General features: G+C 40.7%; 20 protein-coding genes (2 of these 20 running past the window's edge). 18 read left to right on the plus strand and 2 right to left on the minus strand.

The annotated features are described in order from the left end of the window. From H6G79_RS09155 to H6G79_RS09165, 3 genes are all read left to right on the plus strand, one after another. Window positions 1-976 carry the end of an ATP-binding sensor histidine kinase gene (locus H6G79_RS09155; protein WP_190588588.1) on the plus strand. It extends 4,430 nt beyond the left edge of the window, so only the last 976 of its 5,406 coding nucleotides appear in the window; its start codon lies off the left edge, out of view; the stop codon is at window positions 974-976. Window positions 977-1,232: 256 nt separating this feature from the next. After that, a complete protein-coding gene (locus H6G79_RS09160) occupies window positions 1,233-3,680 on the plus strand; it encodes an ATP-binding protein (protein ID WP_396019791.1) in 2,448 nt (815 codons plus the stop codon). 89 nt (window positions 3,681-3,769) lie between these two features. Next, entirely contained in the window at window positions 3,770-5,050 is a 1,281-nt protein-coding gene (locus tag H6G79_RS09165; RefSeq protein ID WP_190588361.1) for a sensor histidine kinase, read from the plus strand. A gap of 358 nt (window positions 5,051-5,408) precedes the next feature. Here H6G79_RS09165 and H6G79_RS09170 read toward each other — a convergent pair whose 3' ends face one another. Together H6G79_RS09170 and H6G79_RS09175 are read right to left on the minus strand one after the other, a co-directional pair. Then, window positions 5,409-6,398 carry an iron-siderophore ABC transporter substrate-binding protein gene (locus tag H6G79_RS09170; RefSeq protein ID WP_190588360.1) on the minus strand — a complete coding sequence of 330 codons (990 nt, stop codon included), beginning with the start codon at window positions 6,396-6,398 and terminating at the stop codon, window positions 5,409-5,411. Window positions 6,399-6,546: 148 nt separating this feature from the next. Then, window positions 6,547-9,231: a TonB-dependent siderophore receptor gene (locus tag H6G79_RS09175; protein ID WP_190588359.1), complete on the minus strand. Its 2,685-nt coding sequence runs from the start codon at window positions 9,229-9,231 to the stop codon at window positions 6,547-6,549. Between the two features lie 987 nt (window positions 9,232-10,218). On the opposite strand from H6G79_RS09175, the gene H6G79_RS09180 reads away from it, so the two are divergent. From H6G79_RS09180 to H6G79_RS09250, 15 genes are all read left to right on the plus strand, one after another. Beyond that, complete coding sequence (locus H6G79_RS09180; protein ID WP_190588358.1) at window positions 10,219-16,839, plus strand: non-ribosomal peptide synthetase; 6,621 nt, start codon at window positions 10,219-10,221, stop codon at window positions 16,837-16,839. A 170-nt stretch (window positions 16,840-17,009) separates the two neighbouring features. After that, window positions 17,010-21,716 (plus strand): type I polyketide synthase, encoded by a 4,707-nt coding sequence (locus H6G79_RS09185; RefSeq protein WP_190588357.1) that lies wholly within the window; start codon window positions 17,010-17,012, stop codon window positions 21,714-21,716. 26 nt (window positions 21,717-21,742) lie between these two features. Then, window positions 21,743-22,597, plus strand: a complete 855-nt coding sequence (locus tag H6G79_RS09190) for a 3-hydroxyacyl-CoA dehydrogenase family protein (protein ID WP_190588356.1) — start codon at window positions 21,743-21,745, stop codon at window positions 22,595-22,597. Window positions 22,598-22,615: 18 nt separating this feature from the next. Next, complete coding sequence (locus tag H6G79_RS09195) at window positions 22,616-22,864, plus strand: acyl carrier protein (RefSeq protein ID WP_190588355.1); 249 nt, start codon at window positions 22,616-22,618, stop codon at window positions 22,862-22,864. A gap of 4 nt (window positions 22,865-22,868) precedes the next feature. After that, entirely contained in the window at window positions 22,869-24,056 is a 1,188-nt protein-coding gene (locus tag H6G79_RS09200; protein ID WP_242048252.1) for an acyl-CoA dehydrogenase family protein, read from the plus strand. 3 nt (window positions 24,057-24,059) lie between these two features. Beyond that, on the plus strand, window positions 24,060-25,130 hold the full coding sequence (locus H6G79_RS09205; RefSeq protein ID WP_190588354.1) for an HAD family hydrolase: 1,071 nt from the start codon (window positions 24,060-24,062) through the stop codon (window positions 25,128-25,130). 16 nt (window positions 25,131-25,146) lie between these two features. Next, window positions 25,147-29,838 carry a non-ribosomal peptide synthetase gene (locus tag H6G79_RS09210; RefSeq protein WP_190588353.1) on the plus strand — a complete coding sequence of 1,564 codons (4,692 nt, stop codon included), beginning with the start codon at window positions 25,147-25,149 and terminating at the stop codon, window positions 29,836-29,838. A gap of 1 nt (window position 29,839) precedes the next feature. Beyond that, complete coding sequence (locus H6G79_RS09215; RefSeq protein WP_199333915.1) at window positions 29,840-33,088, plus strand: non-ribosomal peptide synthetase; 3,249 nt, start codon at window positions 29,840-29,842, stop codon at window positions 33,086-33,088. Between the two features lie 150 nt (window positions 33,089-33,238). Next, window positions 33,239-37,765 (plus strand): type I polyketide synthase, encoded by a 4,527-nt coding sequence (locus H6G79_RS09220; protein WP_190588352.1) that lies wholly within the window; start codon window positions 33,239-33,241, stop codon window positions 37,763-37,765. Window positions 37,766-37,781: 16 nt separating this feature from the next. After that, complete coding sequence (locus H6G79_RS09225; RefSeq protein ID WP_190588351.1) at window positions 37,782-44,204, plus strand: non-ribosomal peptide synthetase; 6,423 nt, start codon at window positions 37,782-37,784, stop codon at window positions 44,202-44,204. Window positions 44,205-44,334: 130 nt separating this feature from the next. Further along, window positions 44,335-45,978, plus strand: a complete 1,644-nt coding sequence (panP, locus tag H6G79_RS09230) for a pyridoxal-dependent aspartate 1-decarboxylase PanP (protein ID WP_190588350.1) — start codon at window positions 44,335-44,337, stop codon at window positions 45,976-45,978. Between the two features lie 485 nt (window positions 45,979-46,463). Then, the gene (locus tag H6G79_RS09235) at window positions 46,464-51,023 is read left to right on the plus strand and encodes a type I polyketide synthase (RefSeq protein ID WP_190588349.1); all 4,560 of its coding nucleotides are present in this window, start codon (window positions 46,464-46,466) and stop codon (window positions 51,021-51,023) included. Window positions 51,024-51,230: 207 nt separating this feature from the next. Next, the gene (locus H6G79_RS09240) at window positions 51,231-55,337 is read left to right on the plus strand and encodes a non-ribosomal peptide synthetase (protein WP_190588348.1); all 4,107 of its coding nucleotides are present in this window, start codon (window positions 51,231-51,233) and stop codon (window positions 55,335-55,337) included. 9 nt (window positions 55,338-55,346) lie between these two features. Further along, window positions 55,347-56,726 (plus strand): cytochrome P450, encoded by a 1,380-nt coding sequence (locus tag H6G79_RS09245; RefSeq protein WP_190588347.1) that lies wholly within the window; start codon window positions 55,347-55,349, stop codon window positions 56,724-56,726. 224 nt (window positions 56,727-56,950) lie between these two features. After that, on the plus strand, window positions 56,951-57,671 hold the 5' portion of the coding sequence (locus H6G79_RS09250; RefSeq protein WP_190588346.1) for an SDR family NAD(P)-dependent oxidoreductase. 161 nt of this gene lie beyond the right edge of the window; 721 of the gene's 882 nt are visible here — the first part of the coding sequence; the start codon lies at window positions 56,951-56,953; its stop codon lies off the right edge, out of view.

A 57,671-nucleotide genomic window follows, 5' to 3' on the forward strand; every position in this document is an offset into this window, starting at 1 on the left:
TCTCAACTTACTCTGTACTCAAGCCGCAATTTCTCTAGAAAACGCCAACCTATATCGTCAATTAGCAGATTATTCCCACAATCTCGAACAAAAAGTAGCAGAACGTACCCAAGAATTAACAGCCAAAGCTACTCAGCTAGAATTAACACTCAATCAACTTTACTCAACTCAATCCCAACTCATTCAAGCTGAAAAAATGTCTAGCTTAGGACAATTAGTTGCTGGAATTGCCCATGAAATTAATAATCCAGTTAACTTTATTTATGGTAACTTACAACCAGCCAGTGAATATGTAGAATCCTTAATTGAATTAAATAACTTATATCAGCAACTTTATCCCCAACCATTGCCAGAGATTGCTAATAAAATCGCCGATGTTGAACTAGAGTTTCTCATTCCAGATTTACAGAATCTTCTGTCATCCATGAAAATAGGAGCAAGCCGTATTAGTGAAATTGTACAGTCACTGCGAAACTTTGCCCGTTTGGATGAAGCAGAAATAAAACCAGTAGATATCCACACTGGTATTGATAGTACGCTGTTGATTTTACAGCATAGATTTCAGATGAATAGCCAACATCCAGAGATTCAAGTAATTAAAAAATATGGGAAATTACCTTTAGTTAATTGTTATGCTTCTGCTCTTAATCAAGTGTTAATGAATATCATTAATAACGCCATTGATGCGCTAGAGATGAATCCCAATCCTCAAATTATCATCCAAACTGAGTTGATCAATGACAAAAAGGCAGTGATCAAGATTAAAGACAACGGGATAGGAATTAGTAAGTCTGTACAGTCTCAAATATTTAACCCATTCTTCACTACAAAATGTGTAGGTCGTGGTACAGGTTTAGGGCTATCAACTAGTTATTCGATTGTGGTAGAAAAACATGGCGGTCAATTAAGTTGTATTTCCGCACCAGGAGAGGGGGCAGAGTTTATCATTGAAATTCCTGTATTGGAATATTTTTAAAATTTAAATGAAACCCTTTATTGGATAAAATCTGAGTTGGTGTCAAAATCAAAATGTAAAAATCTGATATAAGAGAATGAAAGAATTATTAAGATATTAAAAACCTCAATCAACAAATTGAAAGAAAAATCAAAAATAATCCACTCATAACTCCTTACTCATAACTCATCATACTTTCCTCCCCGCAGGGTCTTGGTTATCTTGCTTCACAAATGGGCATCATAAATTATCTATCTTGAATCTGTTACAGATGCCTATGTCCGTCTTATCGTTCTGGCAATCTTCCTCATCAGGGAAAAAACCTGTCGGAGATTCGCCCCTCAGCGCCAAATCTGGTAAAGCTTCGCGCAGCTTGTTAGCTAAGGTCATTGTGGGTGGTACTACTTTATTTGTAGTTGTTGGTGCTTATTTTAGCTATCAAACCCTGCGAAGTGTTATGCTCGGCAATCTCAAGAATCAAGTGCTGTCAGAGGTGAAACAGAGTGGAGATGAGATTGATCACTGGCTGGCAATTCTCAAGGTGAGAGTTGATATGTTGGCGAACACGGATTTAGTGCGCTCCGTGGATTGGTCGATCGCTAGTAAATATTTAAAGGCAGAAGACGAGCGACTTGAGGATTTTTCCCTGTTTGGTTTAACCACACCAGATGGATGGCGAGAGAGTACAGTCCCCAATAGTAAGCGGGCAAGTGTTACAGATAGACGCTGGTTTCAAAGGTCGATCGCTGGCTATGTTCATGTCGGCGATCCCATGATTGCGAGAGCGAATGGTGTGTCATCAGTTCCTATCTCCGTTCCTATCCGCAAAGATGGTAATCCATCGAGTCCCCCCATCGGCGTAGTGCATGGTAGTGTTGCTGTCGATCGCATCAAGGATGTCACAGAAAAACTCAAATACGGCAACAATAGCTATGCTTTTACCCTCAACTCCGCCGGACAAGCCATCATCCATCCTAACCCTGACTTCATGACTACGATTGAAAAACCAGGGATCAAATTGATTGATGCGACAGATCCGGGTTTAGCTGCGATCGCCAAAAAGATGGTCAATCGCCAACAAGGTATAGAATTAGTCAACATCGACAAAACTGTTAAATATGTAGCGTTTCTCCCCCTCAAAGAAGCTAACTGGTCGGTAGCACTAGTAATTCCCCGCGAAAATATTGAATCTCAGCTAAAACTCCTCGATATCATCGCTTTTGCAGTCTTAGCCTTGGCAGGGGCATTAATTGGGGTGTTGGTTTATGTCCAATCTACAGAACAAGCCCAACTCAAACAATCAAAAGCCTTAGCCGATGCAGCCAAAGAAATTGCTGACAGTGCCAACAATGCCAAAAGTGAATTTCTTGCCAACATGAGTCATGAACTCCGCACGCCGTTGAATGGGATTCTTGGCTATGCCCAAATTCTCGGACGTTCCAAAGCCTTACCAGAAAAGGAACGTCAGGGAGTCAACATTATCCACCAGTGCGGGACTCATTTGCTGACACTGATTAACGATATTTTGGATCTTTCCAAAATCGAAGCACGAAAACTGGAACTTGCGCCCCAAGCTTTTCACTTACCGTCTTTTTTGCAAGGTGTGGTGGAAATTTGCCAAATTCGGGCGCAGCAGAAAGGCATTGAGTTTCACTACGAACCGGATGCTGATTTGCCCTTGGGTATTAGTGCTGATGAAAAACGCCTGCGCCAAGTTTTGATTAACTTACTAGGTAACGGCATTAAGTTTACCGATCGCGGTAGTGTCACACTACAAGTTCACCGCATTGGACAAGATTCCGACAATAGCACTAAACTGCGCTTTAGCATTGTCGATACTGGAGTGGGGATTGCCACCGCAGATATCAATAAACTCTTCCAAACCTTTGAACAAGTAGGAGATCAAAAGCGGAAAGTCGAAGGTACAGGGCTGGGATTAGCCATTAGCCAACAGCTTGTACAGTTAATGGGTGGACAAATTAAAGTCAAGAGTCAGCTTGATGCGGGTAGCGAATTTTCTTTTGAGATTGTTCTGCCTTTAGCCAGTGATTGGAGTCAACAGCAGACAGCATCGCTAGGTAAAATTATTGGCTACGAAGGCCGACAGCAGCATATTTTAGTGGTAGACGATCGCTGGGAAAATCGCGCCGTTTTAATGAATCTGCTAACGCCACTAGGATTCATCATCACCGAAGCCGAACACGGACAAGCTGCTTTAGACAAACTCCAGCAACATCTCCCTGATATTGTTATTACTGACTTAGTGATGCCTGTAATGGATGGTTTTGAACTGCTGCGCCGGATTCGGGAACAGGAACAATTGCGATCGCTCAAAGTGCTTGTCTCTTCCGCCTCCGTTGCTCAAATCGATCAACAAATGAGTATTGATGCTGGTGGCGATGATTTCCTTGCCAAACCAGTGCAAGTCAATGATTTGTTTAGATTGCTGGAAAAACATCTGCAACTCACTTGGAAAACAGAAGATACTCCCGATCAATCAGCAGATGAACAGCAAGCAACAGAACTAATTCCACCCCCTCCAGAGAGTCTCCAGGCTTGGTTAGAACTTGTGCAGGAAGGGCGATTGAAAAAGCTGATCACAGCAGCCGAACAACTGGAACAACAAAATCATCAATACAAACCCTTCACCCAGAAAATTATTCAACTGGCAAAACAGTTCCAAAGCGAACAACTGGAACAATTCATTCAGCAGTATCTTGCTTAAAAGCAGAATTATCAGACTTTGAGCTATCAACAATTTCCCAACTTCAGTAGTGACTAAAGGCTGACTATATTTACGTCCACACTTCCAAAATGATGTACACACCGCCAATATCTACCATCACTGGTTTAGTTTTAATTGTTGATGATACCCCCTCCAATCTAGAGGTAGTTTCCGAGACTCTGGGGGATGCAGGCTTTGATATAGCTATAGCAACCAGTGGCGATCGCGCTCTCCAACAAATCGAACGCCGTCTTCCCGACCTGATCTTACTAGATGTGATGATGCCGGGAATCGATGGCTTTGAAACTTGCCAACGGTTGAAAGCCAACGAACGCACCCGCCATATCCCAATCATTTTTATGACTGCTCTTTCCGACGGTGAAAGCAAAGTTAAGGCATTAGAACTAGGAGCCGTAGATTATATAGTCAAGCCCTTCTATGAAAAAGAAGTTTTGGCAAGAGTTAGTACCCATTTGCAACTATCTCAACTCACCAAAAACCTTGCAGCCCAAGTCACCCAAAAAGCAGCAGAACTAGAAGCATCTCAACTGCAACTGATTCAAAATGAAAAAATGTCTGCCTTGGGTAATCTCATCGCTGGGGTAGCCCATGAAATCAATAATCCGATCAGCGCAATTGTGGGCAATGTCGATGCAGTGCAAGATTATCTGAATGACTTATTAGGTATTATCGATCTCTATGCACAGACATTCCCCCAACCTGGTGCAGAAATTGAAGATGAACTGACAGCAGTCGATTTAGATTACCTCCGAGAAGATTTACCCAAACTCATTCGGGCGATGAAAGATGGAGGCGATCGCATTACATCCATCAGTCAAAGTCTGCGAATTTTTTCGCGTGCGGATAGCGACACCAAACAATCTTTTAATATCCACCAAGGCATTGATAGCACTATTTTAATTCTCCAACATCGCCTCAAAGCAAACGAACAACGTCCGGCAATTATCGTAATTAATAACTATGATAATTTGCCTGAAGTTGAATGTTTTCCGGGTCAACTGAATCAGGTATTTATGAATATATTGGCTAATGCCATTGATGCTTTAGATGAATCCAGTCAAGGACGCAGTTTTGCAGAAATTCAAGCTAATCCCAACAGTATTAAAATTACTACATCAATCAATAATCACTATGTAAAAATCTCCATTGCTGATAATGCTAAAGGGATGAGTGAAGCGGTTAAACAAAAAATATTTGACCATTTATATACTACTAAACCAGTAGGTAAAGGTACAGGTTTAGGTTTGGCTATAGCAAAACAAATTGTTGAACAAACTCACAAAGGACAATTAAGTTGTCATTCTATCCTTGGTCAAGGTACTGAGTTTATTATTGAAATACCTGTTTAATATGTTTGTAAAAATCCAGAATCAGAATTGTAAGAATTCAGCACCCAGGAGTCAGAATTCAGAATTTATCAGGACTGTTATGTAACTAGGATATTCATTGACCCAATCTTATCCTAATTCTTTAACCTTCTGAATCCTGAATTATTACTCAGAATTTAAAAGTAATCCAGTAGGGTTAATTTATTGATTGATAAAAATCCAACTAATCATTCAATATTCTGACTCTTGAATTTTTACATTCACTATAGCAGTCCTAAATCATTTGTGAACAACGAGATCCCCGACTTCTTTGAGAAGTCGGGGATCTGAGCCTCTCAATTTTTACAAATCACATAGGATTGGTATAACAGAATAAATCTTATAAAGCAAATTTACTCATTTTTAAGATATATTGATAAAGCTCATCAAGTACCTCATAAGCAGCCAGAATATTTAATCCGCGCCAGACAGAAAAATCTACTAAATATACTTGATTTTGCTGCACAGCTTTGAGTTTCGACCATATAGGTTTTTGTTGTAGTTTCTGAATTACAGAGTTATCATCTTTGCGTAGAGGCGCAATAAATAAAATATCACTGTCAATCTTAGGTAAAAGTTCCTCGGAGATGGCTAAATCCAAGTCACCTGATTCTGCAAAAATTGGATTTAATATGCCAATATCAGCCAAAATTTTGCCAGCAAAAGATTGTTTCCGAGTAATTACTAATTGCCCAGCCGCCACATAAGCAAATGATATCCGAAGTTCTTGCTGCTCATGATTAATTATCTGCTTTAAGTTATTAATCCGTTGATTATATTCACCCATCAATTCTGTAGCTGTCTGCGTTCTTTGCAGAATATTTGCTACATCTTGGATATGTTGTTGCCAATTTCCTTTAGTTTCTATCCAAGGTAAAACTACTGTAGGTGCAATTTTGGAAGTATATTGATAAATTCTATTAAAGAATGGTTGAGACACAACTATAATTAAGTCAGGACGTAGCAAGAGCAGTGTTTCTAAATTAATTTGACCACTGGAACTGCGAATGATTTCTACTCCATCTGCTTTTCCTTGAAAGTAATCAAAGTCACTCTCGATTTCATTGGTGATCCAAGTTGCGATCGGCTTGACATCTAAAGCTAGAACAGCAGCAAAACTATTAAAATCTAAGGTAACAATTCGTTTTGGGTTGAGGGGAATACAACTTTCTCCCTTGACATGCTGAACTACTCGACATGGGACACTTTTTTGCAAAGAGTTGGAATTGCTGACTTTTGGAATGACACTTTGACTAACAGCCCAAACCAGTGTACATATCAAAATCCCGCATAAAAATAGAGCAATAAAGTGACGTGAAATCAATTTCATAAATTTTCGTTGAATACCACAAGATGAGTAAACATCTTCAGAAGTAATTAAAATTCAGGAGTCAGAATTCAGAATTACAATCAGCATTGAGCAGAATTTGACTCAATTTCCCAACATTCTGACTCCTGAGTTTTGACAAATTCAATTATCAAAAAGTCCAAGAAATAGTTCCTTGAACTGTCAATGGCTCACCATAGGAGACTCGTAAACTATTGAAAGAATTTTCAAAATAGTTTACGTCAAAGAGGTTTCTAATATTGATTGCCGCACGGAATCCGTCTTGTTTGTAAAAGACAGCAGCATTAGTTGTTACATAGCTGGGGACTTCAAATGTATTCCCAGTATCACCCGCACGCTCGCCCACATAAAACAATCCTAAGCCAAAGCCTAAACCCTGCAAATTGCCTCGTTGAATTTCGTAGGTTGTCCATAAACTAGCAGCATGAGGAGTGGTCTGAAGTACGCGATTGCCAACAGGAATGCTATTATCTGCTGTCACACGAGCATCATTGTAGGCATAACTAGCAAAGACATTCCATCCCGGTAAAATTTCCCCAGCAATGCTGAATTCTAGACCTTGGCTGCGCTGTTCTCCGGTTTGAATCGAAAAGCCGACATTATCGGGATCGTCAGTTAAAACATTCGATTGGGTAATGTCATAAAAAGCTAGGGTAGTTGAAAGCCGACTATTCAAATCTGCTTTGATCCCAACCTCATACTGTGTACCCCTGGTAGGTTCAAATTCCCTACCATCAAAGGCTCTACCAATTGCTGGTTCAAAGGAGCGACTATAGTTGGCATATAGAGAAATCGGCTGGATTGGCTGATAGACAATGCCCACACGGGGACTCCAAGCACTGACAGTTTGACTGGTTTCTGTATTAGCGAGAAAATCTTGGTCAGTTTGGGTGAAGACATCAAATCGGCCGCTTACGAGTAGCTTTAAATTGTCTGCGATCGCTACTTGATCTTGTAAGACAATCCCAAGCTCGTCAGTTACCGTCTTGGTATCTAGTTCAAATGTCACATCTCCACGCGCTTGACTGTAAACAGGATTAAAGATATCGATGGGAGCGCCTGATCTGCCTGTAAATTTTAAGGTATTGTTTAGCCTGCCTAAATCGACACCAAATAGTAATTGATGCTTGATTGAACCAGTCTCAAACTTACCAATTACATTCGTCGTCAACCTATAGTCACGATACCGATCATTGAAATCGTTGGATGTTCTCAGGAGTGTCCGATTATCAGCTAAAAGTCGAGTTCCGATATTGACCCCAGAAGCATCATAGTTAACGTATCCATATCGAAAAGTATTATTAATCGACCAATTCTCATTAAACTTATGCTCTAAGCGATATCCAATCCTGGCATTTGTCACATCCAGTTCGCCTTCATTTGTAATCAGGCTCCGGGATATATCACCATTAGGATTTGCCAAGATTGTTCCCCGCGCAGGTAAGCCCAAATTGTAGTCTTCTTGCTCTAGATACTTGTAAGTTGCTTGAATACTCAAATTTGTATTCTCACCCAGTGCCAGATTTAAAACAGGCGCAACTACTAAGTTTCTAGTTTGGCTGCGGTCAGTGAAAAACCCTTGATTGCGATAAGATGCGTTCAGCCGATATAGAGCCTTCTTATCTTCATCCAATGGCCCAGACAAATCAATCTCACCACGATAAAAGTCAAAACTACCTACAGTTGCTTCAACAAAATAGTAAGGATCTGGTAAAGGCTGTTTTGAAACAAAGTTGACTGTTCCCCCTGGAGATGTTGTCCCGAATAAAACCGAGTTTGGCCCTTGCAAAACTTCGATTCTTTCAATTCCTGTCAGATCAGGCCCAATGTTAGCGCCTACACCATTTGTTGTACCTTCTCTAATGCCATCAAGATTAGGTTGGCTCAAGAATCCTCGCACTCGCAATCTTAACGAGTCAAAGTTAGAAGGTGCGGAGTTACGCACACTTGGAGCATTCAAAAGCGCAGTAGAAGTATCAGCCCGTTGATCCCGCAACACTTCTTGCGGAATAATCTGAATCGATTGGGGAATATCTCGCAGTGGTGTATCCGTCCGCGTCACCGTACTCGCTTCCGGCACACGATATCTATCTTGTTCTCCCGTTACTACCAACTCAATCGGTTCATCCGGCGGCGCTGATGGAGTTTCTGAAGGAGTTTCTGATGGTGTTTCACTGGCTGGCTGTTCTGGCGCTGGCCTTGTTTCGCTGGGTTGCATTGCCGTTGTTGTCGATGCTACAGCAAAAATCAAACCCGTATTATCATCAAACAACTCAACTGTCGGCGCGGCTTTGTCTCCCACCACAGTCACGCGCACAGTATTGGCATCAATATTTGTAACTGTTATTTCTGTAATTTCTGTCAGAGGTTTATCGGAGCGAAATGTGAAAGTGTCTCCCGATGGTAAACGCAACTGAGCATTAAGAATATCTGCAATAAAATTATTCCCGCTACTACGATTGACAACTTGCAGTTGTTCTCCAGCAGTAGTCTCTAAAATGATCTCCACACCTTTATCTGTGGGAGTTGCTTTGACTCCTGTAATTGGTACAACTTGAGCTTGAGTGCTGGGTTCTGGATTTGTAGGGGTGGTTGGTGTTTGTACCAACATCCAGGCGCTAGTCCCAGGTAGTTTAATTTCGCTCAGTTGGGGAATATTGTTCGTTAATTTTTCATCTCTCAACTGTTCTCCCTTGAGAGCTAAGGGTTGGACTATTCCATCTTCTTCTACGTCCTCGGCTTTAACGGCAGTGCCAATCAAACAAACAATCGCACTTGTCAGCAAAAGGCTGCGAAATAATTGGTCTATTTTCATTGATGTCCCCATACCTAATAAAATCACCTGCTCGTTACCGAAGACGAACAGCAACTAGTGATAGTTATTGTCAACTAACTTAAGTGAGTTTAATCATAGTATGAAGTAATACAAAACACAAGATAGTAGAGAATTTATTTCAATTAGCAGTCTATTATCTGGTTACAAATCAGAACTTATGCTGATGTAGTATGCTTGCTTGATACACAGATTTAAACCATGACAATTGCTACAGTTACTGTCTCTAGAGAGTATTAATTAGTTGTCAGCCCACTAAAAACCTTGGGATAAATATATATGGTGGACTAGCCAATGAATTTTACTACGCATCTAATTGCTGAATCGTCAAGCTTTCAGTCTGCTACTCACAAGGATGTCTGAAATAGGTAAAAATGATGTTTTTTGGGTTTATTGATAATTAATTGATATAACAACCCTATTGCTAAAGCAATTAATTGTCGTTAAGTTGATAGATGTTAAGTGAAAGTAAATCTCAATAATATTGAGACTTATTTTTAGAAGAAGTCTTAGCGAATCATACTTTGAGTGCTGTTAGTGGTTGACTCAAGCAACAACTTAACCCTTGAGAGTTGTAACTAACATGGTGAATGTTTTCCTCTAACTCTGTTAAATTCTTAGGGTTAATTGCAGAGTTTCAGGCTTGGAGTATGTTCTGCACGAAAACCTTTGTTGGTAGCTGTTCTTAGGGGGTGCTAAATGGGACGATTCCCAGGTGGGGTTAACTTGAATCGGGTATTCCAGAAAATGAGCTAACCCTGGCTAAAGCTTGTAGTTTGCTCAGAGTTGGATATCGCCGTGATTGATTGCGTGTTGTTATAAAATTACCGCTCTGATATTCGCTCTAGGATTTTGAGCAGTAAATCTAGTTTTACTGCTGGTTCTTAACTGCTTATTTTTATCTGAACAGATTTATAGAGTCTAGATAGAAAGTAAGTAGTGCATTAAAGTGCATCTAGTCATCTAAACATGAATCAATATTCTTCTAGCTTTCAACCAAGCGATGTCTTCTCTGCGACAAGCGACACTAACGATGAGTTTAGCCTCAGTAACTGTAGAACAGTTGTTGAACTGTTGGGTTGGAGAAGTTCTACCCAAGGAAATCAAGATATTTTCACTTTTTTACTAGATGGAGAAACAGAACAAGCGCGGCTAACTTATCAAGAGTTGGATAGACTTGCTAGACGAACGGCTGCACAATTGCAAGCAATGGGTTTAGTGGGAGAACGTGCTTTACTGCTTTATCCGGCGGGACTAGATTTTTTAATTGCTTTTTTCGGTTGTTTATATGCGGGAGTTGTGGCTGTTACTGCTTATCCTCCGAGAAATCAGCGTAACACACCGAGAATCCAGGCGATCGCTCAAGATGCACAAGCCGCGATCGCGCTGACAACAACAGATATACTCCCAACAGTGCAGTCTTTAATCAGCCAAAGGACTGATTTGGGATCGTTGCAATGGCTGACAACAGATAATATTGCCCCAGGAATAGAAGACAACTGGCAAAAACCTCATATTGATCAAGATAGTTTAGCGTTTCTGCAATATACCTCTGGCTCAACGGGAACACCCAAGGGTGTGATGATTAGTCATCGAAACTTACTGCACAATGCTCAAACAACTCGCCAATTTATGGAGCATTCGCCAGCTAGTAAGTTTGTGACTTGGCTACCGATGTACCATGATATGGGTCTAATTGGTGGGATATTGCAACCTTTGTATGGTGGTTTCCCTTGCATTATTATGCCGCCTGCAGCTTTTCTCCAACGTCCTTATCGTTGGTTGCAGGCAATTTCTCACTATCGCGGGACAACCAGTGGCGGCCCGAATTTTGCTTATGATTTATGTGTGCAGAAAATCACACCTGAACAAAAAGCAACTCTTGATTTGAGTAGTTGGAGTGTGGCGTTTAATGGTGCGGAACCGATTCGTTATGATACATTAGAGCGATTTGCAGAAGCTTTTGCAGAGTGTGGCTTCCGCAAAGAAGCGTTTTATCCTTGTTATGGGATGGCGGAAACAACTTTGATGGTAGCTGGTGTACAGAAGGCTGCGCCACCAAAAATCAAAGCATTGCAGAAATCTGCATTAGCATCTCATCAAGTTGTCGAGTCATCGGTGGTTGGGGGAGATGATACATCTTACTTTGTTAGTTGTGGTCAAATTATTCCTGACCAGAAAGTAGTAATTACTAATCCAGACACACTCAAAACTTGTCAACCTGATGAAATTGGGGAAATTTGGGTATCTGGATTGAGTGTTGGTCAAGGATATTGGCATCGTCCAGCAGAAACAGCAGAGACATTCGGAGCTTATTTAGCAGATACCGGCGAAGGGCCATTCCTGCGGACAGGAGATTTAGGCTTTTTGCAGGATGGAGAATTATTTATTACAGGGAGAGCGAAAGATTTAATTATTATTCGTGGTCGCAACCTGTACCCCCAAGATATAGAATTAACGGCTGAACGCAGTCATTCATCCTTGCGTCCTGGTGCGAATGCCGCATTTACAGTTTTAGTTAATAACGAAGAAAAGCTAGTAGTTGTCCAAGAATTAGAGTTTCGCGCCAAGCCAAATTTAGAGACAGTCATTAATGCAATTCGTCAAGCAGTGACGGAAGAACATGAAATACAAGTTTATGCAGTTGTTTTAATTAAACCAGGGACGATTTGCAAAACTTCCAGTGGTAAGATTCAACGCCGTGCAACTCGCGCACAGTTTGAGAATGGTGAACTGAATATAGTTGCCAACAATATTTTAAAAGCTAGTGATATTGTCCAAGAGTCAATTCAATTACAGCGTTCTCAACTGTTGACACTGGCTACACAAGAACGTCAGACAGTTTTAGAACAATATTTAATTGTACAAATAGCTAATGTTTTAGCGATCACACCTGATAATATTCCTCTCCAAGCACCATTAAGCACCCTCGGACTAGATTCTTTAAAAGTATTTGAGTTGAAAAATCGGGTTGAGGTTGACATAGAAGTAGAAATATCCATTGCAGACTTGTTTGCCGGGATGAGTCCGCGATCGCTGGCGACTAAAATCCTCACCCAAATCACAACAGCAGCTTTTATTCCTGCTGTACCTCTAAACCCAATTCCACAAGCCGAAGTTTATCCTTTGTCTTTTGCACAGCAAAGATTATGGTTCCTTGACCGATTGCAACCAGGGAACCCAGCTTACAATATTTCCTTAGCTGTAAATCTCCAAGGTGAGCTTGACATCATCTTGTTAGAGCAAAGTTTAAACGAAATTGTCCGACGACATGAAGCTCTCAGAACCACGTTGACTGTTGTCAACGGACAGCCAGTACAAATTATTACTCCTTCCCTCAAATTATTCTTATCAGTAATTGATGATCAAAAGAATATTGCATCCTCAGTCCAGCAATTCTTGACTGAGCAAAGCCAGCAACCTTTTGATTTGACCAAGGGGCCATTATTACGTGCTGAACTTTTGCGCCTTGCACCACAAGAGCATATTCTGTTGCTGGAAATGCACCACATCATCTCTGATGGTTGGTCTAGTGAAGTCTTTTTACAAGAGATAGCATCACTATACAAAGCATTCTTAACTGGAACTGCTTCATCTTTACCAGAAATTTCTATCCAATACAAAGATTTTGCCCATTGGCAGAGACAATGGTTGCAAGGAGAAATTCTGCAAACTCAACTTTCTTATTGGAAGAAACAACTGCAAGATATACCAGCAGCATTACAATTACCCACTGACCGACCAAGACCGACGGTACAAACCTCAAATGGCGCTCAACAATCCCTCGAATTGTCTGAAGTACTGATCAATAGACTCAAGGCGATCGCCCATCAAAAGGGTGTAACTTTATATATGTTGCTATTGGCAGCATTTCAAACTTTCCTCTACCGCTACACCGGACAAGATGATATTGCTGTCGGTTCACCAATTGCTAACCGTAATCGTGATGAAATTAAAGGGTTAATTGGCTTTTTTGTCAATACTTTGGTGCTACGTACAGACCTGAGTGGCAATCCAACTTTTGACGAGTTACTGAAGCGAGTTAAAAAGGTAGCTTTAGAAGCCTATACACACCAGGATTTACCCTTTGACCAACTAGTAGAAGCAGTGCAACCAGAACGCGACACCAGTCGCACACCCCTGTTTCAAGTCATGTTTAATATCCAAGATTACTCCAATTTACCAGAAATGCCTGGTTTGGCGGTAAGTTGGGTCAAAATCGACACCAAAACAGCACAGTTTGATTTGAGTCTTTCTATTGATATTACACATCAAGCAGTGGCGGCATCCTTCCATTACAATACTGACCTATTTGATGCTGCGACAATCGCGAAGATGCTGAGACACTTTGAGAATTTACTGTCAGGGATTGGTGCTGAACCTCAAACTCGGCTATCTAATTTACCACTTTTGAGCGAGGCAGATCGTCAGGAGTTACTAGAATTTAGTACAAATAAATCCCAAATCTCCAATTACCAACCTCAACAGTGCATTCATCAACAATTTGCAGCCCAGGTAGAACGAACACCAGATGCAATTGCAGTCATCTTTGAAAATCAGTCTTTAACTTACAGAGAATTAAATCAGCGTTCAAATCAATTAGCAAATTACCTCAAAACCCTGGGAGTTAGAGCAGAAGTTTTAGTAGGAATCTGCATAGAACGTTCTTTAGAGATGGTGGTTGGACTGTTGGCGATCCTCAAAGCTGGAGGTGCATATTTACCTCTCGATCCGGCTTATCCCCAAGAACGCCTTGCTTTGATGTTAAAAGATGCCCAGGTGTCAGTTTTACTTACTACGTCAACACAAGCTGAGAAACTCCCCGAACATCAAGCTCAAGTCATTTGCTTAGACACAGATTGGGAAGTTATTTCGCGTGAAAGCCAAGAAAACCCAATTCATCAGACACAACCGGAGAACCTCGCTTATGTAATTTATACATCTGGTTCCACGGGAACACCCAAAGGGGTAATGATTCAGCATCATGCTTTAAGTAATTATATCAATATTGCATGTATAGAATTGGGGATAAAGGCGAGCGATCGCATTTTGCAATTTGCCTCCATCAGTTTTGATACTGCGGCGGAAGAAATATTTCCCTGTCTAGTTTGTGGTGCTAGTCTCATATTGCGGACAGAGGAAATGTTAAGTTCAATACCGCAATTTTTACAGCAATGCCGCGATTACAGAGTCACTGTTCTGGATTTACCTACCGCTTTTTGGCATCAAGTTACTGCTGAATTAGCAACAGCAAATTTGGCAATTCCTGATTCTCTGAGATTAGTGATTATTGGTGGCGAAAAAGCCAATAGAAAGCACTTGACAACTTGGCAGCAGACTATTGGTCAAAAAGTACGTCTTCTCAATAGCTACGGCCCTACAGAGACAACTATTGTGGCAACACTTTGTGACTTATCAGTACCAACACTGGGCGAAGTGCCAATTGGCAAAGCTATTCCTCAAGTTCAAACTTACATCCTTGACTCCAATCTACAACTAGTGCCTGTAGGAACTCCTGGCGAATTATATATTGGAGGTGTCGGTGTCGCTAGAGGCTACCTGAAGCGACCAGACTTAACAGCAGAAAAGTTTATTCCTAATCCTTACAATTCAAAACCTGGAGAGCGTCTTTACAAAACAGGCGATTTAGTTCGCTACTTGCCTGATGGCAACCTAGAATTTCTCGGACGTATTGATCATCAAGTCAAGATTCGAGGATTCCGCATTGAATTAGGAGAAATAGAAACTTTACTAAATCAACACCCAGGTGTTCGAGAAGCGGTAGTTGTTGCTCATTGCGATCGCTCAGATCATCAGCGATTGATTGCTTATGTTGTCGGACAGTATCACCCAGAAAAAGTAGAAGCCTTAGACACTCAACAAACCTTGCAGTGGCAAACTGTCTTTGATAGTCTCTATAAAAAGTTTGATACTTCTCAAAACTCTGGTTTTTATATCAAAGGTTGGGAAAGCAGCTACACAGGAGCATCTATTCCAGATGAACAAGTGCATGAGTGGATGAAGCAAACCACCGGGCGCATCTTAGGTTTACAGCCCAACCGGGTTTTAGAAATCGGTTGTGGTGGTAGCGGACTAATGCTTTTCAGCATTTCCCCCCATTGTCAGCAATACTGGGCAACAGACCCCTCACAAAATGCCCTGCAAATTCTCCAACAACAGTTAGACACCCTAGAGCAGCCATTAGCAGGAGTCACACTCAGTCAAAGAAGTGCTTTAGATTTTGATGATGTGGCAGAGAATAGCTTTGATGGCGTGTTAATTGTCTCTGTGGCTCAGTACTTCCCAAGCATTGACTATTTGCTCCAGGTTTTGGAGAAGGCAGTCAAAGCTGTAGAACCAGGTGGCTTCATTTTCCTGGGAGATGTTCGCAGTCTGCCCCTCTTAGAAGCCTTCCATGCCTCAGTTCAACTTTATCGATCTCCAGACAATCTTTCTAAGGAGGCCTTACAACAGCGTGTGCAGAAACAGTTGTTTGAAGAGAAACAATTAGTCATCGACCCCGCTTTCTTCATAGCCCTCAAACAGCATTTACCTAAAATCAGTCATGTTGACATTTTGCTAGAGCGTGGTTGTTCTCACAATGAATTAACTAAATTTCGTTACGATGTGATTCTTCATGTGGACGATCAACCAACTTCGACGGCGGAGATATCCTGGCTAGATTGGCACAAACAAGAGCTAACCCTTTCTTCCGTTCGCTGTATTCTAGAAGAAACTGCACCCCAATTTTTAGGTATTACCGGTGTACCGAATGCCCGCACGATCGCAGATGTTCAGCTCGTGCAGTGGTTGGCAAATAGTGAAAAACCAGAAACTGTAGGTGAGATCAAGCAGTTGTTCAGATATCTTGAAGATCGAGGCGTAGAGCCAGAAGACTTCTGGGCATTAGAAAAAGACCTCCCTTATTCAGTCCAAATTACCTGGTCAAACACTGGTGCGGGCGATCGCTATGATGTGATATTTAAGCGATCTACACCTGATGCTGCTGAGTGTTTATGTTTACCTGCTGCTGTACCTCCTTCATCTCGTCCTTGGCACAATTACGCTAACACTCCGTGGCAAGGAAACTTAGCGCGTGAACGAGTACCTCAACTCCGAGATTTTCTCAAAGAAAAACTACCTGAGTACATGGTGCCAAGTGCTTTTATCTTCTTAGATGCACTACCTTTAACCCCAAATGGCAAAGTCAATCGTCGCGTCTTACCATTGCCAGAAAGTTACGCTACCCAAAACAACCTCTATGTAGCACCTGAAACAGAGCTACAGCAGACCATTGCTGATACATGGCAAACAGTACTAGGTATCGAAAAAGTTAGTATTAACGATAACTTTTTCGATTTGGGCGGACATTCTTTGTTGATTTCTCAGGTAAACGCCCAATTACGAGAAAAACTACAACGTGATATCTCAGTAGTAGAAATGTTTCAATATCCTAGTATTAGTTTGTTAGCCAAACATCTTAGTCAAGAACAGCAAGAACAACAGTCTTTTCAAGAAATTCGCAACCGTTCTGAAAAACAGAAATCGGCTTTAAACAGGAAAAAACAAACTCGTAATTTACGCAAATAAAACAGAGAAATAACCCTCATTAAAACTATGTGGACAGGAAGCTGAAACAATTACATACGACAAGTCAATATTTTCGGATTTTTATGGGAATTTCCTTGGTTGAGTAGAGCAGTATTAGCCAGCAACCTGCGCTAATAAAATGTGTAATTAATGAGGTTAAGATAGGAGTGATGGATAGTACAGAATTACAAGATGTCATCGAAGCGATCGCAATTATTGGGATGTCGGGGCGTTTCCCCGGTGCTAATGATATTCCAGAATTTTGGGAAAATTTATGCTCTGGTGTCGAATCAATTTCTACCTTTACTGATACAGAATTAATTACGGCGGGAATTGAGCCAGAATTAGTGAATCATCCCCATTATGTGAAAAGTCTGGGGATATTAGCAAATATAGATTTATTTGATGCTGGATTTTTTGGTTTTAATCCTAAAGAAGCAGAAATTACAGATCCACAGCATCGGTTATTTTTAGAATGTGCCTGGGAAGCATTAGAAAATGCCGGCTATGACTCTCAACGTTGTGAAAGTCGTATCGGAGTTTATGCAGGTGCGAGTTCAAATAATTATTTATCTTTAGATTTAAATAACGAGCGCACAGGATTAGCAAGTCTTTTTCAAAGGGGAATTGGTAACGATAAAGATTTCCTCGCTACTCGTGTTTCCTATAAATTAAATCTTACAGGCCCCAGCCTTACAGTACAGACTGCTTGTTCTACTTCCTTAGTTGCAATTTCTCTCGCTTGCCAAAGCTTATTAAATTATCAATGCGATATGGCTTTAGCTGGGGGAGTTTCAATTAATATTCTCCAAAAAACCGGGTACTTGTATCAAGAAGGTGGTGTTTTATCGCCTGACGGTCACTGTCGCGCCTTTGATGCTCAAGCTAGAGGTACGATTATTGGCAATGGCGTGGGAATTGTGGTTTTAAAGCGGTTAACTGAAGCGATCGCCGATGGTGATCATATCTATGCTGTCATTAAAGGTAGTGCTATCAATAATGATGGTTCAGGTAAAATCAGTTACACAGCACCCAGTGTCAACGGACAAGCTCAAGTTATTGCCGAAGCACTAAGTTTAGCAGATGTGCCGCCGGAAACCATTAGCTATATTGAAACCCACGGTAGCGGAACCGTCTTAGGAGATCCGATTGAAATTTCGGCATTAACCAGCGTCTTCCGTGAAAGTACTGATAAAAAGCAATTTTGTGCGATCGGTTCCGTCAAAACCAATATTGGTCATTTGGATGCAGCTGCTGGGGTGACAAGTTTAATCAAAACTGCTTTGGCGCTCAAACATCAACAAATACCGCCTAGCTTGCATTTTGCCGAACCCAATCCAAATATTGATTTTGCCAACAGTCCTTTTTATGTCAATACCAAGCTGACAGATTGGCAAAATACTCATACCCCTCGTCGTGCTGGTGTGAGTTCTTTGGGTATCGGTGGTACCAACGCCCACGTCATTTTAGAAGCAGCACCAACTCTGGTTGAGTCTAGTACTTCTCGTCCTTGGCAATTATTAGTACTTTCAGCCAAAACAGACTCAGCATTAAACACTGCAACTGTGAATCTGGCAAATTACCTGAAACAGCATCCTGATTTAAACCTCGCGGATGTTGCTTACACATTACAGTATGGGCGAAAAGCTTTTGAACATCGGCGTGCTGTGGTGTGTCAAGATATTGTAGATGCGATCGCAGCCCTAGAAAACTCTCAAAAAGTACTGAGCAGTATCCCAGCAACACAACAAAAGTCCATAGCTTTTATGTTCCCTGGTCTGGGTACTCAATATGTCAACATGGGTTGGGAACTTTATCAAGTTGAATCTATCTTTCGCCAGCAAGTTGATTACTGTTGCGAGTTTCTGCAACCGCTTTTGAATCAAGATTTACGCGATATTCTTTATCCAAGTAGACATTCACCACAAACCCCAGAAAACCAAAAATTAAATCTAGAATCTCAAGGTTTCGATTTGCGGAAAATGTTGGGGCGAAATCAGGAACAACCTTCCTTACTCCATCAAACTGAACTAGCCCAACCAGCAGTTTTTGTCATTGAATATGCTTTAGCACAGCTATTGATCTCCTGGGGAATTCGTCCCCAAACAATGATCGGTTACAGCATTGGTGAGTATGTAGCAGCCACTGTAGCCGGGGTTTTATCTCTAGACGAAGGTTTAAAACTGATTGCTGCAAGAGCGCGGATAATTCAAAAATTACCAGGTGGTGCAATGCTCGCTGTTCCACTTTCAGAAGCAGAAATATCTCCCTGGCTAAATGATCAAATCTCCTTGTCTGCGGTTAACGGCAAATCTATGTGTGTAGTTGCAGGTGCAACTAACGCTGTAGAAGCTCTGGAACAACAGTTAACTGAACGAGGTTTAGCTTGTCGTCGCCTAGAAACTTCTCATGCTTTTCACTCTCCCATGATGGAGGGTGCGATTTCTGAGTTACGTGAGTTAGTCAACAGCTTTAAACTCCAAGCCCCAAAAATTCCTTACATATCTAACGTTACAGGAACTTGGATCACAGCAGCAGCAGCCACAAATCCCGATTATTGGGTTCAACACCTGTGTCAACCTGTGTTATTTGCTCCGGGTATCCATGAACTGTGGAACCAAAATAATCCCATTTTATTAGAAGTAGGGCCAGGACAGACTTTAAATAGTTTTGCCCTTCAATGTCTCGAAACCAATCCCGAAGTCAATCAGATCATCTTACCCTCCCTGAGATATGCTTACGATCAAAAACCAGACTTAGTATTCTTGTTAAGAACAATAGGTAGGTTGTGGTCAGCCGGAGTAGAAATAGATTGGTCAGGATTTTATCGTGATGAGCGTCGTTATCGTCTTCCTTTACCAACCTATCCTTTTGAACGTCAACGCTACTGGTTAGAGCCACAAAAACCAACGAGTTCTTCAGATAAATCTCCAGCATTATCAACAGAAAAGCTGGATGTTACCAACTGGTTTAACATTCCTTCTTGGAAACGTTCGGCTTTACTTGTATCGTTGGAACAAGCAAAACCAATCGATTCAAGCGATTATTGGTTAGTATTTCTTGATGCTTGCGGTATTGGTAATCAACTTGTCGAAAGCTTGAAAAATGAGCGTAAAAATGTCATCACTGTCAAAATTGGCGAAGCATTTAGTCAAATTGGATATGGGGAATATACGATTAATCCCCAAAGCAAAAATGACTATGATACTTTAATCAAACATCTCCACAATTTGGGTCAAATACCACAGAAAATTACTCATCTGTGGAACATTACATCATATAATAGTCAAATATCGGAACTAAAAAATTTTGCAGCTACGCAAGATATAAGTTTTTGGAGCTTGCTCTTTCTCGTTCAAGCATTGGGAGAACAAAATCTTACCAAATCTGTGGAAATTAATGTTGTTTCTAACAACATGCAACAGGTAGTTGATGAAGCATATTTATGTCCAGAAAAGGCAACCATCCTGGGGCTATGTACAGTTATTCCGCAAGAATATGCCCACATATCCTGCCGCAGCATCGATATTACCATTCCCCAGGTTGATACAAAGCAATGGCAACAGTTGATAGACAATCTTTGTAGAGAACTTCAGACATTATCATCTGAGCAAGTCATTGCATATCGAGGAAATCAAAGATGGATACAGTGTTTTGAACCCTTACCCATCGCCAGCCAAACAAGTACTAACAACAAATTCAGAAAAGAAGGAGTATATGTAATCACAGGTGGATTAGGCGGAATTGGCCTAGCGATCGCGGAATATTTAGCCAAGACTGTACAAGCAAAATTAGTCCTGATTGGACGTTCGGAATTACCAAAAAAAGTCGAGTGGGAGGAATTGCTATCCAGCCAAGAGCAAGATGATTTACTCAAAACCAAAATCAAAAAACTCCAGCTTCTAGAAGAGTTAGGTGCAGAGGTTTTAGTGCTGAAAGCCGATGTTGCTAACCTAGAACAAATGCAGAGTGCGATTAATCAGGTATGCGATCGCTTTGGTAAGATTCATGGCGTAATTCATGCAGCCGGAACTCCAGGTGCAGGTATTATTCAACTCAAAACACCTGAATTAGCCGCACAAGTTTTTCAACCTAAACTCCAAGGCACAATAGTTTTAAATACTGTTTTGCAAAACATTAATTTAGACTTCCTGGTCTTATTTTCTTCTACTACTGCAATCACAGGCGGCTTAGGACAAGTAGATTATTGTGCAGCTAATACCTTTCTAGATGGGTTTGCCCACTACAATTTTTATCAACACCAAATACCGACAATCTCAATTAATTGGGATTGGTGGGAATGGGATAGTTGGCAAAAATCTTTGTTAGCATTTGCCCCTAATATGCAAGCTGAAATTAAGCAAACAAGACAAAAATATGGTATATCTTTTGCAGAAGGTATAGATGCCTTTGAGCGAATATTATCTCAAAATTTACCTCAAGTAATTGTATCAACAAAAAATCTCCAAACTGTCATTGCAGAACATCAAGCTTTTGCCGTACCACTTTTCTTAAAAAATTCCGAACAATCTCCTCAATCTCAAACATCGCACCCAAGACCAATTTTAGAAACTGTTTATCTTGAGCCCAGTAGTGCTGTTGAGCAAAAGATTGCTGAGATTTGGCAAGAATTATTAGGTATTGATCAAGTCGGCGTTGATGATAACTTTTTTGATTTAGGCGGACACTCCTTAATTGCAACCCAAATAGTTTCTCAGTTGCGTCAAGATTTTCAAGTTGAACTATCATTACGCCATATTTTTGAAGCGCCAACGGTGGCAGAATTAGCTTTACTGATTGAAGACATCCTGATCAAAGAATTGTCAGAACTGACCGAAGAAGAAGCCGAAAAGCTAGTTTCACATATTTATGTTTAGAGCGTAGAAGGAGGCTAAGATAAATTATGAAAATTCAAACAGTAGGCGTTGTTGGTGCAGGCGTGATGGGTATCGGGGTTGCACAAAACCTCGCACAAACAGGTCATGAAGTAATATTGATAGATATTTCGGAAGATATTCTCGATAAAGCTAAATACGAAATCAGAAATAATATCCGCTTGCAAAGTTTTTTCAAAAAAAGCGATAATCCAAAAACTCCAGATAGTATTTTGGAAAAAATCGAGTTTTCTACTAGCTATAAACTTTTAGAAAATGCTGATTTTGTAGTTGAAAATGTCACCGAAAAATGGGATATTAAAAAAGGGATATATCCACAATTGGATGCTATTTGTCCACCACATTGTATATTTGCGGCTAACACATCAGCAATCCCCATTACTCGCCTAGCTTCACTTACCAAACGCCCTGATCAAGTCCTGGGTATTCACTTTATGAATCCTGTACCAATGAAGCCAATGGTAGAGATGATTCGGGGATATCATACCTCGGAGTCAACAATTGCAACAGCAAAACAAATGCTGACTCAGATGGGGAAAGAATGCGTCATTGTTAACGACTCACCGGGTTTTGTTTCTAACCGCGTGTTGATGCTAACCATTAACGAAGCTGTGTTTCTGTTGCAAGACCAAGTAGCAACAGCAGAAGATGTAGACAAAATCTTTAAAAGCTGTTTTGGTCACAAAATGGGGCCTTTAGAAACCGCAGATTTAATTGGACTAGATACCATTTTATTTTCTATCGAAGTTTTGTATGAAAACTTTAATGATAGCAAGTATCGACCATGCCCTTTACTGAAAAAAATGGTGGATGCAGGGTTATATGGCAGAAAAAATGGTCAAGGTTTTTACGTATATCAATAACTAGGAATTTCAAGACTTATGAAAGAAGTGCAAGCTAGAATTAAAACCTTCTTGTCAAAATTTTTCGGCAATCATGACTTACAACCAGACGAAGATATTTTCGCTCTCGGTTTTGTAAATTCGATGTTTGCGATGCAGCTGGTTTTATTTGTTGAGCAGGAATTTCAGATTGCGGTTGAGAACGAAGACTTAGAGTTTGAAAATTTCCGCACCATCAACTCTATCGCCAATTTAGTAGAACGCAAAACTGCTGTTCTCGCACAATGAATTTATGATGAAACTAGAACTATCTACTCAACAAAAAAACGCTCAAGCTGAATTTAGAGCTTTTGTTAACCAAGAAATTTGTCCTGATGCTGGTAAATGGGATAGACAAGAATTTACGCCACCAGAATTAATTAAAAAAATTGCTCAACGCGGTTTTCTTGGTGCTATCTTACCCCAAGAATATGGTGGTCAGGCAATGGATATGATTACCTATGGCATTCTCAATGAAGAAATTGGGCGGGGATGTTCTTCTATTAGAAGTTTGTTGACAGTTCATAACATGGTTGCTCATGCTGTGTGTAAATGGGGTAATAAATCTCAAAAAGAATATTGGCTGCCAAAACTGGCATCTGGAGAAATTATCGCGGCTTTTGCATTAAGCGAACCGAATGTTGGTAGCGATGCGAAAAGTGTAGAAACCACAGCAGCATTAGTTGGTGATGCTTATGTTTTAAATGGGCAGAAAAAATGGATTACCTACGGACAAATAGCAGATATCTATTTAGTTTTTGCTCAATGTGAAGGTAAACCGACGGCTTTTTTAGTAGAAAAAAATAGCCCAGGTTTTACAGTGAAGCCCATGTCTGGCATTTTAGGTGTGAGGGCTTCAATGTCAGCAGAATTATATTTTCATAACTGTCAAATTCCGCGAGAAAACTTAGTTGGTAGATTAGGTTTTGGGTTTGCTTATATTGCTGCTTCTGCTCTTGATTATGGTAGATATAGTGTGGCAGCAGGATGTGTTGGTATTGCTCAAGCTTGTTTAGAAGCTTGCATCAAATATACAAATGAACGTAAACAGTTTGGTGTGTATCTCAAAGAACATCAATTAATTCGGCAAAAAATTACGCAGATGATAGCTAACACCAAAGCAGCGAGGTTGTTATGTTATCAAGCTGGTTATCTCAAAGATATTAACGACCCCAACTCTATTATTGAGACTTCTATTGCCAAGTATTTTGCATCTACAGTTGCTACCAAAATAGCTAATGATGCTGTGCAGCTTCATGGCGGGAATGGTTGTAGTAATGAGTACCCTGTGGAGAGGTATTTACGCGACTCGAAAATTATGGAAATTATTGAAGGTAGTACTCAAATTCAAGAAATTACAATTGCTGAGTCTGGTTATCAAGATTATTTATTTGCAAACGTAGCTACTGGTTTAGATAAGCAATTAGCAGAGAGAAATTAATCTATGGTTAGTATTCAAGAGCTAAATTTAAATAGTAAACAAAAAGATAAAAAAGTAATTAAATGTGTCGTTTGGGATTTAGATAATACCCTATGGCATGGAATTTTGCTAGAAGATAATCAAGTTTCTCTGCGTGAAAATATTGCAAGTTTGATGGAAACTTTAGATAAACGTGGTATATTACAATCTATAGCTAGTAAGAATGAATATCATACAGCAATCAAAAAATTAACAGAATTTGGGTTACAAAAATACTTTTTATATCCCCAAATTAATTGGAATTCTAAGGCTGATTCAGTTAAACAAATTGCTAGTTTACTCAATATTGGGCTAGATGCGATCGCCTTTATTGATGACCAGTTATTTGAGTTAGAAGAAGTCAAGTTTTCCTTACCTGAAGTTCTCTGTATCAATGCAGAGGAAATCAGCAGTATTTTAGATATGCCTGTGATGAATCCCCGGTTTATTACCGAAGATTCACGCCTTAGAAGATTGATGTATTTGAGCGATATTGAACGACACAATGCAGAGCAAGAATTTGTCGGGACAGCAGATGAGTTTTTAGCTACTCTCCAGATGAATTTTACCATTTCTACTGCTCAAGAAGCAGATTTACAGCGTGCAGAAGAATTAACGCTCAGAACTAACCAATTGAATACAACTGGTTATACCTATTCCTACGATGAACTGAATCATTTTCGCACCAGCAAAAATCATAAATTGCTCATTGCTAGTCTGGAAGATAAATATGGTAGCTATGGAAAAATAGGCTTGGCTCTTATTGAATGCCAAACACAGATATGGACAATCAAGCTTTTGTTAATGTCTTGTCGGGTGATGTCGCGGGGAGTGGGAACAATCATGATGAATCATATTATGAGTCTGGCTCAAACTAATCATGTCCGTCTTTTAGCAGAGTTTGTCCCAAATGACCGGAATCGCATGATGTATATATCTTATAAATTTGCAGGTTTTAAAGAAATTGATCAAAGTGGCAATTCATTAATTTTAGAAAACGACTTAACTCGCATCCAACCTGTGCCTGCGTACGTAAATTTTCAAGTAATTGACTAATTTATTACTAAATAATATGGACAGTAAAAATCATGAAATTATTCAACGTCGTTCTCATCTCTCACCCGCGAAACAAGCCATTTTAGAAAAACGCTTACGGGGTGAGCGTCATACTATTAATCAAAAAATAACTATTCCTCGTCGTACTGAGCGAAGTTCAATTCCTTTGTCCGCACCCCAACAGCGATTGTGGGTTCTGCAACAATTGGAACCCCAAAGTTATGTTTATAACGAATTTGTATCTATAAAATTAACAGGTAATCTCAATCTTGCCATTTTAGAAAAAAGTTTTAATGAAATTATTAACCGTCATGAATCTCTGCGTACTTCTTTTACAACCATAGACGAGCAACCAGTTCAAGTAATTCATTCCTCTGTGACTATCAAGTTACCAGTGGTAAACTTGAGCCACTTACCGCCAGCATTACAGAATGCAGAAGTTGAGCGCCTAACTCATGAAATTGCTCAAGCACCTTTTAACCTAGCAGTTTGTCCCTTACTGCGCGTTATGTTATTGCAGACGCGGGAACAGGAATATTTGCTTTTATTGGTCATTCATCACATTATTTGTGATGGGTTGTCAATACAAGTACTAAACCAGGAATTAGCAGTCATTTACAAAGCTTTTTCAGCAGAACAACCTTGCCCACTTTCAGAACTGCCAATTCAATATGCAGATTATTCTATCTGGCAGCTTCAACAGTTACAAGCGGAACGAACAGCCAACCAACTTTCATATTGGCAGCAACAACTGGCAAATGCTTCCACTACTTTATCTTTGCCCATAGATCATCCGCGACCTCCAGTACAAAGTTTCAACGGCACAACCAGAAACTTTCAACTATCATCAGAGTTAAGCCAAGGTTTGCGGTCTTTAAGCAAGCAACAAGGAGTCACATTATTTATGACCTTGTTAGCAGCTTTTCAAGCACAATTATACCGTTATACAAGTCAAGAAGACATTTGCCTTGGTTCTCCAATTGCTAATCGCAACCATGCTGATATTGAAGGATTAATCGGTTTTTTTGTCAACACCTTGGTACTGCGTACTGATATTTCTGGAAACCCCAGCTTTAGGGAGTTGCTCAAGAGAGTGCGCGATGTGTGTGTAGGAGCTTATGCTCATGCAGATTTACCTTTTGAGCAATTAGTAGGAGAGCTACAACCTGAGCGAAATCTTAGTCATACCCCTCTTTTTCAAGTAACTTTTGCTTTTCAAGAAGATACTAAAAAAGATTTAGTATTACCTGGTCTGACTCTCCAATGGCTTCAGAACCATAATGGCACAGCAAAATTTGATTTATCGCTGTATGTGGTAGATTCCCAGCCAGAAATTTGGGGGTGGTGGGAGTACAACACAGATTTATTTGATGCTGCGACTATTGAAAGAATGGTAGGGCATTTTACTAATTTGCTCCAGGATATTATTACTTTTCCAGAGAAGCGTTTATCAGAGTTGTCATTATTAACAGAAATTGAACTTCAGACTCTTTTAGTTAAATGGAATCAGACAGCGACTGATTACGATTTGGATAAATGTATCCATGAATTATTTGAACAACAGGTAGCAAAAACACCAAATGCAGTAGCCGTAGAATTTGCAAATCAGCAATTAACTTACCAACAATTAAACACCAAAGCCAACCAATTAGCCCATTATCTGCGATCGCTGGGAGTAAAACCAGAGGTATTGGTGGGGATTTGTGTAGAGCGTTCTTTGGATATGATCATTGGGTTACTCGCCATCCTGAAAGCGGGTGGCGCATATATCCCCCTCGACCCCAACTATCCATCTGAACGCATCGCCTATATCCTAGAAGACACACAAGCACCAGTCTTACTCACTCAAGCATCACTCTTGGCAGCAATGCCCCCATACCAAGCCAAGGTAATCTGTTTAGATACTGATTGGCATCACATCAGCCAACACAACCAGGAAAATCTAGTCACGGAAGTCACAACCGAGAACCTCGCCTACGTGATTTATACCTCTGGTTCCACAGGCAAACCCAAAGGTGTGATGATTCAACACGCCAGCACCGTGGCCATGTTAGATTGGTCAGACAAAACCTTTAGCCGAGAAGCAAGGGCGGGAGTTTTAGCATCCACCTCTATTTGTTTTGACTTGTCGGTATTTGAGATGTTTGTACCTTTGTCTTGTGGTGGCAAGGTGATTTTAATCGAGAATGCACTATATATCAGCAATCTCCCTGCAACCTGTGGTGTCACTTTAATTAATACTGTCCCCAGTGTGATTGCACAGTTACTCCAAACAGATAATATTCCCGCTTCTGTGCAAACTGTGAATATTGCGGGAGAACCACTGCAAAATCAACTCGTGCAGAAACTTTATCAGCAAGCTCACATACAACAGGTATTTAACTTGTATGGCCCTTCGGAAGATACCACTTATTCTACGTTTGCCTTGATACAGAAGGGTGCGAACAGTACACCACCAATTGGTAAACCAATTCACAACACCCAAACTTATCTGTTAGATGAAAATTTACAACCAGTACCTATAGGTGTACCAGGAATGTTGTACCTGGGTGGGGCTGGTTTAGCCCGTGGTTATCTCAATAAATTAGAACTCACGGCGGAGAAATTTATTCCTCATCCCTACACTCATGTCCCAGGAGAACGATTATATAAAACTGGGGATTTAGCCCGCTATTTGCCGAATGGAGAAATTGAATACATTGGGCGCATTGACAACCAAGTCAAGATTCGTGGTTTCCGCATTGAATTGGGCGAAATTGAAGCCATCATCAGCCAATACCCGACGGTGCGTGAAACTGTAGTTGTATTTAGTCAAGAATCAAAAATAATTGCCTATTTAGTGCCGCAAACACAGCAAACACTGGCAATTTCTGAGCTACGCAGCTTTTTAGAATCTCAGCTTCCCAATTATATGCTGCCAGCAGGTTTTGTGATCTTAGAGGCACTACCATTAACACCCAATGGTAAGATTGACCGCAAGGCACTTCCGGCAATTGATATAGTGCGTCCAGAACTCGCAGAAACTTTTGTTGCACCACAAACAAGCATTGAAAAGCAATTAGCTGTCCTTTGGTCAGAAGTATTAGGTTTAGAAAATATAGGCATTAACGATAACTTTTTTGAACTAGGTGGAGATTCGATTCTGAGTCTGCAAGTAGTATCTAAAGCCAACCGTTTGGGTCTGCAATTAACTCCTAAACAGATGTTTCAGTACCAAAATATTGCCCAATTAGTAACAGTAATGGGTACAAAAGAGAAAATTCTAGCTGAACAAGGAGTGTTAACAGGAACGCTAGAATTGATACCCATTCAGCATTGGTTTTTTGACCAAAAGCAACCAGAGCCACACCACTGGAATCAAGCCGTATGCTTAGAAAGCAAACAAAAAATTGACCCTGTAATCTTAGAGAAAACCATCCAGTTTTTAGACAAACATCATGATGTTTTACGTTTACGTTTTAGACAGCAGGAGTTTAGTACTCAAGCACTGATTGTTAGTCCAGATCCTGCGATACCGTTGACATACTTTGATTTTGCAGCACTACCCGAAAATCAGCGATCGCCAGCAATAGCAGCAGCCACCAATCAACTGCAAGCTAGTCTAAATCTCTCACAGGGGCCATTATTCCGAGTTGCTTTGTTTAACTTGGGAGATAATCAACCTCAACGGTTGCTGTGGATTATTCACCACTTAGCTGTTGATGGTGTGTCTTGGCGAATTTTAATTGAAGATTTGCAAACAGTTTACCAGCAAATAAGTCAAGGCAAAGTAATCAATCTGCCACCCAAAACAACTTCTTATCAACAATGGTCTAGCTATCTCCAAAAATATGCACAATCCTCAGCTTTACTAGAAGAAATAGACTTCTGGTTAACAACCCAACATCAATCGCTTACGCCTATACCAAGAGATTTTGGCGATGGAGATAATCTAGAAGCAACCACATCGACTGTATCAGTATCGCTGTCCGCAGCCGAAACCCAAAGTTTGCTGCACCAAGTACCAGCAGCTTACCGCACACAAATTAATGATGTATTGTTAACAGCACTTATACTAACTTTTAATCAGTGGACGGGAGAAAATTCTTTATTAATTGACTTGGAAGGACATGGACGAGAAGAAATTTTTGAGGATGTGGATTTATCGAGAACGGTAGGTTGGTTCACAACGATTTTTCCTGTACATTTAAATTTGGAAAATAGCAAAGATTTAGCCAAAGCTTTGCAGTCAATTAAAGAGCAGCTAAGAGCAATTCCGAATCGAGGTATTGGCTATGGATTACTGCGTTATCTGAGTCAAAATCAAGAACTAGCCACACAATTTTCCTCCTCCAAGGCTGAAGTTATTTTTAACTATTTAGGACAGTTTGATCGCATTTTAGCCGAATCATCTTTATTTAGTTTTGCGCCAGAATCGGTTGGTGCTACTCACAGTGGGCGAAATCAACGAACTCACTTACTAGAAATTAATGCTGGGATTTATCAGGGACATCTGGAAATGAGTTGGTCTTACAGTAGCAAGCTGCATCGACAAACCACAATTGAGAAACTAGCAGAAAACTTGATTGAGGTAGTGCGATCGCTCATTGCTCACTGCGAGTCTGTTGATGCAGGTGGTTTTACCCCTGCTGATTTCGCTGAGTTTCAACAAAGCCAATGGGATCAAAGTGATCTTGATGCCATTACAGCAGCTATAGGAGATATTTGATATGGGTGTGAAAAATAAAAACATTGAAGATTTTTATCCCCTCTCGCCCATGCAGCAAGGTATTCTATTCCACAGTCTTGCTACTCCTCAGTCTGGGGTCTATTTTGAACAATTTAGCTGGAATCTCCAAGGAAAACTGAATGTTACCTTGTTCCATCGTGCATGGCAATATGTTGTAGAACGACATGCAATTTTGAGAACCTGCTTTGTTTGGGAAGGCTTAAAAGAACCAGTACAAATTGTACATCGACAAGTAAATCTACCGTGGCAAGAGTATGATTGGCAGCATCTCTCTTCGGAAGCACAACAACAAGAATTAGAATTGTTTTTCCAAAGCGATCGCTCTTGTGGTTTTAATCTCAAGCAAGCACCATTGATGCGCTTCACACTAATTCAACTGTCGCCGACTGCCTATAACTTTACCTGGAGTCATCACCATCTGTTGTTAGATGGCTGGTCTTTAGCGACAGTTTTTCAAGAAGTCCTGTCTTGTTACAAGGCTTTTAGCCACGAGCGACAGGTGTACTTGGAAAATATTCGCCCTTATCGAGATTATATTGTCTGGCTACAGCAACAAAATTTATCTGAGGCTGAAACTTTTTGGCGACAGACGCTGCAAGGTTTTACCACTCCCACACAGCTATCAGTGAGTCCAGGAAATGGCTTACTGACTCCAACAGATAGTTATCACGAGGCAGAATTAAAGCTGTCTGTAGCTGCAACCGCCGCATTAAAATCTCTAGCAAAGCAATATCAGCTAACGCTGAATACTATAGTACAAGGAGCCTGGGCTTTGCTATTGAGCCGTTATAGCGGTCAAGAAGACGTAGTGTTTGGGGCAGTAACTTCTGGTCGTCCTCCGACTTTAGCGCAAGCCGAGTCTATGGTAGGGCTATTTATCAATACAGTACCAATTCGAGTCCAAATATCTCCCGAAGCATTGCTTGTACCTTGGCTGTTAAAAAGCCAAGACCAACTAATTGAGGCAAGTCAATACGAGTATTGTCCGTTAGTCAAAGTCCAAGGATGGAGTGAAGTTCCTAAAGGTTTATCTTTATTCGAGAGTATAGTCATTTTTGAGAACTATGCTATGGATGCGTCTGTACGGCAAAGGGACATAAATTTAGATATCCAAGATGTTCATAGCTTTGAAAAGACTAATTATCCCATTGCCCTGACCGTGATTCCAGGTGACGAGTTGTGGCTGAAAATTACTAGCGGCGATCGCTTTGATGGTGACACGATTCACCGGATGTTAGGACATTTGCAGACTTTACTAGCAGGTATGGTCAACAATCCACAGCAAAGTCTGGGTGAGTTGTCGCTGTTAACAGAATTGGAACGACATCAGTTGCTAGTGGAGTGGAATAATACTCAAGTTCAGTATCCCCAACAGCAATGTCTTCATGAGTTATTTCAAGCACAAGTCGAGAAAACACCAGATGCAGTAGCAGTAGTATTTGAAGATGAGCAACTAACTTACCGCGAACTCAACACCAAAGCTAATCAATTAGCAGATTACTTACAAACTTTTGGCGTAAAACCAGAGGTATTAGTAGGGATTTATGTAGAGCGATCGCTATTGATGGTCATTGGGTTATTAGCCATCCTCAAAGCTGGTGGTGCATACATACCCCTAGACCCTAGCTATCCCCAAGAACGCTTGGCTTATATGCTAGAAGATGCTCAACCAAGGGTTCTGTTAACCCAACAGAAATTAGTTGCAACGCTACCAAATCAGTCAGCGCAAGTTATTTGTCTGGATAGTGATTGGGAATTAATTCGCGATCGCCACGGCACAAATCCTGTTACTCACATTACAGAAGATCATCTCGCCTACGTCATCTATACTTCTGGTTCCACCGGAAAACCAAAGGGTGCAATGAACACCCATCGCGGTATCTGCAATCGCTTATTGTGGATGCAGGATGCTTATCAACTCACCGCCGCCGATCGAGTTTTACAGAAAACTCCCTTTAGTTTTGATGTCTCAGTTTGGGAATTTTTCTGGCCGTTGATTACCGGGGCGCGGTTAGTCATCGCTCAACCAGAAGGACATAAAGATCCCAACTATCTAGTTAACTTGATTATCCAGCAGCAAATTACAACCCTGCATTTTGTACCATCCATGCTGCAAGTTTTTCTCGAAGCAGCAGCAGTCGAAAAATGTCAGTCTTTGGTGCGGGTCATCGCCAGTGGAGAAGCATTACCAGTTGAACTGCAACAACGCTTTTTTCAACGACTTGATGCCCAATTACATAATCTTTATGGCCCAACAGAAGCGGCTGTTGATGTCACCTTTTGGCAATGCCAAAATCATTTAAACAACCAAAAGACAGTACCTATTGGTCGCCCAATTGCCAATATTCAAATTTATCTCCTTGATAAATATCTTCATCCTGTGACTGTGGGTGTACCAGGAGAAGTTTATATTGGCGGTGTAGGTGTTGGTCGGGGTTATTTAAACCGTCCTGAATTAACCGCCGAGAAATTTATTCCCAATCCCTTCACTACCACAGCCAGCCGTCTTTACAAAACAGGTGATTTAGCCCGTTATCTTCCTAACGGAGAAATAGAATATATTGGTCGGATTGACTATCAAGTGAAACTGCGGGGTTTCCGCATTGAACTAGGAGAAATAGAAGCGGCGATCGCTCAATATCCCGGAGTACGAGAAACTGTAGTGGTGGTTAATGCACAACGAATAGTTGCCTATCTAGTTCCGCAAGCAGCCCAAACATTAAGCATTTCAGAGCTACGTAGTTTTTTAGAATCAAAATTACCCAGCTACATGATTCCCGTGGCTTTTGTTTTATTAGAAGCATTGCCCCTGACTGCGAATGGTAAAGTTGACCGCCGAGCTTTACCCGCACCTGATACAAACCGCCCCGAATTAGCTGATGCTTATCAACCACCGCAAACTGAAGTTGAACAAACTATTGCCCAAATTTGGCAAACGGTCTTGCAATTAGAAAATGTGGGTATTCATGATAATTTCTTTGAACTTGGTGGTCATTCATTGCTGTTGGTGCAAGTGCATAGCAAATTATGTGAAACCTTTAGCAAAAAATTGGCGGTTCTTGATTTATTTAGATATCCCACAATTAATTCTTTAGCTAATTATTTAACGCAGGTTGAGCCGGAAAACATAACTGCTGAGATTACAGAGGTTGTTATTGAAAAAATTGCCGATGGCAAGGCTCAACAAAGAAAACGTTTACAAAAACTTAAATCTATTCAAAATATCTAAATAGTCGCACAAATTTATTACTTACGCAAAATTATGAAAGAACGAACCGCAAAGGGCGCAAAGGACACGAAGGAAAGAGAGTTTTAGAGAGTTAGGAAAAGAGATTTTTAGAGAGTTATTGTGTGATTAATTTTTTTACTATTTAAAATTATGGGTATTAGTACATCATTAAATGGATCAGAAATAGCGATTATTGGCTTATCGGGGCGATTTCCGGGAGCCAAAGATATTGATGAGTTTTGGCAAAATCTTCAGCAAGGCAAGGAAACAATTGCATTTTTTACTGATGAAGAACTCTTGGCGGCCGGAATAAATTCATCTTTATTAAATGACCCTAATTATGTTAAAGCCCAAGCAATATTAGAAGACGCAGAATATTTTGATGCCGAGTTTTTTGGCTTTAATCCTAGAGAAGCTACAATTACTGATCCTCAACACCGAGTATTTCTTGAATGTGCTTGGTCAGCCTTAGAAAATGCCGGATATGATTCTCAAAATTATCCAGGTGCGATTGGTGTTTATGCTGGCTCTGGAATGAACACCTACTTACTAAATATTTATTTAAATCAAAATATTATTGGTGCTGTTGATCCACAGCAACTTATGTTGGCTGGGAATAAAGATTTTTTAACTACTCGTGTTTCTTACAAACTCAACTTAGAAGGGCCTAGTTACGCCGTTCAAACCGCTTGTTCAACTTCATTGGTAGCAGTTCACTTGGCTTGTCAAAGCTTACTCAATGGTGAATGTGATATGGCTTTGGCCGGTGGTGTCGCCATCAATGCTGACAGAAAAGCTGGATATTTATATACAGAGGGGGGGATATTATCTCCTGATGGACATTGCCGTGCTTTTGATGCTGATGCTCAGGGATCTGTAGGCGGTGAGGGTGTGGGAATTGTGGTGTTGAAGCGATTGGAAGATGCGTTGAGCGATCGCGATACAATTCATGCCATTATCAAAGGTTCAGCAATTAATAATGATGGGGCGTTCAAAGTCAGCTACACAGCACCCCGCATCGATACCCAAGCTAAGGTGATTAAAACTGCCCAAATCGTCGCTGAAGTCGAAGCAGAAACTATCACCTACATTGAAACTCACGGTACAGCTACCGCTTTAGGCGACCCCATTGAAATGGCCGCCCTCACCCAAGCTTTCCGCAGTAGCACCCAAAAAACAAACTTCTGTGCCATTGGTTCCGTCAAAACCAACGTTGGACATTTAGACACAGCCGCAGGTGTGACGGGGTTAATCAAAACTGTCCTCGCCCTGAAGCACAAGCAAATACCCCCAAGCTTGCATTATTCTGCCCCTAACCCGGAAATTGACTTTGCCAATAGTCCTTTCTACGTCAATACCAAACTTACAGAATGGCAAACCAATCATCTTCCCCGGCGTGCGGGAGTCAGTTCCTTTGGGTTGGGGGGAACTAATGCCCATGTCATTCTGGAAGAAGCGCCTGTGTGGGAAGGGGACAGGGAGCAGGGGAGAAAGTATCAATTGTTGCTTCTATCTACCAAAACAGCATCAGCACTAGAAAAAGCAACCACAAATTTAACTGATTATTTGCAAGCACATCCTGATTTAAATCTGGCGGATGTGGCTTACACATTGCTCTTTGGACGCAGAACTTTTGACTATCGGCGTGCGGTGGTGTGTCGAGATATTGCCGATGCACTCAAGGCGCTGCAAAATTCCCCGCCAGTCGCCCACAAAACTCAACCACGTCCAGTTGCTTTTATGTTTTCTGGGCTGGGAACTCATTACGTTGATATGGCTTTGGAACTTTACCAAACTGAGTCAACATTTCGCGGCTGTGTGGATGAATGTTGTGAACTGCTTCAGCCCGTGCTGGGTTTAGATTTGCGAGATGTTTTATATCCCAACCGAAATCATCAAAATGGTAAGCAGCAAACCCAAACAGGTCTAGATTTGCGGAAAATGCTGGGGCGGGGAGGGCAATCAGCTGATGTTGCTACGCAAAAGCTCAACCAAACTGTTTTGACGCAACCAGCCATGTTTGTGATTGAATATGCGTTGGCTCAGTTGTGGATATCTTGGGGAATTCGCCCGACGGCGATGATTGGTTACAGCATTGGTGAATATGTCGCCGCCACTTTGGCTGAGGTTTTGTCTTTAACAGATGCTTTAACCTTGGTAGCTAGAAGGGCGCAGATGATTGACGAGTTGCCAGCAGGGGCAATGCTGGCTGTGCCGCTTTCTGAGGCAGAGATAAAGCCATCGTTGAATGAGAAGATTTCCCTGTCGGCAATTAATGGCGAATCATTATGTGTGGTTGCGGGTTTCCCCGATGCCGTTGCAGAATTAGAACAAAAATTGAGCGATCGCGGTTTAATAGGTAAGCGGTTACAGACTTCCCATGCTTTTCATTCTGTGATGATGGAAGCGATCGCAGCAACTTTTCACAATTTAGTTAATCAATTTAGCCTCAAATCCCCCAAAATTCCTTATATTTCTAACGTCACCGGCACTTGGATTACTGCCGAACAAGCCACAGACTCCACCTATTGGGTGCAGCACCTTTGCCAAACAGTGCGCTTTGCCGATGGAGTCCAACAATTATCACAAAAAGATCATCCGATTTTATTAGAGGTCGGCCCTGGTCAAGCATTAATTAGTTTTGCATCCCAATGTCTCGATAAATCCTTGATGTTTCCCAGCTTGCGTTATTCCTACGAGCAGCAGTCAGATGTCGCCTATTTATTAAATACATTGGGTCGCCTGTGGCAAGCTGGGGTTACTGTAGATTGGTCGAGTTTTTATACCGATGCGCCACAACAACGTATTCCTTTACCAACCTATCCATTTGAACGTCAGCGTTACTGGGTTGATGCCCATCCAACCGCTAATTTGGTTTTGCGTTGCGCCCCTGGAGAAACACAAAACACAATAGAAGAATTAAGTCAAGAGGCTCAAACTGCACCAAAAACCAGTATCACTGGCTATGTCAGACCAAATTTAGATAATGATTATGTCGCCCCTAGAACGGAAGTAGAACAAATCATTGCCAATATTTGGCAAGAACTCCTGGGTATTGCTTCCGTAGGTGTAGAAGACAGCTTTTTTGAGTTGGGTGGAGATTCCGTATTAGGGATTCAAGTCAGCGCCAGAGCCAATAAAGCCGGGTTTCGACTCACACCCCAGCAATTATTTGAACATCAAACGATCGCCAAATTAGCCCAGGTAATCACTAAAACCCAAGTTGTCCAAGCTGAACAAGGTGTAATTACAGGTTCAGTCCCCCTCACCCCGGCTCAACACCAGTTCTTTGCCTTGAATCAACCAGAAACCCATCACTGGAACCAAGCGGTGTTGTTAGAGGTAGTAAAACCTCTGAATTTAGATATTTTAGAGCAAACCTTAAAGCAACTATTAATACATCACGATGCCCTGCGTCTGCGGTTTACCCGTTCTGAGTCGGGATGGGAACAGGTCAACGCCGCACCTGAAGAATATGTCCCGTTGACATATATTGATTTGTCAGCTTTGTCATCCACCGCCCAACAATCAGCTTTAGAAGTAGCCGCCGCCCAAATTCAAGCCAGTTTGAATTTAATCACAGGGCCAATTGTCCGGTTTGCCTTGTTTGATATGGGTGTGCAGCAAAACAGTCGTTTATTAATTGTGATTCACCACTTGGGGACTGATCCTGGTTCTTGGCGCATTTTATTAGAGGATCTCCAGACTGGTTATCAGCAGTTGAGTCAAGGACAGCTTATTCAACTCCCCGAAAAGACAACTTCTTATCAGCAGTGGTCGTTGCGTCTCCAGAAATATGCCGCATCAGAACAGTTACAACAACAGCAACAACACTGGTTAAGCGGACGTTATCAGCAAGTTGCCACTTTACCCTTAGACTATCCTGACGGCATCAACACTGTAGCTTCCGAAGCGCAAGTTATCTCAGTTGCGTTGAATGAAAGCGAAACTCAACTGCTGCTTCAGGAAGTTCCGGGAGTGTATCGGATGAATACACAAGAAGTTTTGCTGACTGCACTGGTACAAGCTTTTAAACAATGGACAAAGCAAAACTTACTCCTAATTAATCTTGATGAAAATGGACGGGAAGTGAGTACAGGTGGAATTGATGATGTCGATATCTCCAGAACGGTGGGGTGGATTACGACTACTTACCCTGTGCTGTTAGATTTAGACAAAACAGTTACTCCTGGGGATGCACTCAAAGCCGTGAAAGAACAAGTGCGTCATGCTTCGAGTAATGGTATTGACTACGGAGTGTTACGCTACCTCAGCCCTGACCCGGTAGTAATTGAAAAATTCCAGTCTCTTCCCCAAGCTGAGGTAATGTTTCTTTACCTTGGTCAACTGAGTAAAAGTTTGCCGCAAGATTCCTTGTTTAAATGGACAGAAGAAGCACTCGGTTCAACAGCCAGTCCAAAAGCAATTCGCCCTTATCTCTTCCAAATTAATGCGGCAATTACTGAAGGCAAATTACAACTATATTTCAACTACAGCCGGAATATTCATCAATCTCAGACAGTCGAAAAATTATCGCACAATTTTATTCAAACCCTCAAATCTTTGATCAGCCATTGTCAGTCTCCCGAAGCCGGAGACTATACCCCCTCTGATTTTGCGGCTGCAAATATCAATCAAGAAAATTTAAGTAAATTGTTAGCTCAAATCAGTCAATAAGCAGGAGAAATTTCTCATGAAACCCAACAATATTGAAGATATTTACGAACTTTCTCCGATGCAACAGGGGATGCTGTTTCACAAGTTGGCTGCACCTGATTCGGTGGTGTATTTTGAGCAGAATTATTTTACTTTGCAAACGCCAATTAATATCCCAGTTTTCCAAAAAGCTTGGCAGCGAGTTGTAGATCGTCACCCAATTTTACGCACAGCATTTTATTGGGAGAATCTGGATAAACCATATCAAGTTGTGTATAAGCAAGTAGACTTACCTTGGGAATTTCAAGATTGGCAACATTTATCATTAGAAGCACAACAAAAGCAGTTTGCAGATTTTTTAATAGCCGATGGCGATCGCGGTTTTGCACTAGGGCAAGCTCCCTTAATCCGCCTGACATTAATTCAGATGGCTAAAGACAATTATCAATTTGTGTTTAGCTTTCATCACATCTTAATGGAGGGCTGGTCTGTAAGCTGGCTTTGGAAGGAATTTTATGAGTTTTATTATGCTTTCTGCCAAGGGCAAGATTTATATTTAGAACGCCCCCGCCCCTACAAAGAATATATTACTTGGTTACAACAACAAGACCAGAAGAAAGCCGAATCTTTTTGGCGGCAGAAACTCCAAGGATTTATAGTCCCAACACCAATTCTGATTGGGAAAAATGCAGCTAATTTTGCTGATCAACCAGCAGATTATCACAGACAAGAATTACAGTTGTCAGCGACTATAACAACTGACCTCAAAGCTTTTGCCCGCAAGTATCAACTAACTTTAAATATCATCATTAAAGGCGCTTGGGCTTTACTTTTGAGCCGTTATAGTCAAGAGTCAGATGTGGTTTTTGGCTCCACATCTTCCGGTAGACCAACAGCGTTAGCTGATGCCGAGTCGATGATTGGGCTGTTTATCAACACACTGCCATTACGAGTAGAAGTAGACCATAATGCTGTCCTCACTTCTTGGCTGAAACAACTGCAAACTGAAGAAGTGCAGATGCGGGAGTATGAATACAGCCCATTATCTAAAATTCAACAATGGAGTCAGATTTCACCTGGTCTACCACTATTTGATAGTATTTTAGTTTTTGATAATGAATTAGTAGATTACAATCAAGCATCGATTGTTGAAGATATCGGAGTCATCGATTCTAAATCATTATTTGACTGGACAAACTACCCCCTAACTGTGAAGGTAGTACCAAATTCAGAATCATTAAATTTATATATTTCCTATAATAATCTTCAATTTGAAAGCTCTAGTATTAGCCGCATATTAGAGCATTTAAAAACTTTATTGGTGGGTTTTATTGCTCATCCCGAAGCAAAATTGCGGGAACTACCCATGCTGACCACACAAGAAAATCAGCAAATACTCCAAGCATGGAATAATACCACAACTAATTATGCTTTAGATAAATGTATTCATCAATTATTTGAACAACAGGTAGCAAAAACACCGGATGCAGTAGCCGTAGAATTTGCAAATCAGCAATTAACTTACCAACAGTTAAACACTAAAACCAACCAATTAGCCCATTATTTGCGATCGCTGGGAGTAAAATCAGAGGTATTGGTGGGGATTTGCGTAGAGCGATCGCTTGATATGATCATTGGGTTACTCGCCATCCTGAAAGCGGGTGGTGCATATATCCCCCTCGACCCCAACTATCCTAGTGAACGTATCGCCTTTATCCTAGAAGACACACAAGCCCCAGTCTTACTCACCCAAACTGCACTTCTGGCAGTCATGCCCCCACACCAAGCCAAGGTAATCTGTTTAGATACTGACTGGCATCATATCAGCCAACACAGCCAGGAAAATCTAGTCACGGAAGTCACGACTGAGAACCTCGCTTATGTGATTTACACCTCTGGTTCCACAGGTAAACCCAAAGGTGTACAAATTCCCCACCTGGCCTTGAGTAACTTTTTGTACTCTATGCAGCAAGCCCCAGGCTTAACTGCTGACGATACATTACTGGCAGTTACTACCTACTCTTTTGATATTGCCGCCTTAGAATTATTTTTACCCATAATTGTCGGCGCACGGTTGGTAATTGCCAGCCAAGAAATTATCTCCGATGGTGTGCAGTTGGCGGCAAAAATCACTGAGTGTCAAGCCACAGTTATGCAAGCCACACCAGCCACATGGCAATTACTGTTAGCCGCAGGTTGGAGTGGTAATCATCAATTAAAAATTCTCTGTGGTGGCGAAGCTTTACCAGAACAATTAGCCAATCAGTTACTAGAAAGGTGTCGGTGTTTATGGAATATGTACGGCCCCACAGAAACCACAATTTGGTCAGCCGCTTGTCAAGTCAAAACCATTGATCACACCGTACCCATTAGTTCTCCTATTGCCAACACCCAGCTTTATATCCTCGACCAAAATCACCAATTAATGCCTGTGGGCGTAGCTGGGGAGTTGTGCATTGGTGGCTTGGGACTGGCGAGGGGTTATTTCCAGCGTCCAGATTTAACCGCCGAAAAATTTATCCCCAATCCCTTTAGCGAAACAGCCGCACGTCTGTATAAAACCGGAGACTTGGCGCGATACTTACCTAACGGAGACATTGAATACCTGGGACGGATTGATCACCAAGTTAAAATCCGGGGTTTCCGCATTGAACTGGGAGAAATTGCTGCTGTCATTAGCCAACACCCAGCCGTCAGAGAAACTGTGGTGACGGTTCATGGTTCCGCCGCCGATACTCAACGAATCGTTGCCTATATAGTCCCGCACACAGGGCAAAGTTTTACATCTGCGGAACTGCGGGATTTGTTAGCTGCTAAGTTGCCTAACTACATGATGCCAGCAGCTTTTGTCACCTTAGAGGCACTACCATTAACACCCAACGGTAAAGTTGACCGCAAAGCACTCAAACCACCAGAATTTACACCAGGATCAGCGTCCAGCCTGACTCCAGTTACGCCTATAGAAAATTTATTAGCCGGGATTTGGGCGGAAATATTGGGTATAGATAAAGTCGGGATTGATCAGAATTTCTTTGAATTAGGTGGACATTCTTTAATCGCCACCCGTGTGATTTCCCAAATTCGCCAAGTTTTTCAAATCGAGTTACCTTTACGTTATTTATTTGAAAAACCCACCATCGCCGGGTTAGCTAAAGAAATTGAAAAAGCAATTCAGGCAGATTTCACAATTGCCACAACCAAGATTGAAAAGATAGCGCGATCGCCACAATTACCTTTATCATTTGCTCAACAAAGGCTGTGGTTTTTATCCCAACTAGAACCAAATAGCCCGTTCTACAATATCCCGGCAGCAGTAAGGCTACAAGGACAGTTAAATGTGGCAGCTTTAGCCCAAAGTTTCAGCGAAATTGTCACCCGTCATGAAGCACTGCGAACCAATTTCGTCACCACCGCCGGACAAGTTGTAGCTGCGATCGCACCAGAAAAGCCCCTCAGCTTATCCACCATCGATCTCAGCGACCTGGAAACAAGTCAACAAGCAGCCAAAATCCAACACCTCGCTGACTTAGAAGCACAACAACCCTTTGACATCAGCCGCGACCATCTCCTCAGAGTCAAACTCTTACGTCTGAGTGAACAAGAACATATTGTTTTAGTGACAATGCACCATATTGTCTCTGACGCTTGGTCAATTGGCATATTGGTACAAGAATTAGCCGCCCTTTATCCAGCTTTTTGTGATAGACAACCCTCACCATTATCTGCCCTACCAATACAATATGTAGACTTTGCCGCGTGGCAAAGACAATGGTTACAAGGACAAGTCCTGGAAACCCAAATATCTTATTGGCGCAAGCAATTAGCAAACGCCCCCACAGTTTTAGAATTACCCACCGATTATCCCAGACCAGCAATCCAGACCTTTCAGGGTGCAACCTACTCTTTTGAATTATCTACAGAACTATCAACAGCCCTGAACAAATTCAGCCAACAGCAGGGAAGTACTTTATTTATGACCTTGTTGGCAAGTTTCCAAATCTTGCTATGGCGTTACACAGGACAGAAAGATATTGTGGTTGGTTCGCCCATCGCTAACCGCAACCGAGCCGAAATAGAAGGGTTAATTGGCTTTTTTGTCAATACTCTAGTCCTGCGAACTAACTTAGAGGGAAATCCCAGCTTTGTGGAACTGCTCAAACAAGTGCGAGAAATGGCATTAGGCGCTTACGCACATCAGGATGTCCCCTTTGAGTTGTTGGTTGAGCAATTACAACCCCAGCGCGATTTGAGCCATACACCACTGTTTCAGGTGATGTTTGTCTTGCAAAATGCGCCGATGTCTGCATTAAAATTACCGGGTTTGACTTTAACGCCGGAAGACAGCAGCAGTGATAGTGCCAAGTTTGATTTAACTCTTTATGTCACAGAAACCGATGCAGGGTTAGTTGCCAGTTTAGAATACAACACTGATTTATTTAAAGAAAGTACGATTTGCCGAATGGCAAGTCATTTGCAAACGTTGTTGGCAGGAATTGTGGCAAATCCACAGCAGCGTTTGTCAGAGTTACCATTGTTGAATAAATCTGAGCAGCATCAATTACTGCGGGAGTGGAATGATACCGCCGTTGCCTATCCACAACATCTATGTATTCATGAATTATTTGCACAGCAGGTAGCAAAAACACCCGATGCAGTAGCCGTAGAATTTGCAAACCAGCAATTAACTTACCAACAATTAAACGCCAAAGCCAACCAATTAGCCCATTATCTGCGATCGCTAGGAGTAAAACCAGAGGTATTGGTGGGGATTTGTGTAGAGCGTTCTTTGGATATGATCATTGGACTACTCGCCATCCTGAAAGCCGGTGGTGCATATATCCCCCTCGACCCCAACTATCCATCTGAACGCATCACATATATCCTAGAAGACACACAAGCACCAGTCTTACTCACTCAAGCATCACTCTTGGCAGCAATGCCCCCATACCAAGCCAAGGTAATCTGTTTAGATACTGATTGGCATCACATCAGCCAACACAACCAGGAAAATCTAGTCACGGAAGTCACAACCGAGAACCTCGCCTACGTGATTTATACCTCTGGTTCCACAGGCAAACCCAAAGGTGTGATGATTCAACACGCCAGCACCGTGGCCATGTTAGATTGGTCAGACAAAACCTTTAGCCGAGAAGCAAGGGCGGGAGTTTTAGCATCCACCTCTATTTGTTTTGACTTGTCGGTATTTGAGATGTTTGTACCTTTGTCTTGTGGTGGCAAGGTGATTTTAATCGAGAATGCACTATATATCAGCAATCTCCCTGCAACCTGTGGTGTCACTTTAATTAATACTGTCCCCAGTGTGATTGCACAGTTACTCCAAACAGATAATATTCCCGCTTCTGTGCAAACTGTGAATATTGCGGGAGAACCACTGCAAAATCAACTCGTGCAGAAACTTTACCAGCAAGCTCACATACAACAGGTATATAACTTGTATGGCCCTTCGGAAGATACCACTTATTCTACGTTTGCCTTGATACAGAAGGGTGCGAACAGTACACCACCAATTGGTAAACCAATTCACAACACCCAAACTTATCTGTTAGATGAAAATTTACAACCAGTACCTATCGGTGTACCAGGAATGTTGTATTTGGGTGGGGCTGGTTTAGCCCGTGGTTATCTCAATAAGGTAGAACTCACGGCGGAGAAATTTATTCCTCATCCCTACACTCATGTCCCAGGAGAACGATTATATAAAACTGGGGATTTAGCCCGCTATTTGCCGAATGGAGAGATTGAATACATTGGGCGTATTGACAACCAAGTCAAGATTCGTGGTTTCCGCATTGAATTGGGCGAAATTGAAGCATTAACAATTCAGCATCCAGGCGTAGAAGCTGCTGTTGTTACGGTTGTGGATGCCCAACAAATAATCGCCTACGTAGTTTTGAACTCAGAACAACCACCAACCATTGCGGAGTTACGCGGCTTTTTAGAAGCAAAGTTACCAAACTACATGATTCCCGCAGCTTTTGTAACTTTGGCAGCACTACCATTAACACCTAATGGTAAAGTTGACCGCAAAGCACTACCCGCACCAGACACAGCCCATCCAGAATTAACAGCCGTTTATCAACCACCCCAAACTGAGTTAGAAAAAACCATTGCGGATGTTTGGCAAGCAGTATTGAATATTGAGCGTGTAGGTATTCATGACAATTTCTTTGAACTGGGTGGTCATTCGCTGCTGTTAATTCAAGTTCATAGTCAATTACAAAAAATACTCCAGAAAGATTTTCTGTTGGTGGAAATGTTTCAATATCCAACTGTGAGTCGTTTGGCTAGATATTTTAGTCAGGAATCTACAGTTGCTACATCTACTATCCCAAATTCCCATCGTGCGGAACAGCGAACTGCTTCGACTCAGCGTCGTAAACAAGCCAGAAAAGAATATCGTGCTGCTACTAATCAAACAGGAGTGCCATCAGGGGAGTGAGTCGCAAAAGCATGAAGAAACGAACCGCAAAGGACGCAAAGGACACGAAGTTAAAGAGTTTGAGAGAGTTATTGCGTAAGTTTTAAGGTTAAAAGCAACAGCATCAATATTAGTAATTCAAGGAAAATCCATGACATTAAGTGAAACAGAAATTTTATCTCGAAACAATCTTACTCCCACAGAAAAAATCGTACAAACTGATATTGGCGAGTATGTTAAACAAATATTTGCCCCAAATCACGGGAAATATATAGAAAATCAACTTGATGAAATAGTTGATGATTTATCGACTGATTTTTTAATGGCTGAAGATGCCAATACCAATGCTGAGATTGACTGGATTATTAGCAAATTTGGCAATAGTCAAATCCCGGTAGAACCGACTGATTTTGACAGCTATTTTCAATCTTTAAATGAGAATGTCGTTGCTCATTCTATACATACGTCAGCGCCGCAATTTATTGGTCACATGACTTCGGCGCTACCCTCCTTTGTGCGCCCTTTGGCAAAGTTGATGACGGCGATGAATCAAAATGCTGTCAAAATCGAAACGGCTAAAGCTTTGAGCTTTTGTGAACGGGAAGCTTTGGCGATGATGCACCGTCAAATTTATCATTTATCTGATAATTTCTACAATCAACATATTCAAAATAATCAAAGTACCTTGGGTATTTTGGTTTCTGGTGGAACAACGGCAAATATCACGGCTTTGTGGTGCGCTCGCAATAAATCTTTAGGCGCGACCCATGATTTTTTAGGTATAGAAAAAGAAGGGTTAACAGCAGCATTAAATTATTATGGTTATGAAGGGGCGGTAGTCATTGGTTCGGAATTGATGCACTTTTCTTTTGATAAAGCTGCGGATTTAATGGGAATCAGTACTAAAAATTTGATTCGCGTCCCAGTTGATGCTAATAATCGCGTTAATATCCCAGCATTACGCCAAACTGTTGCAGAATGTCGCGCCAAAAACTTACATATTATCGCTATTGTTGGTATTGCTGGAACAACCGATTCTGGTAGTGTTGATTCGTTAACAGAAATTGCTGCAATTGCCCAAGAAAATCATGTACATTTCCATGTCGATGCTGCTTGGGGTGGCCCTGTAATTTTTTCGCGCAAATATCAGCATAAACTAGCGGGAATTGCACAAGCTGATTCTGTGACAATTGATGGACATAAGCAATTGTATTTGCCAATGGGTATTGGAATGGTATTTTTCCGTGACCCTTATTTAGCTTCAGCAATTGAAAAACAGGCGAGTTATACGATGCGTAAGGGGTCGTTTGATTTAGGTAAACGGGCTTTAGAAGGTTCTCGTCCAGGGATGGCGTTATTTTTACATGCTGGTTTGCAGCTAATTGGGTTGAATGGTTATGAGTTTTTGATTGATGAAGGTATCCGCAAAACCCAATATATGGCGGCACGAATTGAGGAGTTACCGGAGTTTGAATTGTTGGCGCAACCTGATACAAATTTGTTAATTTATCGTTATATTCCTGAGCAATTTCGAGATGTAGTTAGTCATAAAAAATTAACTGAATCTGATAATCAAATTATCAATGATTTTAATGAACGCTTGCAGAAAAAGCAGCGTCAGATTGGGCGGACTTTTATTTCCCGAACTACAAAAACAACTATCAGTTTAGATAAGGAAATACCAGTGATTGCGATGCGTGCGGTGATTGCTAATCCTTTAACTACTGAAGGAGATATTGATGCAGTTTTACATGATCAAATTCAGATTGCGGCAACAATGCCACTGACATATTAATCGAAGAAGACAGGAGGCAGGAGGAAAAATATATATTTTTCCTTCTGTAATATGGTCACAAGCCCATAATACCAATTCTATGTGAGTCTGCATTTAATCTTCATATCTCTTCTTTCTTTGTGTTCTTTGCGCCCTTTGTGGTTCGTTATTTAATTCAGTGCATCTTCATACAGAATTGGTATAAACATAAATTGATTTATGAACATTAAGTAAGTCGTTGGGAAAAAACTATATTCAGAAAGGTTAATTAACGTGGTGTGCAACTTTCTCTCAAACCTAACCCCCAACCCCTTCCCTACGAGGGAAGGGGCAAGATTCAAAGCCTCTCTCCTTGCAGGGGAGAGGTTTGGAGAGGGGTTTCAAGAATAAGTTGCACATCGCGTTAATCAAGTTAAAATCTTCTCTCTTCCTGCTTCCTGCCTTCTCCTAACTACAAGATGTCGCTCTACACCGTTCTATTTACTGTCAGGTTTTGACTTATGGATATGGCTAATAATTTTATTGATAGCTTAAATAATCAAGATGCGATCGCTATTATTGGAATGGCGGGTCGGTTTCCTGGAGCTAATAAAGTTGATGGCTTTTGGCAAAACCTGAGAAATGGTGTAGAGTCAATTTCTACTTTCACGGATGAGGAGCTAATTGCTGCTGGGATAGATGCTAAATTGCTCAACAATCCCAATTATGTGAAAGCCAGCGCCATATTAGAAAATATCGATTTATTTGATGCGGCTTTTTTTGGTTTTTCGCCTAGAGAAGCTGAAGTTACAGACCCACAACACCGCATTTTTTTAGAGGCTGTTTGGGAAGCTTTAGAAAATGCAGGTTACAACTCTGAAACTTACCGCGATCGCATCGGTTTATTTGCTGGTGTTGCTGCTAGTGATTATCTACTTTCTAACTTATATAATAATCGCAGTTTTCTCGAATCAGCCGACAGTTATCAAGTTTTAATCGGCAATGATAAGGATTTTTTACCGACTTTAGTTTCTTACAAATTAAATTTGCGAGGGCCAAGTATTAATGTTCAAACAGCTTGTTCGACATCATTGGTAGCTGTACATTTAGCTTGTCAAAGTTTACTCAATGGTGAAAGTGATATAGCTTTAGCTGGCGGTGTGACGATTGCAGCCAAACCCAAAACTGGATACGAATATCAACCAGGGGGAATTAAATCTCCTGATGGTCATTGTCGGGCTTTTGATGTTAATGCCAACGGTACTGTTTTTGGCAATGGTGTGGGGGTTGTCGTCTTAAAACGCTTAGAAGATGCAATTAATGATGGTGATTTTATTCATGCAATTATTAAAGGTTCAGCCGTTAATAATGATGGTTCTTTAAAGGTAGGATATACCGCCCCTAGTGTTGACGGTCAACGGGAAGTGATTTTAGAAGCTTTAGCCTTGGCTGGGGTGGAAGCGGAAACTATCAGTTATATCGAAACCCACGGTACAGGAACGGCTTTAGGCGACCCGATTGAAATTCAGGCTTTGACCCAAGCTTTCCGCCAGAGTACAGATAAAACAGGTTTTTGTGCCATTGGTTCTGTCAAAACTAATATTGGTCATTTAGATACGGCCGCCGGTGTGACAGGATTAATCAAAACTGTCTTGGCTTTAAAACATCAGCAAATCCCTGCAAGTTTGCATTTTCAGCAGCCAAACCCCCAAATCGATTTTGCCCATAGCCCTTTTTACGTCAATACCCAATTATCAGAGTGGAAAACCAACAGCACACCCCGCAGGGCTGGTGTAAGTTCTTTTGGTATTGGCGGGACTAATGCCCATATCATTTTAGAAGAAGCTCCTGTCATTCCTGCTTCTAGTTCTTCCCGTCCTTGGCAATTGTTACTGTTGTCGGCGAAAACCAGCACGGCTTTAGAAACAGCAACAGCCCAACTGCGCGATTATTTGACACAAAATTCTGATGTTCCCCTGGCTGATGTGGCTTATACTCTGCAAGTCGGTCGTCGGGCTTTTGATTATCGCCGCATCATGATTTGTCACGGCCATTCTGATGCAGTTAAATTGCTAGATAATCAAGATAATCAACGTATTTTTAATCACCACTATCAGCCGAGCCACTGTCCTGTCATCTTCATGTTTTCGGGACAAGGAACGCAGTATGCAAACATGGGTCGGGAATTATATGAACTGGAACCAACATATAAAAAATACGTAGATACCTGCGCTGAAATTTTACAGCCCTATCTTGGTTTAGATATTCGTTCTCTGCTTTACCCCCATCCAGAGGCGACAGAAGCGGCTGCAAATCAACTACAACAAACATTCCTCACCCAAAGCGCCTTGTTTGTCACAGAGTACGCCTTAGCACAGTTATTGATGTCTTGGGGTGTGCATCCAGAGGCGATGATTGGTCATAGTATAGGCGAATATGTCGCGGCGGCGATCGCTGGTGTATTTTCTTTAGAAGATGCTTTGGCAATTGTGGCAAAAAGAGGACAGTTAATGCAGCAACTACCCCCAGGCAGTATGCTGGCAATTAAGTTACCCGCCAAAGATGTGCAGTCACTCTTAGATACCTACGAGTTGTATAGAGAGTCTCTGCAAATTGCGGTGATTAACAGTCCATCTGCTTGCGTAGTGTCAGGAATCAGCAGTGTAATTACAGCCTTGGAACAACAATTAACTGTGCAAGCAGTTGAATGTCGGCGGTTGCACACATCTCACGCTTTCCATTCGTTGATGATGGAACCAATATTGCCAGCATTTCGGGAGACTTGCAAAACAGTTAAACTTAATCCACCAAAAATTAGCTTTATTTCTAATGTCACTGGTACTTGGATTACTCCAGCACAAGCCACAAACCCTGATTATTGGTGTCAACATTTACGCCAAACTGTCAGATTTTCTGAAGGGATATCACAACTAATTCAGCAGTTTGATGGTGTGTTTTTAGAAGTGGGGCCGGGGCGGACTTTAAGCACACTCACCACACAGCATTTAGGTAAAAATTCTCAGCAACAAGTATTAAGTTCGTTACGCCATATCAAAGACCAACAATCTGATATTTGCTTTTTATTACAAACATTAGGTCGGCTGTGGCTGGCGGGTTTAGAACTTGATTGGTCAGGATTTTATCGTCATGAACAGCGTCATCGTTTGCCTTTACCGACTTACCCATTTGAAGGTAAAAGATACTGGATTAATCCCCAATCTTCATCTGTTGCGAAACAAGATATTGCTGACTGGTTTTACATTCCTTCTTGGCAACGTTCTTTACTAACTCATTCATCCGCAACCAGAAAATCAACATGGCTATTGTTTGCAGATGATTTGGGAGTTGGTGAGCAAATACTTGATAAGTTGAAAGATAAAGGTAAAACTGTTGTTAGTGTTCACCAAGGTGATGAATTTAAGAAAATCAGTACAACTAGTTATCAAATTAATCCCTACTCAAACTCAGACTATGAATTATTAATTCAAGAATTAATATCATCGGGACAACAACCGGAAAATATTGCTTACTGTTGGAGTTTAAATCAGTCTGAAAATTCTCAACCTAACAAATATTTAGAGTGCAAGAGTTTACTATCTTTAACTCAAAGTATTAGTAAGCTGAAAAACCACCTACAAATCAAGGTGATAACCAACAACATTCTAGAAGTAAATGGAAATGAAAAAATAAACCCAGAAAAAGCACCAATCTTAGGTTTATGTCAAGTAGTCTCCCAAGAGTACCCCCATATTACTTGCCAGTGTATTGACATTGTTTTAAATTGCGATCGCAGCGATAATCAGGTTATTGAGCAATTATTAAATGAGCTAACTTCTGTATCTTTAGATAAGGTCATTGCTTACCGCGATCGCTATCGTTGGGTACAAACATTTACACCAGTTCATTTAGATGCCATTGTTGCCGATAATATCCCTTTCCGAAACAGGGGGATTTACCTATTTGCGGGTGGTTTAGACAGTCTAGAATTTGTGCTGGCAAAATATTTAACAACAACTTGCCAAGCCAAACTGATATTTATTGAAAATGCTCAATTTCCCAAACAAGAGAACTTCTCACAATGGCTAGAAATTCATCCGTCAGATGATACTATCAGCCAGAAAATTCAACATTTTATCGCCTTGGAAGAACTCGGTGCAGCAGTTTTATTGTTGCGTGCCGATAAAACTAATTATGAGCAAATGCAGCAAATCCTTACGGAAAATGTTGAACAAATTCATGGTGTGATTTATGCCACTGGAATTAAGCATGAACAAATATTTGGTTCTTTGGCAGAAATTACAGCTAGAGAATTAGAAAATCTCTTAAAATCACAACATAGTCAAATTACTATCTTAGAAAAAGTCTTACATAACTACAATCTAGATTTTGGTTGTATCTTTTCTTCCTTGACTAGCATTTTAGGAGGATGTGGTTTATGTTTAGATGCCGCAGTTTATCAATTAATTGATAGTTGGAGCAATCAACTTAATCGAAATAATTCTTGTCCGTGGTATATTATTAACTGGGATAATATACAACTAAATCCAGCCCAAGAATCAATCATATCTGAGCAAGTTTCTGGAACAACATTAGCAATTACACCAACAGCAGCAATAGAAGTATTTCAGCGAGTCCTTGCTTGTCCGCCAGGAACTCAGATGATTATTTCTCCAGTTGATATTAATACCAGAAAAACTCAGACAATTAACCTTGATTCTTGGCAAGATACACAATCTAATCATCAATTAGATTCATCCCCGCGCCACTCTAGACCTAGCCTGAATAACTCATATATTGCGCCTACAAATGAGTTAGAAAAGCAAATTACGGAAATTTGGCAAGAGGTACTAGGAATTACAGAAATTGGGATTTATGACAACTTCTATGAGTTAGGAGGCGATTCACTAATTGCAACTCAATTGGTTTCTCGTTTGCGGGCTAAATTCCCTGTGGATTTACCTTTGCGTGACCTGTTATTAGAAGCAATGACTCCAATGAAGCAGGCAGAATTTATTGAACAGTTGATGTTAGAGAAGATTGCTGAATTATCAGAGGAAGAAGTAGCTTTACTCTTAAGTAATGTCTAAGAGGGTGTTTGAAAAGTCTCTAACTATGTATCAAAGACTTTTAGATCCCCCTAAATCCCCCTTAAAAAAGGGGACTTTGATTCTTGTTCCCCCCTTTTTAAGGGGGGTTAGAGGGGATCTGAATGTACTTAAAGTCACAGCCAAAAACTTTTCAAACAACCTCTAATTCAGGAATAATTAAACGCCGATTAAGGAAATTTTATAATTATGGATAAACAATACTCTAATTTATCACCAGCGAAAAAGGCTCTTTTAGAAAAATGGAAGGGGGGAAAACTTAAAGCTGATGTTATTCCTAAGCGCCAAAATATTTCAAATATTCCCTTATCTTTTTCGCAACAAAGACTATGGTTTATTGATCAGCTTTATCATGGGAGTGATTTCTACAATATTCCTCTTGCTTTTCATATCCAAGGAAATTTAAATATTGCCGCTCTTGAACAAAGCTTAAATGAAATTCTCAAGCGTCATGAAGTGTGGCGGACAAATTTTAAGGTTGTCAATGGAGAACCTGTCCAAGAAATTACGCATCAATTAAATTGGGAATTATCGCTTATTAACTGTGAACATTTATCTGGTAAAAATTGGGAATCGGAAGTTAAATTATTGGCGGCGGAATTCGCCAGACAACCTTTTAACTTAGCGAAAGAATTGTTAGTTAGGGCGAATTTATTGCGCTTGAGTGCAGAATCACATATTTTGCTGGTGACTATGCACCACATTATTACCGATGGCTGGTCTTGCGGGGTATTTTTGCGGGAGTTATCCGCGCTGTATGGGGCTTTCTCGACAAACCAACAGCCAACTTTACCAGAACTTCCAATACAGTATGGAGATTTTGCCATTTGGCAACGCGATCGCCTGCAAGGTGAATTACTCGCCAATCAATTACAATATTGGCAAGCACAACTCCAGGGTGAGTTACCTATATTACAACTACCTACAGACCGTCCGCGACCTCAAATTAGTAATTTTGTTGGGGCGAAGCAATATTTTAGATTATCAAAATCCCTGACAAACTCCCTCAAACAATTAAGTCAGCAAACCGATACAACTTTATTTATGAGTTTGCTGGCGGCGTTTAATATCCTTTTATATCGCTACACAAATCAAGCAGATATCTTAATTGGTTCGCCAATTGCTAACCGCAACCGCCCAGAATTGGAAGGAATGCTGGGGTTATTTGTCAATACTTTAGTATTGCGTAATAACCTCAGTGGAAATCCTAGTTTTCGAGAATTTTTACATCGAGTCCGGGAAGTAACTCTGGGTGCATACTCTCATCAAGATTTACCATTTGAGATGCTAGTAGAACAATTGCAACCAGAACGCGACTTAAGCCGAAATCCCCTTTATGAAGTCATGTTTGTGTTGCAAAATACGCCTAGCACTGTGGAGGAAGTAGCGGGGTTAACTTTGCAAACTTTAGAGTTTGATAGCGGGACATCTCAATTAGATATCTTTCTTTCTATGTCTGAATCTGAAACAGGATTAACAGGCTTTTTGGAATATAATACTGACATTTTTGATGCGTCAACCATTACAAAATTTATCAATCATTTTCAAACTTTATTAACAAATATCATTGCTAATCCAGAACAGCGCCTGAGCGAATTATCGCTGTTAACAACTTCAGAGCAAGAACAACTATTATATAAGTTTAATCAAACTCATACAGATTATTCCCAAACTGCATCTCTACATCAATTATTTGAGCAGCAAGTTGAACTCACACCAGATTCCATCGCCTTAATTAGCGAGTCTGAACAAATTACTTATCGTCAACTAAACCAAAGAGTTAATCAGCTTGGAAATTTTTTACAAAAACAAGGTGTAACACCAGCAACTTTGGTAGCTCTATGTCTGGAACGCGATATAGATATGATAGTGGGGATTTTAGCTATTCTCAAAGCTGGTGGTACATACATTCCCCTAGATCCGAGTTATCCAGTAGAGCGGTTAAATTTTATGCTCTCTGATTCCCAAGCAAAACTATTAATTACCAAACAAGCAATATTAGCAAAACTATCATTATCTGCGGCTCAAATTATTTGCTTAGATACTCATCAAGAAGAACTGGCGCAAGAAAGTACAGAAAATCCGATTCACATTTATTCATCGGATGATATTGCTTATATTATCTATACTTCTGGTTCCACTGGTAAACCTAAAGGTGTTCTTGGCACTCATCGCGGTACAATCAACGGCTTACACTGGTTATGGAAAACCTATCCTTTTAAGCCAGGAGAAGTTTGTTGTCAAAAAACAGCTATTAGTTTTGTTGATTCTGTCTGGGAAATTTTTGCGCCTTTACTACAAGGTATTACCACAGTAATTATTAGCAATACAACTTTGTTAGATCCACAATTATTTATCGAATCTCTAGGACATCACAAAGTTAGTCGAATTATTCTTGTACCTTCATTACTCCGGTTGATTCTAGATAATTATAGCCATCTGATTCATAAATTATCACATCTCAAATTCTGGATAACGAGTGGAGAAGCATTATCGATTAAATTGGTGCAGGGTTTCTATGACTTAATGCCATTTGCCAAGTTAATCAACCTTTATGGCTCATCGGAAGTTTCGGCAAATGCAACTTACTACGATACTAGTTTATTACCTATTCAAGCCCAGAGTGTGCCTATCGGTCGTCCAATTAATAACACTCAAACTTATGTTTTAAACGGTGATTTGCAACCAACACCGATAGGAGTAATAGGAGAACTGTATATTGGTGGTGATGGGTTGGCAAAAGGATATTTACATCGTCAAGATTTAACCAAAGAAAGATTCATTGATCATCCTTGGATTCTGGGAAATAAACTTTATAAAACAGGCGATTTAGTGAGATATTTACCCGATGGCAATTTGGAATATTTAGGCCGCCGTGATGAACAAGTAAAAATCAGAGGTTTCCGGGTAGAATTAGGAGAAATAGCAAGTGCGATCGCGCAACACCCAAATGTCCAAGAAGCAGTTGTGATTACTAGCAATGAGCATCCCGAAAATATCCGCTTGCTTGCCTATATCGTTACCAATAAGCCAGATATAACTCCCGAATTATCATCTTATTTACAACATAAACTGCCTAATTATATGTTGCCGTCAGCTTTGATTTTACTGGATGCTCTGCCACTCACACCTAATGGTAAAGTCAACAAAGCTGCCTTACACCAAACTGAAATTATCCAGCAAAATTCCCAGATATCAAAAATAGCTGCCCGAAATTTTAACGAATTAGCTTTAGTGAAAATTTGGGAAAATATCTTAAACACTCATCCTATCGGCATCAAAGACAACTTTTTTGAATTAGGCGGACATTCCTTTTTGGCTGTACGTGTGATGGCGCAAATTTATGATAAATTTGGATATAATCTTCCTTTATCAACTTTATTTGAAAACCCAACAATTGAAGAACTAGCCGAAATTGTTAATCAACCATTCCGAGAAACTTCTAATTCTCCTTTGGTAGCTATTAACTCGGCTGGTAATCAGCTACCTTTCTTCTGTATACATGGTGCTGGCGGTAACATTAGCCCCTATTTTAAATTATCAAGAATCTTGGGCGAGGACTATCCATTTTATGGATTAGAATATAAGCCAGATCCCGAACAACCTGATATAATTTCCGTAGAAAAACTAGCAACTCGCTACCTCAAAGAAATTCGCCAACTCCAACCCAATGGCCCCTATCTTTTAGGCGGACATTGTTACGGTGGAATACTGGCTTTTGAAATAGCCCAGCAACTACAAAAACAAGGTCAAAAAGTAGGTTTAGTGGCAATTATCGATGCCATTTTACCAGAAACTGCTATTCAAACAAGTCCTGATGATGATGCCAAGTTTTTGCTGCGGTTGGCGGAAGAAACAAAAATTTGGAATGGCATAAATTTATCGCTATCTTTTGAAGAAATGCGAGATTTATCACTCCATGAGCAATTTAATTTAATCAATCAAAAAGCCAACTTTATTTTTTCAGAAGCTGAGATTCAAGATTTTTTACATCATTATAAAGTTTTCAAAGCTAATGTCCAAGCAATGCGAAATTATGTACCGCAAGCTTATCCTGATGCCTTAACTATCTTACGAGCCGAAGAAGAAATTGTTCATGATTTTGACAATCCTGAATGGACTACTAATGACCCCTTTTTAGGTTGGGGTAAATATGGCAGTGCATCTACGCAAGTGATTGAAATTCCTGGCAATCATTTCTCAATTTTACTAGAACCTCATATTCATGAATTAGCCAAACAATTAAAAATTTGTATTGATGATGCTGTTTGTAATTTCACTATGTCAAAGGAGTAAAAGAGGCTGATGAAACTACCACCTGGGCCAAAAACTCCTGCTTGGTTGCTGGCTTTGCAATTCGAGGCTGATTTCTTTGGCTATATGGATACTATTTATCAACGTTATGGTGACATTGTGACTGTAATGTTTGATTCAACACCGACAATTTACGTGAGTAATCCTTCAGGAATCAAGGAGATTTTTACCCACACTAAAGAAGTTGTAGCAAAGGGAGAATTAAACCAAAATTTTGCTTTATTAACAGGAGAGCAAGGAGTTTTACAACTAGATGGATTACGTCATAAAAATCGACGCAAGTTGTTAATGTCGGCTTTTCATGGTGAACGGATGCAAGCCTGTGGGAAACGCATCTGTGAACTAACAGCAAGAGTCATGAATCAACAAACAATTGATAAACCTTTTCTGGCTTACTCAGCTTTAGAAGAAATTACTTTGGCGGTAGGTATAGAGGTAGTAATGGGATTGCATGAAGGAGAACGCTATGAAAAAGTAAAACATTTATTTGCTGCTGTTTTTAAACATGAACTCTCGCCACTGGTACAACTGCTGACAAAACTACCCTTTTGGGGATGGGATTTAGGGAGGTGGAGTCCCCAAGGAAATTTGCTTTACCTGCGACAAGAACTGTTTCAAGTGTTGTCGGATGAAGTAAAAGCACGTCGCCAGCAAGCAGATTTATCACGCACTGATATTCTCTCAGATTTGGTATTAGCGAGTGATGAGATGGGGGAAGCGATCGCAGATGAAGAAATCCGAGACTTATTAATTTCACCTATCGGGGCGGCGCAAGGTGCTTCAGCAACCGCGATCGCTTGGGCTTTGTACTGGATTCATCGTTTACCTGATGTGTGCGATCGCCTGCGGGAAGAACTTACCAGCCTTGGCGAAAACCCAGATATCACCAGCATATTAGCCTTACCTTATCTCAACGCTGTGTGTAACGAAGTTTTACGCATTTACCCAACTCAACTGTTTGCCTTCCCTCGCATTGTAGAATCTCCAGTAGAAATTATGGGCTATCAATTAAGTCCAGGCACTATATTAATTGCTAACATTTATTCCACACATCAGCGCGAAGATTTATACCCAGAACCAAAACAATTTAAACCAGAACGTTTTTTAGAAAAACAATTTTCCACCTACGAATTTTTACCCTTTGGTGGGGGTTCCCGTGTTTGTATTGGCGGCACATTTGCTTTATTTGAAATGAAATTAGTATTGGCTACCATTCTTTCCCGTTATCAATTAAAACTAGTGAATCAACAACCAGAAAAACCAAAATTTGATGGACTTCTTTGTTACCCTGCTAGTGGCGTAAAGATGGTTGTATCTGCTCAAAATCAACATCAGCGATCGTCAGTATCTCTTGTTTCTGGTATGTTTTAGGAATTATGCAGAAAAGAGAGACAAGGGGGACAAGGTAGAGAAGGGAGAAAGATGGTTGTAAATCATTTAATATAACTTACGTAATAACTCTCTTAAACTCTTATATCTTCGCGTACTTTGCGCTCTTTGCGGTTCGTTATTTCTACTTTTAGGTAAGTAATACAAATATTATTTATACAGCGATTTGGAAATCAAAAATATATCTTATCTGGGAGTAATTAAAGATGAATCAAAGTCATAAAGGTGCAGTTGTCATCACAGGAACATCAACAGGTCTTGGTCGAGCCGCCGCACTTTTTCTAGACAAAAAAGGATATCAAGTTTTTGCCGGAGTCCGCACCGAAAAAGATGCGGAGTCACTCAAACAAGCTGCGTCTGGTAATTTAATACCAATCATTTTGGACATCACCAAACCAGAACAAATTAAATCAGCTTTGGACTTTGTTTCATTAGCAGTTGGCGAACAAGGATTATTTGCTTTAATTAATAATGCTGTTGTCGCTGCTAATGGAGCAATTGAATGTACAACCATCGAAGATATTAGATTAAACTTTGAAGTCAATGTGATTGGTCAAATCGCTGTGACTCAAGCATTTTTACCAATGCTACGCAAAGCTAAAGGCAGAATCATCAATATTAGTGGTGTTTGTGGCAGAGTCGCTGTACCATATTTTGGAATTTTATCCGCAACAAAAGCCGCCTTGGAATCACTGACAGATTGTTTAAGAATGGAGTTAAAATCTAGCGGCGTTGATGTTCTTTCAATATTGCCAGCCGATGCCTTATTAACTCCAGAACAAGCAGATAAACAAGAACTAAATTATCAAAAAACATTGGCTAATATTTCACCAGAACATCAAGCTTTATATGGCAAAAACCATAAAATTCATATAGACAATGTTATCAAGCATAATCGGGAAATTGGCTCACCCCTGGAGACTGTAA

The sequence above is a fragment of the Anabaena sp. FACHB-83 genome (assembly GCF_014697485.1).
Taxonomy (GTDB): Bacteria; Cyanobacteriota; Cyanobacteriia; order Cyanobacteriales; family Nostocaceae; genus Nostoc_B.

Excerpts from the sequence above, each read along its gene's own strand:
- H6G79_RS09240 (WP_190588348.1), top strand. The coding sequence starts at position 51,231 with ATGGATAAACAATACTCTAATTTATCACCAGCGAAAAAGGCTCTTTTA.
- H6G79_RS09220 (WP_190588352.1), top strand. The coding sequence starts at position 33,239 with ATGGGTATTAGTACATCATTAAATGGATCAGAAATAGCGATTATTGGC.
- H6G79_RS09195 (WP_190588355.1), top strand. The coding sequence starts at position 22,616 with ATGAAAGAAGTGCAAGCTAGAATTAAAACCTTCTTGTCAAAATTTTTC.
- H6G79_RS09170 (WP_190588360.1), bottom strand. The coding sequence starts at position 6,398 with ATGAAATTGATTTCACGTCACTTTATTGCTCTATTTTTATGCGGGATT.
- H6G79_RS09235 (WP_190588349.1), top strand. The coding sequence starts at position 46,464 with ATGGCTAATAATTTTATTGATAGCTTAAATAATCAAGATGCGATCGCT.
- H6G79_RS09185 (WP_190588357.1), top strand. The coding sequence starts at position 17,010 with ATGGATAGTACAGAATTACAAGATGTCATCGAAGCGATCGCAATTATT.
- H6G79_RS09200 (WP_242048252.1), top strand. The coding sequence starts at position 22,869 with ATGATGAAACTAGAACTATCTACTCAACAAAAAAACGCTCAAGCTGAA.
- H6G79_RS09165 (WP_190588361.1), top strand. The coding sequence starts at position 3,770 with ATGATGTACACACCGCCAATATCTACCATCACTGGTTTAGTTTTAATT.
- panP (WP_190588350.1), top strand. The coding sequence starts at position 44,335 with ATGACATTAAGTGAAACAGAAATTTTATCTCGAAACAATCTTACTCCC.
- H6G79_RS09160 (WP_396019791.1), top strand. The coding sequence starts at position 1,233 with ATGTCCGTCTTATCGTTCTGGCAATCTTCCTCATCAGGGAAAAAACCT.
- H6G79_RS09245 (WP_190588347.1), top strand. The coding sequence starts at position 55,347 with ATGAAACTACCACCTGGGCCAAAAACTCCTGCTTGGTTGCTGGCTTTG.
- H6G79_RS09190 (WP_190588356.1), top strand. The coding sequence starts at position 21,743 with ATGAAAATTCAAACAGTAGGCGTTGTTGGTGCAGGCGTGATGGGTATC.
- H6G79_RS09205 (WP_190588354.1), top strand. The coding sequence starts at position 24,060 with ATGGTTAGTATTCAAGAGCTAAATTTAAATAGTAAACAAAAAGATAAA.
- H6G79_RS09175 (WP_190588359.1), bottom strand. The coding sequence starts at position 9,231 with ATGAAAATAGACCAATTATTTCGCAGCCTTTTGCTGACAAGTGCGATT.
- H6G79_RS09225 (WP_190588351.1), top strand. The coding sequence starts at position 37,782 with ATGAAACCCAACAATATTGAAGATATTTACGAACTTTCTCCGATGCAA.
- H6G79_RS09210 (WP_190588353.1), top strand. The coding sequence starts at position 25,147 with ATGGACAGTAAAAATCATGAAATTATTCAACGTCGTTCTCATCTCTCA.
- H6G79_RS09180 (WP_190588358.1), top strand. The coding sequence starts at position 10,219 with ATGAATCAATATTCTTCTAGCTTTCAACCAAGCGATGTCTTCTCTGCG.
- H6G79_RS09215 (WP_199333915.1), top strand. The coding sequence starts at position 29,840 with ATGGGTGTGAAAAATAAAAACATTGAAGATTTTTATCCCCTCTCGCCC.